The sequence below is a fragment of the Mycobacterium venezuelense genome, from assembly GCF_054919535.1.
Genome location: NZ_JBONDW010000023.1, coordinates 57,309 through 101,739, shown reverse-complemented (window position 1 = coordinate 101,739; position 44,431 = coordinate 57,309). Strand labels below are relative to the sequence as shown.

At 64.7% G+C, this 44,431-nt stretch carries 36 protein-coding genes (1 of these 36 running past the window's edge); 19 read left to right on the top strand and 17 right to left on the bottom strand.

The window, feature by feature from the left end; genetic code table 11:
* From ACRCUN_RS29365 to ACRCUN_RS29355, 3 genes are all read left to right on the top strand, one after another.
* The coding region (locus ACRCUN_RS29365; protein WP_462145142.1) for a DUF6361 family protein at nucleotides 1-1,006 on the top strand (1,006 nt) is incomplete at its 5' end.
* Nucleotides 999-2,861, top strand: coding sequence for a phospholipase D family protein (locus ACRCUN_RS29360; protein ID WP_462145141.1), 1,863 nt, complete (start codon nucleotides 999-1,001; stop codon nucleotides 2,859-2,861). The genes ACRCUN_RS29365 and ACRCUN_RS29360, both read left to right, overlap by 8 nt.
* Nucleotides 2,858-5,974 carry a helicase-related protein gene (locus ACRCUN_RS29355; RefSeq protein ID WP_462145140.1) on the top strand — a complete coding sequence of 1,039 codons (3,117 nt, stop codon included), beginning with the start codon at nucleotides 2,858-2,860 and terminating at the stop codon, nucleotides 5,972-5,974. The genes ACRCUN_RS29360 and ACRCUN_RS29355 overlap by 4 nt, the downstream gene beginning before the upstream one ends.
* A 56-nt stretch (nucleotides 5,975-6,030) precedes the next feature.
* Here the strand turns inward: ACRCUN_RS29355 and ACRCUN_RS29350 are convergent, their stop codons facing one another.
* Together ACRCUN_RS29350 and ACRCUN_RS29345 are read right to left on the bottom strand one after the other, a co-directional pair.
* Nucleotides 6,031-6,462, bottom strand: coding sequence for a hypothetical protein (locus tag ACRCUN_RS29350; RefSeq protein ID WP_462145139.1), 432 nt, complete (start codon nucleotides 6,460-6,462; stop codon nucleotides 6,031-6,033).
* Complete coding sequence (locus ACRCUN_RS29345; RefSeq protein ID WP_462145138.1) at nucleotides 6,455-7,444, bottom strand: hypothetical protein; 990 nt, start codon at nucleotides 7,442-7,444, stop codon at nucleotides 6,455-6,457. The genes ACRCUN_RS29350 and ACRCUN_RS29345 overlap by 8 nt, the downstream gene beginning before the upstream one ends.
* A 362-nt stretch (nucleotides 7,445-7,806) precedes the next feature.
* Here ACRCUN_RS29345 and ACRCUN_RS29340 point away from each other — a divergent pair, with 362 nt between their 5' ends.
* From ACRCUN_RS29340 to ACRCUN_RS29330, 3 genes are all read left to right on the top strand, one after another.
* A complete protein-coding gene (locus ACRCUN_RS29340) occupies nucleotides 7,807-10,242 on the top strand; it encodes an AAA family ATPase (RefSeq protein WP_462145137.1) in 2,436 nt (811 codons plus the stop codon).
* 683 nt (nucleotides 10,243-10,925) lie between these two features.
* Nucleotides 10,926-11,552: a DUF4357 domain-containing protein gene (locus ACRCUN_RS29335; RefSeq protein WP_462145136.1), complete on the top strand. Its 627-nt coding sequence runs from the start codon at nucleotides 10,926-10,928 to the stop codon at nucleotides 11,550-11,552.
* A 290-nt stretch (nucleotides 11,553-11,842) separates the two neighbouring features.
* Nucleotides 11,843-12,052, top strand: a complete 210-nt coding sequence (locus ACRCUN_RS29330; RefSeq protein WP_462145135.1) for a hypothetical protein — start codon at nucleotides 11,843-11,845, stop codon at nucleotides 12,050-12,052.
* Between the two features lie 711 nt (nucleotides 12,053-12,763).
* Here the strand turns inward: ACRCUN_RS29330 and ACRCUN_RS29325 are convergent.
* Together ACRCUN_RS29325 and ACRCUN_RS29320 are read right to left on the bottom strand one after the other, a co-directional pair.
* The gene (locus ACRCUN_RS29325; RefSeq protein WP_462145134.1) at nucleotides 12,764-13,108 is read right to left on the bottom strand and encodes a hypothetical protein; all 345 of its coding nucleotides are present in this window, start codon (nucleotides 13,106-13,108) and stop codon (nucleotides 12,764-12,766) included.
* A 131-nt stretch (nucleotides 13,109-13,239) separates the two neighbouring features.
* Nucleotides 13,240-13,776: a hypothetical protein gene (locus ACRCUN_RS29320; RefSeq protein ID WP_462145133.1), complete on the bottom strand. Its 537-nt coding sequence runs from the start codon at nucleotides 13,774-13,776 to the stop codon at nucleotides 13,240-13,242.
* Between the two features lie 135 nt (nucleotides 13,777-13,911).
* On the opposite strand from ACRCUN_RS29320, the gene ACRCUN_RS29315 reads away from it, so the two are divergent.
* Nucleotides 13,912-14,517, top strand: coding sequence for a DUF2510 domain-containing protein (locus tag ACRCUN_RS29315; protein ID WP_462145132.1), 606 nt, complete (start codon nucleotides 13,912-13,914; stop codon nucleotides 14,515-14,517).
* A gap of 16 nt (nucleotides 14,518-14,533) precedes the next feature.
* Complete coding sequence (locus ACRCUN_RS29310; protein WP_462145131.1) at nucleotides 14,534-15,082, top strand: hypothetical protein; 549 nt, start codon at nucleotides 14,534-14,536, stop codon at nucleotides 15,080-15,082.
* Between the two features lie 74 nt (nucleotides 15,083-15,156).
* Here the strand turns inward: ACRCUN_RS29310 and ACRCUN_RS29305 are convergent, their stop codons facing one another.
* The gene (locus tag ACRCUN_RS29305; protein WP_462145130.1) at nucleotides 15,157-15,528 is read right to left on the bottom strand and encodes a hypothetical protein; all 372 of its coding nucleotides are present in this window, start codon (nucleotides 15,526-15,528) and stop codon (nucleotides 15,157-15,159) included.
* Between the two features lie 75 nt (nucleotides 15,529-15,603).
* Between ACRCUN_RS29305 and ACRCUN_RS29300 the strand changes: the two genes are divergently transcribed.
* Complete coding sequence (locus tag ACRCUN_RS29300; protein ID WP_462145129.1) at nucleotides 15,604-17,313, top strand: SWIM zinc finger family protein; 1,710 nt, start codon at nucleotides 15,604-15,606, stop codon at nucleotides 17,311-17,313.
* Nucleotides 17,314-17,575: 262 nt separating this feature from the next.
* Complete coding sequence (locus ACRCUN_RS29295; RefSeq protein ID WP_462145128.1) at nucleotides 17,576-18,460, top strand: hypothetical protein; 885 nt, start codon at nucleotides 17,576-17,578, stop codon at nucleotides 18,458-18,460.
* A gap of 12 nt (nucleotides 18,461-18,472) precedes the next feature.
* On the opposite strand, the gene ACRCUN_RS29290 is transcribed toward ACRCUN_RS29295, so the two are convergent.
* Both ACRCUN_RS29290 and ACRCUN_RS29285 read right to left on the bottom strand, forming a co-directional pair.
* Nucleotides 18,473-19,495: a TIGR03617 family F420-dependent LLM class oxidoreductase gene (locus tag ACRCUN_RS29290; protein WP_462145127.1), complete on the bottom strand. Its 1,023-nt coding sequence runs from the start codon at nucleotides 19,493-19,495 to the stop codon at nucleotides 18,473-18,475.
* A 103-nt stretch (nucleotides 19,496-19,598) separates the two neighbouring features.
* On the bottom strand, nucleotides 19,599-21,290 hold the full coding sequence (locus ACRCUN_RS29285) for a BamB-related PQQ repeat family beta-propellar protein (protein WP_462145126.1): 1,692 nt from the start codon (nucleotides 21,288-21,290) through the stop codon (nucleotides 19,599-19,601).
* Between the two features lie 198 nt (nucleotides 21,291-21,488).
* Between ACRCUN_RS29285 and ACRCUN_RS29280 the strand changes: the two genes are divergently transcribed.
* Together ACRCUN_RS29280 and ACRCUN_RS29275 are read left to right on the top strand one after the other, a co-directional pair.
* A complete protein-coding gene (locus tag ACRCUN_RS29280; RefSeq protein ID WP_462145125.1) occupies nucleotides 21,489-23,819 on the top strand; it encodes an esterase-like activity of phytase family protein in 2,331 nt (776 codons plus the stop codon).
* A gap of 113 nt (nucleotides 23,820-23,932) precedes the next feature.
* Nucleotides 23,933-24,220, top strand: a complete 288-nt coding sequence (locus ACRCUN_RS29275) for a hypothetical protein (RefSeq protein ID WP_462145124.1) — start codon at nucleotides 23,933-23,935, stop codon at nucleotides 24,218-24,220.
* A 10-nt stretch (nucleotides 24,221-24,230) separates the two neighbouring features.
* Here the strand turns inward: ACRCUN_RS29275 and ACRCUN_RS29270 are convergent, their stop codons facing one another.
* Nucleotides 24,231-25,235 carry a hypothetical protein gene (locus tag ACRCUN_RS29270; protein WP_462145123.1) on the bottom strand — a complete coding sequence of 335 codons (1,005 nt, stop codon included), beginning with the start codon at nucleotides 25,233-25,235 and terminating at the stop codon, nucleotides 24,231-24,233.
* 76 nt (nucleotides 25,236-25,311) lie between these two features.
* Between ACRCUN_RS29270 and ACRCUN_RS29265 the strand changes: the two genes are divergently transcribed.
* Together ACRCUN_RS29265 and ACRCUN_RS29260 are read left to right on the top strand one after the other, a co-directional pair.
* Nucleotides 25,312-25,509 (top strand): antitoxin Phd, encoded by a 198-nt coding sequence (locus tag ACRCUN_RS29265; protein ID WP_462145122.1) that lies wholly within the window; start codon nucleotides 25,312-25,314, stop codon nucleotides 25,507-25,509.
* On the top strand, nucleotides 25,506-25,886 hold the full coding sequence (locus tag ACRCUN_RS29260; protein WP_462145121.1) for a type II toxin-antitoxin system death-on-curing family toxin: 381 nt from the start codon (nucleotides 25,506-25,508) through the stop codon (nucleotides 25,884-25,886). Before ACRCUN_RS29265 ends, ACRCUN_RS29260 begins: the two co-directional genes overlap by 4 nt.
* Before the next feature lie 22 nt (nucleotides 25,887-25,908).
* Here the strand turns inward: ACRCUN_RS29260 and ACRCUN_RS29255 are convergent, their stop codons facing one another.
* Nucleotides 25,909-27,534, bottom strand: a complete 1,626-nt coding sequence (locus ACRCUN_RS29255; RefSeq protein WP_462145120.1) for a peptide chain release factor 3 — start codon at nucleotides 27,532-27,534, stop codon at nucleotides 25,909-25,911.
* Nucleotides 27,535-27,706: 172 nt separating this feature from the next.
* Here ACRCUN_RS29255 and ACRCUN_RS29250 point away from each other — a divergent pair, with 172 nt between their 5' ends.
* From ACRCUN_RS29250 to ACRCUN_RS29240, 3 genes are all read left to right on the top strand, one after another.
* The gene (locus ACRCUN_RS29250) at nucleotides 27,707-28,240 is read left to right on the top strand and encodes an LOG family protein (RefSeq protein WP_462145119.1); all 534 of its coding nucleotides are present in this window, start codon (nucleotides 27,707-27,709) and stop codon (nucleotides 28,238-28,240) included.
* A 293-nt stretch (nucleotides 28,241-28,533) separates the two neighbouring features.
* Nucleotides 28,534-29,790, top strand: coding sequence for a L,D-transpeptidase (locus ACRCUN_RS29245; protein WP_462145118.1), 1,257 nt, complete (start codon nucleotides 28,534-28,536; stop codon nucleotides 29,788-29,790).
* 79 nt (nucleotides 29,791-29,869) lie between these two features.
* Nucleotides 29,870-30,205: a hypothetical protein gene (locus ACRCUN_RS29240; protein WP_462145117.1), complete on the top strand. Its 336-nt coding sequence runs from the start codon at nucleotides 29,870-29,872 to the stop codon at nucleotides 30,203-30,205.
* Nucleotides 30,206-30,208: 3 nt separating this feature from the next.
* Here the strand turns inward: ACRCUN_RS29240 and zwf are convergent, their stop codons facing one another.
* A complete protein-coding gene (zwf, locus tag ACRCUN_RS29235; RefSeq protein WP_462145144.1) occupies nucleotides 30,209-31,708 on the bottom strand; it encodes a glucose-6-phosphate dehydrogenase in 1,500 nt (499 codons plus the stop codon).
* Nucleotides 31,709-32,006: 298 nt separating this feature from the next.
* Here zwf and ACRCUN_RS29230 point away from each other — a divergent pair, with 298 nt between their 5' ends.
* Complete coding sequence (locus tag ACRCUN_RS29230; protein ID WP_462145116.1) at nucleotides 32,007-32,156, top strand: hypothetical protein; 150 nt, start codon at nucleotides 32,007-32,009, stop codon at nucleotides 32,154-32,156.
* On the opposite strand, the gene recD is transcribed toward ACRCUN_RS29230, so the two are convergent.
* From recD to ACRCUN_RS29205, 5 genes are read right to left on the bottom strand one after another with little or no spacing between them, the layout of a single operon-like run.
* A complete protein-coding gene (gene recD / locus ACRCUN_RS29225; protein WP_462145115.1) occupies nucleotides 32,153-33,802 on the bottom strand; it encodes an exodeoxyribonuclease V subunit alpha in 1,650 nt (549 codons plus the stop codon). The genes ACRCUN_RS29230 and recD overlap by 4 nt on opposite strands.
* Nucleotides 33,795-37,025 carry an exodeoxyribonuclease V subunit beta gene (recB, locus tag ACRCUN_RS29220; RefSeq protein WP_462145114.1) on the bottom strand — a complete coding sequence of 1,077 codons (3,231 nt, stop codon included), beginning with the start codon at nucleotides 37,023-37,025 and terminating at the stop codon, nucleotides 33,795-33,797. The genes recD and recB overlap by 8 nt, the downstream gene beginning before the upstream one ends.
* Complete coding sequence (gene recC / locus ACRCUN_RS29215) at nucleotides 37,022-40,207, bottom strand: exodeoxyribonuclease V subunit gamma (RefSeq protein ID WP_462145113.1); 3,186 nt, start codon at nucleotides 40,205-40,207, stop codon at nucleotides 37,022-37,024. Before recC ends, recB begins: the two co-directional genes overlap by 4 nt.
* Before the next feature lie 24 nt (nucleotides 40,208-40,231).
* Nucleotides 40,232-41,455 carry an MFS transporter gene (locus tag ACRCUN_RS29210; protein ID WP_462145112.1) on the bottom strand — a complete coding sequence of 408 codons (1,224 nt, stop codon included), beginning with the start codon at nucleotides 41,453-41,455 and terminating at the stop codon, nucleotides 40,232-40,234.
* Nucleotides 41,452-41,928, bottom strand: coding sequence for a MarR family winged helix-turn-helix transcriptional regulator (locus tag ACRCUN_RS29205; RefSeq protein ID WP_462145111.1), 477 nt, complete (start codon nucleotides 41,926-41,928; stop codon nucleotides 41,452-41,454). Before ACRCUN_RS29205 ends, ACRCUN_RS29210 begins: the two co-directional genes overlap by 4 nt.
* A gap of 147 nt (nucleotides 41,929-42,075) precedes the next feature.
* Here ACRCUN_RS29205 and ACRCUN_RS29200 point away from each other — a divergent pair, with 147 nt between their 5' ends.
* Entirely contained in the window at nucleotides 42,076-42,921 is an 846-nt protein-coding gene (locus ACRCUN_RS29200; protein ID WP_462145110.1) for a hypothetical protein, read from the top strand.
* Here the strand turns inward: ACRCUN_RS29200 and ACRCUN_RS29195 are convergent.
* The gene (locus ACRCUN_RS29195) at nucleotides 42,918-43,628 is read right to left on the bottom strand and encodes a crotonase/enoyl-CoA hydratase family protein (RefSeq protein WP_462145109.1); all 711 of its coding nucleotides are present in this window, start codon (nucleotides 43,626-43,628) and stop codon (nucleotides 42,918-42,920) included. The two genes, ACRCUN_RS29200 and ACRCUN_RS29195, sit on opposite strands and share 4 nt — an antisense overlap.
* A gap of 18 nt (nucleotides 43,629-43,646) precedes the next feature.
* On the bottom strand, nucleotides 43,647-44,431 hold the 3' portion of the coding sequence (locus ACRCUN_RS29190) for a DUF8453 domain-containing protein (RefSeq protein WP_462145108.1). The gene runs 73 nt beyond the window's last position; the window shows 785 of its 858 coding nt (coding positions 74-858); the start codon falls outside the window, past its right edge; the stop codon is at nucleotides 43,647-43,649.

The following is a 44,431-nucleotide window of genomic DNA, read 5'->3' as shown; positions in this document are numbered from 1 at the left end:
TGACCTCGAGAAAGCGACCGCGCTCGCCGACCGCAACGAACGCCGCCTCATCCGCGGACTTCTGGACGCTGGCGAGAAGGACGGCGTGGTTGGTGCGACAGTAGGTGTGGGACTTAAGAACTTGCCGTCGGCGCTCTACTGGGGAGGCATGCGCGTGCACGGCATCCTCAGTGACGCCACCCTGAGCCGGGAGGACGCGATCGCCGCGGAGGTCGCTCGAGTCCACGCGCGCCGCCTCGCCAGCGCCGATTACGAGGACGATGTCGCGGTATGGCATTCGGGGGCATTTCACGCCACGCTGCCGCCGGTGCCGCCCGGCTTCCCAGCCGAAGTACCTGACGGGTTCGCCTTACCCCGCAGCGAAGCCGCTTGGCTGCGTGACCGGATGCTGGCGAGCGCGCCCGACACCATGCTCGAATTCGCCCTCCTTCGTCGTCCCGACCCCAACAGCGCTGTTCCCTGGGCGGATGCGGTGCTCATGTCGGCGGACGGTGAGCGCAGAACTGTGCTCGACGACGCGCGTCGCTTTTCCATCCTGATGAACGGCGCCTCCCTGCTGTACAACCTGCTGCTGGCGGAGGCATACGAGCAGGAAGGGTTTGACCGCGTGGAGAACCCGGTCGAGCAGTACCGACAGAAACTGGACGAATGGGCAATCCAGCCAACGGTGCAGGACGACATCAACACCTGGAACACCGCCGAATTCTGGAGCCGCGTCCTCACGCAGAATCCTGCGGTGAACCTGCGGTCCCGCCGATTCATCGACGAGTGGCTCGACCAGCTCGCCTCCACCGACCTCGCCACGCTTGCAGATAACGATGAGTTGCGGGAATTCATCCGCCGCCGCGAGCGGGAGCACAAGCGATCTCAAGCGAGGCTGGTGAACAAGCGTCTGCTGCAAGCCTGGCTGGGATCCTCGGGTAGCAGTCAGCTTGTGTATCGCTGGACTCAGCTACGGCCCGTGCTCCGCGACATCCACGACGGGTTGGAGCGCTCCGATGCTTGAGCCGGACAGTCGTGCCGCGCTGACCGAGCAGCTTCGACCACCCAGCGGATTCCAGCTTTCACACGCCGTCGCGACTACCTTCACCCTTGATCTGACTGCCGCCCTGTCAATCCCGCTTGCCTTCGCGGCCCATCGTGTTCGGGAGAGTCGCGATCCGATCGCAATCCTGGACGCGGTCCGCCGCGCGGCCGACAAGATCGACCTCTTCGCTCAGGCCGGCCAGGTGGCCGAGCCGCGGAAGACATCCGACTTGTTCGCCCTGCTCGAGCCGATGATCCATCCAGTGCAAGCGCCGCGCCGGAACCTGCTCTTCCACCCGAAGGTCTGGGTTCTGGAGTACGCCAATGGTGATTCGCGAAGCTACCGTATGCTCTGCGCGAGCCGCAATCTCACCGACGATCGAAGTTGGGATCTGGTCGTCCGGCTCGACGGCCTCGTCGGCGACAGGCCGACAGAGCAGAGCGCACCGCTTGCCGCATTTGTGCGCGCCCTACCGGCGATGGGCGTGCAACCGTTGACCTCCGATCGTGTCGCCAGGATCGTCGCGCTTGCCGACGCCGTGGCCGCCGTCGAGTGGGAGCGGCCGGCCGACGTGCGATCGCTACGGTTTCACCCTTTCGGGGTCCCAAGGATCCCGACGCGTCCGGTGCACGAACTGTTCTCCGGTGTGCGCCATGGCATCATCTCGCCGTTCGTCAGCGACGACGGCATCGTCCGGATCCTGCCGCCGCAGTCGAACGCGACCACCGTCCTGGCCCGGCGGGAACAACTTGACCGGCTCAGCGCCGCAACATTGAGCCGCATCGAGGGGCTGGTCCTCGACGAAGCTGCCAACGACGACGCCAGCGACGAGGTTGGACACTCGGAGTCCACATCGGACGGAACCCATCGACTTACCCCTGCTGAATCTCTTGCCGGCCTACACGCGAAGGCATTTGTTGTTGACCGGCAGTCAGGTTCACACCTTTATGTGGGGTCGGCCAACGCAACCGCACCCGCATTCGGTGGCAATGTGGAACTGCTGGTCGAGTTCGAAGGACCACGCACCAAGCTTGGAGTGGCAGCACTCCTCGGCGAACAATCGCCGCTGCGAGGACTCACGATTCCCTATCAACCTGCCGGCGGCGCGGACACCCCGGCAGAGGAACTGGCAAATCAGGCACTCGAACAGGTCCTGCGCGAACTGGCGTCCCGTCGATACTTCGCGCGGGTCACGTCAGAGGAATCTGTGGGCGTCAACGCTTTTAGGGACGGACATGAAGCCATCCCGCAGTATCGGATCCTCCTCACCGCCGACGGATCGGCGGACATACCAGACGGGATGAACGCCCGGGTTTCACTGTTGACACGCACCGCCAACACCGCAGCCGTGCCCGGCGCACCAGCCGAATTCGACGGTCTCGCACTCACCGATATCACCCCGTTCGTCGTCATCCGAATCACCGATCAACGTGATGTGACAGCATCCACTGTTGTTGCAGCAATCCTCGATGGTGACGTTCCTGGCCGGCAGGACGCCGTCATTGCCCGTCAGCTGGCGGACCGCTCGGCATTCATGCGGCTGTTGGCGCTACTTCTTGCCCTCGAAGGAGGTGACGGCTCGCTGCACTTCGATGACCTGGCCTCCGCGGTCGAAGGCTGGGCTGACGACGGCAGCGGTCTTTTCGAGACTCTGGTGCGCGCGATCGGCGTCGGGCACAGTGGGTTAGCCGACGTGCGGCGGATCGTCGAACACGTACGCGCCGCGGAAGAGCGACGCAGCGACGGCGAACAGTCCGTGCTCCCGGACGGCTTCGATGAACTATGGGCGGCGGTCTGGGAAGCCTATTCCGAGAAATCAGAGGCCACGCGATGAGAAGTGATGAGGTTGAGCGGATTCTCGCTAACCTCAAGGGCTTCCAACGAGACGCCGTCGAGCACATTGTTAACCGACTGTATGGGCCACAGGCCACCAGCGGGCGGTTCCTCGTCGCCGATGAAACCGGGCTCGGCAAGAGCATCATCGCGCGCGGTGTCGTCGCGGCCACGATCGCCGAACTGCAGGATGCGGCGCACGTCGACCGCATTGATGTGGTCTACATCTGTTCCAGTACCGACCTCGCCAAGCAGAATCTGCACCGGCTCAATGTGACCGGTGACCCACTGGTGAGCATCACCAGCCGATTGACGTTGCTGGCGTTGGATAGCCGACGGTTCACCTTAAACACGACGCTCGACGGCAAGAAGGTGAATCTCGTATCGTTCACCCCCGGAACATCTTTCGAGATGGGATGGCAGACAGGTTCGCAGGAAGAGCGTCAACTGCTTCACATTTTCCTCAACGGGATGACGTACTCCGGCTCGGAATCCGAACGCGCGTCTGCCCTGTTCTTTCAAGGCCAAGTGCGGAGGTTGACGGACTTCCAGGCAGGTATCGCCAGAATGCGGGAGGCGCTCGGAGCGGGCCCGGATGCTGTCATCCTCCGCGAGTTTTGCGAATCAATCGAACATAGCGGGCTCCGCCGCGAGTTCGACACCACATGCGATCGGCTCAACGGGTTGGACGCAGTCCCCGATGAGATTAGGCCGGCAGTAAAATGCATCACGTCACGCCTTCGCGGTGCACTCGCGAAAGCGAGCGTGGAATCGTTGAAGCCTGACCTTGTGATTCTTGATGAGTTCCAACGCTTCCGACATCTCATTGACGACACCAGCGACAACCCGGCTAGCGAACTCGCTCACCATCTGTTCAACTACCGGCATGCAAAGGTCCTGTTGCTCTCTGCAACGCCTTACAAGCCGTACACCACGGTGGCGGGTGACAACGAGGACGATCACTACCAAGACTTCATGACGACGCTGAGTTTCCTCACCGCCGGGGACCTGGTTTCGATGGAACGGATCGGCACGGCGCTCAGCAGCTATCGGCAGGCGGCCGTCGCGGGGTGGAATGCGGCTGAGGAGGCTGCCGAGCTGCGCAATGCGCTGATTCCCTTCATGACTCGCTCCGAACGTCCCCGCCTCGAAGAGGGCCGCGATTTACTTGTGCGACGGGTGGTCAGCCGCGTGCCGACTCCAGGCGATCTACGCGACTACGCGGCGCTCCAAGCATTTGCGCGCGAGGTCGAGTCGCCGGTGAGCCTGGACTACTGGAAGTCCATCCCATACTTCGCCAGCTTCATGGACGGGTACCGGCTGGGCGAACGGGCGCGTCTGCAACTCGAGAGTGGTACTGCCACAACGGTGCTGAGGTCGTGTATCGACCGGCTCCGCTTGATTGATGCGCACGCAATTCGGCGCTATGAGCCGGTCGATTACGGAAATGCGCGGTTGCGGGCGTTCGCGGCCGAGACGATCGACAAGGAATGGTGGAAGCTGCTCTGGATTCCACCGTCGATGCCGTACTTGGCGCCGGGCGGGGTGTTCGCGGAGTTCGCGAACGGATCCGTCACGAAGCGGCTGATCTTCTCAGCCTGGTCGAGTGTTCCCACGTCGATCGCGAGTCTGCTGAGCTATGAAGCGGAACGTCGGATGGTCGCGGAATCCGGTTTGACTGAGAACACAGCGGAGGCCCGAAGGGCGGTTTCTACCCGTTTCGACTACGTCATGCGAGATGGCCGAGCGGCCAGCATGTCGACGTTAGCGCTGTTTTGGCCTCATCCCGCACTCTCCGAAGCCGGTGACCCGCTGAATCTTTCGTCTGGCGACCATCGGTTGATGGACGCTGGCGTCGCACGCGGCATGGTCGATCAGCGACTGAGAACAGCCGACGCGGCTGTGGAGCCTGCACCAACCGACGAGGTTTGGGAGTCGTACTTCTCCTGGCCCGGAAGTTGGCCCGAGGGCGCTCATCGGCGCTCGGACGTGGCCGCATACTGGCTCGCCGGCGGCAGCGAGGCGACCAAGAACGCCGAAGACGGTGGCTCAGGGCGTGCCATCAGGGATCACGCGAAGTTCGCGCTCGCTCGATCCGGCTCTCCGCGTTGGCATCCAGATCTTGCGCAGCTCGCGCTGCACAGCCCCGGCAATGTGGCCTACCGGGCACTGGCGCGTATCTGCGACGAGAAGGACCAAGATCTCCGAATACCCTTATGGCAGACGGCCGCTCGGATTGCCAACGGCATTCGAACGTTGTTCAACCGCATGGACGTGATGTATCTGCTCGACCAGTTGTACGGCCGGGATCGGCCCTACTGGCGAAGGGTGATTCAGTACTGCGCCGACGGAAATCTGCAGTCCGTGCTAGACGAGTACTGCTTTCAGCTGAAGCTCGAGCTTGGCGGTTCACGGATCGATGCCAACGCGCTCAGCCAGATCGCGGACCGCGCAATCGAGGCACTAACTCTTCGAACGTCGCGATACACCGCACGTAGCACCGACCTCGCCAGGCTTCCCATCACTGTGCGCTTCGCGCTCAGATACGGTAATGCGGCGAAGGATACTGAGAGTGTTCGAGCCCCGGAGGTTCGCAACGCCTTCAACAGTCCGTTCTGGCCGTTCGTGCTCGCGTCGACGAGTGTGGGCCAGGAGGGGATTGACTTCCACTGGTGGAGCCATGCCGTCGTTCACTGGAACTTGCCGTCCAACCCGGTCGATTTCGAACAACGTGAGGGCCGCGTGAATCGCTTTTCCGGGCACGCGGTTCGCAAGAACGTCGCTGCTATGCACCGCCAGCAAGCGCTTGCAGAAGCGCGTACCGGCAAGCACCCGTGGCACTGCGCCTTCGACGCCGCAGTCGACCGTTCGGAGCTCGGTGAGTTTTCGCCGTGGTGGATTTATCCCGGTGATGCGCGGGTCGAGCGGATGATCGTGCACTTCCCCCTGAGTCGCGAAGATGTACAGTATGGCCGGCTGCGGAACTCGCTCACGCTTTATCGCATGATGCTCGGCCAGCCGCGGCAGGAGGACATGATGGAGTTGCTGCGTCAGCGCGGTATGAGCGAAAGCCAGGTTGCGCAGCTCGATCTACGGCCACCGGCCCGGGGGTGAAATCGCTTCAGGATGTCCGGAGAGTTACCTATCGCGTCTTAGTCGGACTCGGTTGTTCACAAGTCCCACACCTGATTTGGATCGTCAAGGGCCGCGCGGATCTTGCCAAGGTCGCCGAGGTCTGCCAGCGGTGAGGTCTTGGCGATGTCGACGATGCCGCGCACCATCAGGCTGACAGTCTCGCCATCGTTGGCCTCCAATGCGTTGTCGAGACGGGTGAACAGTTCCTCGAAGTTTGATCGCCGCTCGGCGAAGACCTGCCCAAAGTAGTCCTTGAGGACCGACTCAGCGGCCTTGATCCGAGCCACCTCGGTTGATTCATAGGTCTGTAGCTTGGTGCGCTTTGTGCTCTCCACCTGGTGTACGGCAATGCACTCGCGGGCGGCGTCCACGATACGGTTCAGGGCGTCGAAGCCCTGCACGGGCGTGACAACGTTGGTGCCTCGACTAACAACCTTGGCGGTATGCACCCGTGCCGAATCACTCATTGGCGTTCTCCTCAGTCATCGTGCGGTACTTCACGCTGAGCTTCCCACTCCCTTCAGTCAGATCCCCGGCCTCATCGATGACAGGCGCCGCGGCCACATCCCGCACCGCCATTGCCAGCGTCATAGCGCGCTGGAACCGCGGCGCGTGAGTCTTGGCGTCGAATGGTTCCGACTCGAGCAGATCCAGTGCAGTTACCGCAAGTTGGCGGAGATCATCCAGAAGGGAACGCAGTTCATCTGCCCGCGTGTCGACAGCTGACAGCTTGGTGTCAAATTCATCGAGTTCCGCGATGCCGACGTTGACCTTGGCGCAGACCTCTTTCGCCTTGGTCATTGCCTTGTCGCCCTGGGTATGCGTAACGAGGCCGGCGACCAAGAGTCCAGGTCCGATCGTCACGAAGTTTAGCGCTGCGGCGCCCAACGCCATCCCTCCACCGCCCGAGGCTAGGCTGCCGCCACCCAGAAACGCCATGGCAGCATTCGACGCTGCGACGCCGGACAGACCCGAAATAGCCGCGCCGGTGCTGGCCACACCGAAGGTGCTGGCCGCCGCCGTGACCCCTGCACCCGCGCCAAGTCCAGCACCCGCGGAGCCGAGCGCGCCTGCGATCCACGACGCGGCGTCAACGTCCAGGGTGGTGAGTCCGGTGACCCGATGCATGGTCGCGTCGATGCCGTCGACCAGCAAACGTTCGTTCTCCCGCACCTGCCGTTCGTTACGACGCAGGAACTCGGCCATCCGCAGCACCACATCAGAAATCGCCTGTTGTTGGTCATTTCCCGAGCGTTCGAGCAAAGCATTCGTCGCGGCGACGCGAGCTTCGCTTTGCTCTCGCCGCGCCTCGTAGCGCTTTATCGCGTGGCTTCGCACTGATTGGGCTTTCTTGATCGAGAGTGCGCCTTTGCCACCGAGGGCCAGTCCGCTTCCTCCCGTGGCCGCCCCGGCAGCGATCAGCACCGCGGGTATCAAGGGCAGAACCATGCTGTCCCCTTTGTCTAGGAGTCTTGGCCGGCAGCCTATCGTGACGGCGGGGGCAATAATTAGCAATCGAGGAGACAATCGAACGATTCTTTGCGGCGTCCTCGACGAGGCGGCTCGATCGCACAGCAGAAGCCAGCCTATTGCGAAGAGAGACCGTCCGCGTACCTCGATAGCTGTACTACGTGCGCTCAGCCATCGGCTCACCGACACCGCGGGCTTCCTCGACTGGGGAGCCTCAATCCGTACCTGGTCGCATTCTTGGTCAATTGACGGAGGCGACGGATACCATCCCAGTCACTATATGTATCGCGCGCACGCGGCAACGACGCAGGTGAAAACCGCCGTGTGGAAAGTAGGGGGACATGGCTGACGACCGCTTGAAGAATTTTGTGTTGTCGTTGGCCGATGCCGACGAAAAGCTGAGTGAACAGGCCAAGCTCGTGGTGCTTGCCGCGATGGGGAGCGCCAGCGAAATGGCCGAGGTACTCAGTGACGACGCCACCCCGGTAGAGCTCGTGCAGTCTCTGACCGCAGAGGCAAAAGAGGAAGGCGAACCGGTTGGCGCCTACCTGCACTCCATCACGGTCCAGGGCTTCCGAGGCATCGGGCCTGCCGTCACTCTTCCCTTCCGGCCTGGCCCGGGATTGATCGTGGTGGCGGGCCGGAACGGATCGGGCAAATCGACCCTGGCCGAAGGGCTGGAGCTCGCGCTGACGGGGACGAACTCGCGCTGGAAGAACAAGGCTGCGGTGTGGTCGCAGAACTGGCGCAACCTGCACGCCGGTGAGCCCGCCCAGATCCGGGTCAGATTGGCCGAAGAAGGTTCAGGCGCAACGGTGATCGGTGTGGACTGGCCGGCCGGTGATGTCGAGGTTGAGGATCTCAAAATCTGGGTGCAGCGGGACGGAAGCAGGCGCGAAGATGCGGCTGTGCTCGGGTGGACCGGCGCGTTGGAGATGTACCGGCCCCTGCTCAGCTACGACGAGCTGGGCGGAATTCTCGAGGGGCGTCCAAGCGACTTCTACGACCAACTGCACAAGCTGCTTGGTCTGGAACAGCTGACCGACGCCATGACCCGCCTCGAAGCCGAGGTCAAACAACTTAAGCAGCCAGCGGCCGTTCAAAAAAGTGCGCGCGATGCCCTTCGGCTCAAGCTGGAGTCGCATGAGGACCCGCGCGCGGCAAAAGCGTTGGCGCAGTTGAAGAAGCGTCGCCCCGATCTGAATGCGGTCCGGCCGCTGATCAGCGGTGGCACAGCATCAACCGTGCCGTCGGCATGGAGTTACGCACAGAGCCTGACTGCTCCTGACGAGCAAGAGGTCGCACAAGCCTGCCATGCGTTGCGAGCGGCCGCCGATGCTGAGAAAGAAGAGATCAGCCGAGCCGATGTGCTCACGGCCGACCGGGTCCGGCTGCTGGAGGTCAGCCTTGAGTTCCACGCCAACCACGGAGATCAGAAGTGTCCCGTCTGCGGCGGAGGTGATCTGACTGCGGAATGGGCGGTGGCCGCACGTTCCGCCCTCGAGCAGGCTCAGCAATCAGCGCAGGTTTTATCGTCGGCGCGGGCGGCCACCAAACAGGCCCGTACAGTGCTTGCCAACATCGTGCATGCCGTTGAGGCGCCGCCGGATCCGGATGTGTCACTGTCTCATCTGCCCATAGCCCAGGCTGCATACGAAGCATTCGCGACGCTGCCTGCGGATGGTGAGCATGCGCTGGCCGATCACGTGCAGCAGAAGTTGCCCGCATTGCGCGAAGCGTACGCAGCGCTGCAGCAGCAGGCGGCTGTGCTGATCACGGCCAGGGAAGACGCGTGGACCCCGGTCGCGGTAGAACTCGCGGACTGGCTTGGTAAGGCAGAGCGAGCCGAGGCTGCTGCGCCAACACTGGAAGTGGCCTCCGAGGCACTGAAATGGTTGCAGGACAACGCCGCGCAGCTTCGTGCCCAGCGTATTGAACCGCTTGCTGAGCAGGCCCGAGAGATTTGGGCGACGCTGCGACAGGAAAGCAACGTCGAGTTGCGTGCGATCGAGCTTGCGGGTCAGAAGACAAGCCGGCGCGTCGTGCTCAAGGCCGATGTGGACGGCTCCGATACGGAAGCCTTCGGCGTGATGAGCCAGGGGGAACTACAGGCCTTGGCGTTGGCGGTCTTCATTCCCCGTGCGACGTCGGCTGCCAGTCCTTTTCGTTTCATGGTGCTCGATGACCCCATTCAGGCGATGGACCCGTCGAAGATCGATGGCTTCCTGCAAGTCTTGACTCAGTTGGCGGCCAACAGGCAGGTCATCGTCTTCACGCACGACGACCGATTACCCGCAGCCATCCGGCGGTCCCGTGTCGAGGCACACATCGTCGAGGTCAACCGTGGTGCGAATTCCGTTGTTGCAGTGGCAGAAGCAAGCCGGCCTGCGACGAGGATGCTGAAAGACGCGTACGCGATCGCTGCGGACGAGGCCGTACCCGAGGCGGTCAAGAAGGCCGCGGTTCCGGTCCTGTGCCGCGACGCCCTGGAGTCCACCGCATGGGACGTCTTCTGCGCGCGCCAGCTGGCGCGGGGTGTGCCACATGTCGAGGTCGAGCAGGCGTGGGAATCGGCAACGCTGACCAAGGCTCGACTCGGCCTAGCGGTCAACCCGGAAGACAAAGCCGCAGTGGATAAATGGCTGTCCGGAGGGTCGGCGCGCCGCGAAGCGCTGTGGATCGCCGCCAGCGGCGCACACAAAGGTGTAGCTGACTATCGTGATGCGGTGAATTCGACCCGACTGGCGGTCGGTGACTTAGTGAAGCTGGTGTCATGACCGATCGTGTGGAGCTGCTGTCCTGCGCCGAGCAGGTGCTTGACGGCACGGTGAAGCTCGGCGTTCGCGGTCCGAGGACCGCGGCACTTCTTGCTCGGTGTGCGTTCGAAGACTGGCTGGACGAGATGAGCGCCCCCTGGGCTAAGCAGGCAGAAACCTACAGGCCCCCGACTACGAGCTCGAAACTCGTTGTATTGGGCGCACTCCACGGAGTCGAGCTGGGAGAGAGGGCCAAGAATGCGTGGCACGGACTGAGCCGCGCCGTACACCACCACGCGTACGAGCTACAGCCGTCGGTTGCCGAAGTCCGCCATTTAGTTCAGAAGGTGAAGGACATCTGCACTGACTCAGGACCAGAACTGGCCGGACCGACTGCCGTAGGGTAGGGCTTTCACCATGGCGCGAGCACAGACAATTCAGATTTATCTCCCGTCGGGCGATCCGGCTGGTATCCGGGTAGCGAGCCTGACGACCCGCACAGTGCGCGTGTTTGATGTGCCTCGTTCTCTGTTGACCCAGTTCTTGGAGCGTTCAGAGGCCGCGCAGGTCGGCGTGTACTACCTGTTTGGTGCGAACGAGGACGAGACGCCGCAATGCTATGTCGGTCAATCGGGGAATGTGGGGGACCCGGCTCCAGCAGCATACGACGTCGAAGGATTTCTGGCACTAGGGCGATGGTTGCGGTGTCGCTGACCAACGAGTGGACCTCAACGCATGTGGCATATCTGGAGTGGCTGTCGCTAAACCGGGGAATGTCAGCAGGGCGCTACACCTTGGTCAATGGGAACAGGGCTTCTAACCCCTTCACGCCGGAACCGCTGGAAGCGGATTGCAAAGAGTTCATGGACACCATCGCGGTGTTGTTGGCGACACTCGGAGCTCCCGTGTTGGAGCCGATCAAACCGACGGCCACTGCCTCCTCGACAGATTCGTCGAACTCCGCAGGATTTGCCGAGGAGCTGTTCTTCCAAGAATCCGGCTGCGAAGCAAAGGGTTACCAGACGTCTGAGGGCCTATTGGTGCTTGCTGGTTCTAAAGGCCGTGCTGCGCTTCGTCCGTCGGCACCGCCTAATCTTGCGGGCCAGCGGGATAGTCTCAATGCAGACGGAATCATCAAACTTGAAGATCAGGAGCTGGTCTTTCTGAAGGACCACCTATTCGCGAGCCCGTCGGCGGCTGGCAGCATACTTGTTGGCGGTACGAACAATGGCCGTACCTCCTGGCGAAACGCCGCAGGCCAATCCATCAATGATCTCGAACAACGTGCCTTGTCGGCGGCGAGCGGTTCCCGCCCTAACGAGTTTGCGTAGTCGGCTACGGGCCAACACCTCCCGCGGTTATCGACGTATGTGGCAGGTGCTGTTGGCCGGCCCGGAATTCATCGAGGATCTCGGCTGACGGGCCGAGAGCTTGTCAAGGAAGAAGCCCGCCGACGTCGCCACCATCGCCGGGACCACCACACGTGTTGACAAGGCCAGGATTGCTTACTCCGGCTGCGCAGATGAGTAGCTCAACTCCCGTCTTCAGTGCCCGGATCGGCGAAAGCAGGGTTACCGCAGCGATCTACCGCGCAGGAGTAAAACCCTGCGAGGATGGGGCAATGTCCGACGAACCGAGCTTTGTCGACGTGGTGAATCCGACGCAGGAGCAGATCCGCGCCTGGGCGTACAACGGGGCGTTCGAGCCGATGCAGGACTGGAACTGCTCCTGGAGCTCGTCGGCGATCAGGCGTGCTCTGCCCGTAAGTATCTACTCGGCAGCCTGTATTGCCTCGTCGGCCATTCGGACCGCACCGATCCACGCCTGCTGAGCGCCGCGGAGGCGGCCCGGACATCCTCGGATGGGTGGATCGCGATTTGGGGGCAGTCGATCAAGTCCGACGATGCTGACGTGTCAGTCAGGGTCTTTCGCCGCGCCGTCCTGCGAGCTGGGAACGAAGATGTGTCCGTGCCTGTTGACGATTCGGGCAGGCGGCAGCCGGAGTGTCGGGTCCAGTCGATCGAGTGCTGTGATGGCGGACTGAGTCCCGCCGAAGTCTGACGCCGCGCGTTGAACTTGAGTGCGGGCGCGTTGATTGTCAGCTCTTCGCTGTCGGTGAACAGGGAAACGACACGAAGAATCGGATTCTCGCGGGGGCCTTGGTCAACCATCCGTTGGATAGTGTGCCGAACAGTGTCGATTTCAGACGCCCAGTCCCGCATGCGCTTTCCGGTGAACTGCTCGTGAAGCTCATAGGCGTCGCCGACGCTTTCGACCGACCATCCAGGCCACAGCGCGTCGAATGCATCGATGTGCTGATCTTCGTACCCGACGGCCCACCATCGCACCGCCTCGGCAGGAAAGTCCATGTGAATACCTATGCCGGGTGGTTCTTTACGGGGTTGTGACGCCCAGAGCACAGGCTCGCCGGCCGAGCTGCGCGCCAGTGCTTCCTCTGCGACCGATCTGATCCGATCCGGACCGTACTCTGCGAAAACGTCAATGGAGTTTCTCGCCTCGCCAGGCAACCAACCGGTCACCATCAAGACGGACCGATATGGCACCGGTTCCGTTGTTGCCGTTGAACCACGGAGCGAACCATCCTGACGTGATCGCGTGTACTTTCCGAGTATTCCGGCACGGTGAAGATCGCCGCAGGGTCGACGCCCGCGAGCCATACAATCCCGCGAACACCTTCCGGTGACCACACCGCTGACCACCCGGGCCACGTCTGCTCGATCAGATGGTTCACGATCCGCGGCAGATACAGATAGCCCTCCTCCTCAGCCCACACGACTTGCTGCGCCGCGAGGTCGATCAGGATCGACCCCTCAATCCACGCCGCGCCTTTCCACTCGGCGGGGGTATCGACCCCCAGCGGCTCCATGCCGCGAACCCTGGCCAAGGTCGGTTCGAATCCATCGGGACAATGTCCATGCCGATCGTCCGCGCTGCGCAGTGGTCGTACAACTCAGGGACCAAATCCGTTCAATACGAGCAGTCCCAGTCGTGACCCCATCACGTTCCTCCGGAAGCTTGCTGTTGCCGGTGCCAGATTTCGGGCACTATCGTCGTCAGGTACGCCTTCGTGTAAACAGTGTTGCCGGGCTCGGCAGGTGGCGCGAGTTCGGTTGGCCAGCAGAGGTGTACGCCAAGGGCGCTGACCGTGGTCACCTTGGCGACGTGGAATGAAATTCCTGTTGCCTCGACGCATTTGGTCCATGCCTGCACGACCGTGCCGGAGAATGTCGCCATCGGGTTCCAGGGATTCTGGAACATCCCGGCGGGAATGAAGCTCTCGGGCCCGAACCGTAATCGGTCCATCACTGTTCCGTTTGGCAGCGTATGCGGCCGGGAAAGTGGGCCCATATCGGCCTCGGGGGAGGCATCGAACGCGTTCTGGTTCGCGTAGATTCTCACCTGCTGCGCGAGCCCGGTGACGATGGCTTCGAACGTTTCCTCTTGGCTCACCTTCAGGAGGAAGCGCCACTGGCCGAAGTCGGCACAGAGGCGCGTGATCTCCGTACCTTGATCGTCGACCACGTACGCGGCCATGGACTCAGTGCCCTCGACGGGAGCCGGTGCCGACAGTGAGCCGGATATTTCTCGGACGCCTCCCGAGGAATCGGAAGTTTGTCGGTGCCCCCTGTCATTCTGATCGGCTCGCCTCAGCCATGAAAGGAGTCAGCAATGACCGATCAGAACCGACCTTCCACACCGGCGCCGGGCTGGTATCCGGATCCGGGGGGCCAGCCGGGCCAGCGTTATCACGACGGCCGACGGTGGACCCAGCACTTCGTACCCACACCGCCGACTGTGCCTGCACCCGCAGCACCGGCGGTCGCGGTGGCGGTGTCCGCAGCGGGCGGAACCAACCACGCACTGCACCTGTTGCTCACGGTGTTGACTTGCGGCTTGTGGCTGCCAATCTGGATCCTGGCCGCCATCTTCGGCGGCGGCTCGTCATCGTCGGTGGCTGTTGGCACAGGCGCCGGTGCGATCGCGCGAACATCGAATCGACGACCGCTGGTCGTGGCAGCGGTAGTCGGCGGGCTGTTCCTACTGGGCGTTGTCGCCGAGCATCCGTGGCTGCTCGTGGTTTTCGCTGTCCTGGGGGTTCTGGCCGGCGTTGGATTCTGGGCCCTGAAGTCTGCGCAAGCCCGTGAGGAGCAGCAGCGTCACGAGCAATTCCAACGCGACATGATCGCGAACCGCGCCGACTACGAAAACCGGCTCTACCAAGAGGGTGATCCTCGCGGAACCCACGGCCAATACTTGCCGCCGGAATCCCTGTGAGAGGCCTCAGCGAGAAGTGAAGTCAGGCACCGGTTCTCACGGCGACTCCGAACCATCGAGGGCGCAGACAATTGCGGCGCATCTGCTCATCTACGTCCTGGCATTTTCTCTTGCGATTCGCATTGCCACATGGTTCGGGCTGCTCGTCTGGGTGAACTATGCCGTGGCGGTGCTCTTGCTGGCGTTCTGGGTGGTGTCCGCGCATCACCGCAGCCGAGAGCACTTATGCCTACGGTGCATGGAGGAAGTCCCAGCCGATGCCCCCATGCAAGCCGAGCGGCGACGGCCGTTGTTGCGGTTCTCTCACTTCGCGAACACCGCAGCCGGGGTGGCGGTCTTGGGCATCCTTCTTGTTGGTCCACCGCTGGTGGCTGAACTCAGGTCCACCGAGATGAATCCTCTGCTTGCCGCACCTGGAGACCTGTGGCTGTTCGCCGTCATCTATACGGAATGGGTCCACCACCGGCTGCGACCGTGGTGCCCGTATTGCGATCCGTGGGACGACGAAGGTGACCCTGAGCCGGCACCTAACCCCACACTCTTCAACACAAGGACCAGCAGGTGACCCGTTCCGTGACAGGCGCTCGGGGAGTTGAACGCACGCTCATGCGATACGGCCGAACGAGCGTCAGCCACGGATTACCACCGTCGACGCGGGCGCCGGGCGTAGTGGTTGTGCACCGCGTCGACCTCGGCTGACCAGAATGCAAGCTTGTCGTCGGCGTTCGCTGTGTTCGGTAGCAGCCCTAGCTGGGTCGCGAACTTGTAGAAGCCGGGGCCGGCGTTGTTGCGGTCCAAGTAGGCGACGATCGCCGACAGCATCAGTCTGGTGTCACCAATAGTGCGATGCACGGCCTCGCTCAGGATGGCGCCAACCGCGTTGCGGTCGCTTTCGACCGCGAAATCGAACGGGACGTGACCGCGACGCGCCAACGCAGAGTTGAGCTCGCTATAGCTGACGATGCGCCGGAGCCGGGCCTGGTCGCGGAGGAAGCCAATGGAGTCGTCCACCATGGCATCCACTCGTCGTCGCTGCGTCCGAACATGCCGCACCGCCCTCCCGTCGCGGTCACCATACCTTCGGAGGTGAAACTTCTGGCTGAGTTCGGCCCGCCGATCATGCACCATGGTGACGTGCCGCTTTCCGAGTCGACGCTTTTTCAGGTGGCCGGTGATCTGGTCTTCGCCCGCGGCGAAGACTACGTCCGCTATGTGCGAGGGCTCCGCATCACCGAGTCCACGGCGTACGCCTCGGTTCAGGCCAAACGCGTCTACGCCGTGGAGCTCGACTGGTCAGGTCCGCTGCCTGACGGGGTCTGTACCTGTCCGCACAATGCCGAGGGCAATTTCTGCAAACATCTGGTTGCGACCGGGCTCGCCGCGATTGACACGGGACGGTTCGCCGTCGACGACACACCCAGTACTGGAGATACGGAGTTGGAAGCCGCTGTCCAGGCGATGGGTGTCGACGAACTGCGTGAGCTGGTCCTGGCGTTTGCCCAGCGCGATGACGGCGTCCGACGCATGCTGGAGATTCGCGCCGCGACTACGTCGGGCGATATCGAGCGGGCCCAGGCTGAGTTCGAAACCTATGTGCGAGACATGTTGTCCTTCCGTGGGTATATCTATTACCGACGGTCTTTTGAGGTCGCGGAAGTGGCCAGTGAGATGCTCGACGAACTCGAGATCCACGTGAACAGTGGTGCCGCTGAAGTCGTGCGGCCGGCACTGTTGAGTGCAGTCACCCGGCTGCGCAAAATCATTGAACACGTCGACGACTCTTCGGGCTCAATCGCCGATCAATGCCAGCGGGCTGCCGACCTCTACGCCCTCGCCTGCCGGCTCGGTGAACCCGACCGCGTCAAACTCGCCAAGTGGCTGGTCAAATTCCGCGCTGACTCCCCGGGTTGGCCGCACGTGGTCCTGGCCGACTTTGTCGACGCGTTCGACGAGCAGGCACTCGCGACATACCGCCGCGCGGTGGCCGCGCTGGACCGAAAGATGAAGGACAGCAAGGAATTAGATCGATTCGAGATCAATGCCATGCTGCTGGAACTCGCCGATCACGACGGCGACCTCGACCGCGCCATCACGCTGCTGAGTCAGCGGGACCACCCTCAGTACGGGGCGATCGTCGACCGCTTGCGTGCTGTGGGACGCAACGAGGAAGCAGTGGTATGGATTGATCGTGCGGTCGCCAACGGACGAATCAGCAGCTACGGCGGCGGCAACGAATTTTGGCTGGACCCCGACGACGTCGCCCGGACGTATCTGGAGCTCGGCCGCATCGACGATGCCGTGGGCGTCCTGAGGGCGGACTTCGTCCGACAGCCGTCGGTTGAGAACTACAGAGTTCTCATCGATTTCGCAGCCGGGATCGACCGCGCCGGTACCGAACGCAGCTGGGCCTTGGAGCATGCCCGGCAACTGGCAACTGACCGCTTCGCTGCCGGCGCGGTCCTCGTTCAACTCTTGCTGAGCGAGGATGACGTGGATGCTGCGTGGCAAGCCGCCGACCGTTACGGCCCAGGCCCGGCGTGGCGCGAACTGGCCGACCGCGGTGCCGAAGCTCGGCCCGTCGCCGCCGCAGACCTGTACCGGCCGCAGCTCGAGAAGGATCTGCGGTATCCCAACTCCGCACTGTACCCAGATATGGCCGAGACACTGGCGACGATGGAAGAGCTCTATGAGAAAGGCGGTTGCAGCGCGGATTTCGCGGCGTACATCGCGGAGATCCGCCAGAACTACGGGAGGCGACCGGCGTTGATGAAAGCCCTTGACGCGAGAGGCTTGTGACCGACACAGCGGTTTGTCACTGCCCCTGAGTATCGTCCGCGACATGAGTGACAAACGACGGGCACGCAGGGCCAAACAGGTCCGACGTGATGCGCGGCGCGCGAAGAAACGCAACCGGCAGAGCTATGGTGACACGACGCTTACGGATCTAATACATAGCGCGATGGGTAGACACCCGGTCAGTCTGCTGGAGATGGCCAGCTGCGCGATCCATACAGGGAAACATGAACCGCGGAATCTAGAAGCGTTTCTAACGGGCTTGATGTATCGGCCGAATCGGGAGACGACGGCACTGTTGGCTGCGGTCACCGAACTTCTCGTCGACGAACCGGCAGAACAGCTCCGGTGCCGACATGCGCTCGCTGAACGAGACGAGCATCTGCCGAAGTGGATGGGCGCGCTATCGCAAGTCGACGTTTACCGGGCGGTACGCGTCACCGATGTGCTCGGCGATGCGGACGAGGTAGTGATCGGGATGCGACTGGATGGTGCGCATGAGCTGTCTGTCGTCGTCGTGATCGATCACGTCAAGTTTTCCCGTATCACCGATGCGGGTGCATTGCCAGACGCGATCGACGACGTTCTGGCCCGCGTCGCCGAGTCCGACACCGACGTCGTCGAGATGAGTTTGGCAGATGCTCGCGCGTGGGTCGAGGACGCTCTCGCTGAGCCAACATTCGCGCCTGAGAGCGAATCCTGGGCGATCTACCGACCACTGATCAAGTGGGTTCTGAGTCGGCTACCCGAAGGTGGTGAGCACCGCACCCCGGTCATGGACTGGGAAGCGACCGCAGCGCTCTGTGACTCGTTCTTCGCGAGCGATTCTGCAGCACCGTTCACCGACTACAACCATCGGCAGCTGCTTCTGGAACTCCTCGACGATGACCGGGATCCGCTGCGGTGGAGTGCGGCGCGCGTCCGACAAGCGATCGGCGATACACCCTGCTACGACGATTACATTCCGTTAGAAGTCGCGCTCGACGCTCCCGATCTGTTGCGTGCGTTCATCCCATATGTCCACGCTCAGAGCGGGATTCGAGATGAACTGACGTCACGAGTACTCGCGGTGGTCGACGAATTAAGGTCGAGCTACAAGAGGGAGGTATTGCGGGAAGCTCATTGGTGGGATCTCGACGACGCGGTCTAGCGGCGTGGTCGCTTAGGTACGCGACGTTGCGAGCTGTCTCGCGACGGCGCCATAGCGTTCGAAGCGGTCAGGATCGCTGAGAGCGTTGTAAAAGACAACGCGTGTGGCGATTCCGCCGTACTTCTCGATGAGTGCGTCGGCCAAGCCGTCCCACGTGGACTCGACGGCGAACGCTGCGATGTGCTCGTCGGTGATTTGCGCGGCCATGCCTTTGAAGTCACCGGCCTTCTGCTTCTCACGGATCCGCGCGGTGGTGCCCTCGAAACCGGCCTCATCCCAGATGAACGCGTAGTTCGGAGTGCTTCCATAGAAACTCATGCTGGCCCGCACCAGTTCGCGTTCGTTGTGACGCTCCTCGTCGGTGTCGCCGACGATCGTCATGACCGGCACGATCACCGCGATGTCCGACGGTGCTCGTCCGGACTTTGACGCTCCCGCAGCAATATTCGGAAGGACGTGACGTTTGATGTAGCCGATCTCGCCGAGCGGGTGGACATGCACGCCGTCGGCGACTTCACCTGCCATCCGCAACATCCACGGGTTCACCGCGGCCACATCGACTTTCGGATCGGGCGCGTCGATCGGTCCCGGACTCCACTGCGGGGTGATGAAGTCGAGGTCGTAAAACTCGCCATGGTGGTCGAGCGTGCCGGTCCTAAACGCGGCGAAGCACGCTTTCACCGCGAGCACGTAATCACGCAACCGCGGGCCCGGATGTTCGAAGTCCACGCCGTAACGCCGGACGACATGAGTGCGCACCTGCGTGCCAAGCCCGAGCCGAAACCGCCCGTTGGTCGCCTCTTGGAGCTCCCACGCCGTCGCCGCCGTGACGAACGGGCTGCGCGGGAAGGCCACGGCCACTCCGGTCGAGAGTTCAAGACCGGGCGCAGCCTGGGAAGCTAGCGCGGCATTGAGATAGGCGGTACGACCGGTCTCGGTGAACAGCAGACCCGAGAAGCCCGCGTCTTGGGTGCGTCGGGCGAGGTCGCCGATCTTGTTTAACGGCTGCGGAGTAGTCATCGCATCGACATACACGGTGGGAACGGTACGTCGGCTTGAATCGCCATTAGGCGCGATCGATCGGATGTGTTGTCGCGCATATGGGATTGCGACACTGCCCCGCGTTGTCAGTGTGACGTCAGTGGGACGAGGGGCCGAGGCCAACGACAGCAGCCGCGGCACATTGCGCGATGAGCGCACCGGGGACCGCTTGGAGCGACCATGCGGGCTCGTAGCGCGGGCATGGCCCCTGCTCGCTGATTGGTTCGGCGGTGGGCGTCGTCCGGTCAACGAAGAGCAACGGCTGGTCGTCCCGTCCCGCTGAGGTGATGGCCAGCCCATTTTCGAGCCACGCCGCTTCGACGTCCTGAAGCCCGTACGTGATGTCGAGGTGGATTGGAACTGGAGTCGACTGACGCTTCCGGTAATCGCGCAGTTCCCAGGAGTTTCCACCGCCATGAAGGAGCAACAGTCCGTTGTTGGCAGGAGAAACGGGCGATGCTCCAGCAACCTGATCGACGATCTGGCCGTGAGGATCGATCACGAGTGTCACGTCCGTCGGTTTCGCGCCCGTCGGGTGGGCAGTTGTGGAGACGTAGACGTCGGTTCCCGGCGTGAGGTGACGGGTGGCGGGCACGTTGGTGGTGTTCCCGGTGCGTGCGTCGATGACCGACGGCGGTTTCGTGGCGCATCCGACGGTGAACTGGCCGGGAAGGCCTGGGGCAATGGAGTTGCATGAGCTGGGCTGGCTCCACCGCACGTGTCCTGATAGCGGGTCCAGCGAATAGAGTAGTGAGCGATCGGTGACGGCCTCTGCATTGAACACGGTCATTCCGAGTGCGTCGGTTCCGCCACTGGCCCCGTTCAGGTCCCCGGTGTACTCATGGCGCCACATCACCTCGCCTGTACCGCCGTCGAGCGCGATGACAGCGTTTTTCAAGAACAGCACGACGATTCCCACAGTGTCCGCACTGTCACGCCAGACCACTTCGACAGCTTGGAGCTTTGTGCCAGTTCGTGATGCGAAACCCGTTGCGCTCCATCGCTTGTCTCCGGTTGGCCCATCGTAGGCTGTCACCCCGTCGGGCGAGCGAGTGACGAAGCCGTTGCCGACGCGAGCGATGTTGGGATCTGAATCACCGTCAAGGGACACCCGATACCGGACCGGGCCGATGGCGACAGGTGGTGAGGCGGGCGGAGCCGACTTGCTGGTGAGCGCGGGATACCAGACACTTCCTCGATAACCCTCGACTGCTCGATAGACCGGCACCGAGACTGCGACGGCCGCGACGACGAAGACACACAACACCGTCCCGAGATGCGCCTCTCTGACGAAGGCTGTGGTCGCCAGACTCAAAATAGCAGCCGCGATGGCGGCCATCACGGCGGCGACAGCGAGTACCCAGGCCCCGGTCGAGTCCAGAAAAGGCAGCCAGGGGCGGGCCTTGAGCAGATCGCTGATTTTCCAAACGCCCCACGCAGTCAGCCACACGGCAACAAATCCGGTCATTGCGAACGGAACCGCCCACACCGGATTCCGGATGATCAGCCGCAAGCCGAATGCGATGAGCACCAACACCCCGACGGTGAGTGAAACGGCGCCCATGCCTGTCAGCGGATGCGATAGTGCGTCGCTCGAGGAACTGGTCCGCCACATGGCGACAGGGACGATGACCGCTGCCACAGCCGTCGCGATCGCGGCACCTACACCGATTCCCACAAGGATGCTTCGCACCCGGTGAGGCTTCGCTCGGACCTCTTCGTTCATCAGCTTGAAGAGTATCGGGCGTGAACGCATCGAAGTCGCGGCAAATTTGCGACCAACGGTCAAGCCTCAGCACGTGCGATATCGCATGTGATATCGCACTTCGAAACCGTGTGGCCGAAACTCCCGCGTTACTGATGTGACGAATGGGACCCATTGGTTCACCACCGACATGTTCCCGAGAATTCACCCGCAGACCCCCAACCCGTCACCTGCCCACGCAAAGCTCAGCCGACGCATCGGCACAACTGAAGAGGGTGACGAATGAGGAAGGACGCGGCTCGCGCTGCAGCGCTCAGCACGGCAGTGGCGCTGATCCTGGCGGGATGCTCCACCGAGGACCAGAAGGCCGACGAGACGAAGCCGGACACCCCGAAGGCGACGTCGCCGATCGACTGGAACGTCCCAGACGCGGACCGCTACCACCGCACCGCGACCTACCCGGTATACCTCAATAAGCCCGCCGAAGACCCGGTCGACAAGGAAACCGTCGCCGAGATCTCGACCGTCACCCCCGACGGCAACACGGTCATCTACACCGACGCCGCTGCCAAGCGCATCGGCTTCGTCGACATCAAAGACCCCGCCAAACCGGTTGGTCAGGGCACGATTTCACTCGAAGAACTCGGCCACAAAGACGACCAGCCCACGTCGGTGGCGGCCGTCGGTGAGTTCGTCCTGGTCGTCGTCGATACCACCGGCGGTGACTTCGCGAACCCCAAGGGCCGCGTCGACATCGTCCGGATCGCCGACCGCACCCGCGTGCATAGCATCGACCTCGGCGGGCAGCCCGACTCGATCGCCATCAGCCCCGACGGCTCGTTCGCCGCGATCGCCATGGAGAACCAGCGCAACGAGGAGTTCACCCCGCCCGGCAAGGAGGAAGGCGACCTTCCGCAGCCGCCAACGGGATTCGTGCAACTCATCGATCTCAAGGGTGCGCCGAACACCTGGAAACCCCGCAAGGTCGACTTCGATGTCGAAGCAGCGCGGCAAGCCGGCCTCGACACGCCTGAAGATCTCGAACCCGAATACGTCAGCATCAACTCCCGCGGCCAGGTCGCGGTGACGCTGCAGGAGAACAACGGCTTCGCGATCATCGACGGTCGCACCGGGCAGGTGCAGAAAATCTTCAGCGCCGGAAGCGAATCGGTCGAAGGCATCGACACCAAAGAGGACGGCAACCTCGACCAGAGCGGTTCGATCTCCGACACACCGCGCGAGCCCGACGCCATCGGCTGGATCGGCGACGATCATGTCGCGACCGCCAACGAAGGCGACTGGAAGGGCGGCACCCGCGGCTGGACGATCTTCGACGCCAACAGTGGTCAGCCTGTCTGGGATGCCGGCAACTCCTTCGAGCAACTCGCGGTGCGCACGGGTCTGCACATCGAAGGCCGCGCCGAAGCCAAGGGCCCGGAACCGGAAGGCTTGGCCATCACCGAGCTCGGCGGCAAACCGACAGCCCTGATTGCTTCGGAGCGAAGCAATTTCGTCGCCGTCTACGACGTCAGCGATCCGAAGAATCCGGTGTTCCGGCAGATCCTCCCCACGACGCCGGGCCCGGAGGGCGTTCTGCCGATCCCGTCGCGCAACCTGCTGGCGATCTCATCGGAGGCCGACGACGCCGAGGCGCGGGTGCGGGCCTCGGTGAACGTCTACGGGTACGGCGAGCAGTTCGCCGCCGACGGCAAGCCTGCGTTCCCGTCGATCGTCTCCGGCGATGTCGACGGTAAGCCCATCGGCTGGGGTGCGCTCGGCGCGCTCTCGGCCGATCCGGAGAACGAAAACCGGCTCTACACCGCGACCGACATCGCCTATGGCCCGGCCCGCATTCTCGGGATCGACGTGTCGCAGAAGCCGGCGCTGATCGACACCCAATTGGCGATCACCGAAGACGGCAAGCCCGTCACGCTCGACACCGAAGGCGTGTCCGCTCGTCCCGACGGCGGATTCGTGTTGGCCGTGGAGGGCGAGGAAGGTCCCGGCAACCAGCTTGTCTACGTCGCGGCCGACGGCAAGATCGAAAAGCGGGTGCCGCTGCCGCAAGACATCGCGTCGGGGCTCGGCGGGCAGGGCCTGGAAGGCGTTGCGGTCGACGGTGATTCGGTGTGGGTAGCGGTGCAGCGTGAAACCAAGACCGACCCGAAGGGCGTGGTTCGGATCGGTCGTTACACCCCGGACGGGGACAAGTGGGAGTGGTTCGGCTACCCGCTCGACGAGACGAAGGCCGAGGGCGACTGGATTGGCTTGTCCGAGATCGCCGTTCACGACGGTCAGCTGCTGGTACTCGAGCGCGACAAGCTCAACGGTCCCGACGCCCGCGTGAAGGCCATCTATCGCGTCGCCATCCCCGAGGGCGTGGGCTTGACCTCAGCCGGCCAGGCCCCGCAGGTCCTGCAGAAGACGTTGGCCCGCAACCTGTTGCCCGACCTGCAGGCGCCCAACGGATTCGTGCAGGAGAAGGTCGAAGGGTTCGCGATCGCCGGCAACCAGAACCTATATGTGGTCACCGACAACGACGGACTCGACGACGCCAACGGCGAGACGCAGTTCCTCGACCTCGGCCCGGCCGCGGCGGCGCTGAAGGGCTAGAACGGGCGTTGGGTAAACGGGGCCGGAGCTGCTCACCACCGACTTGTCAGTCTCTGGGGACGTACTCCCCAGCAAACCGTCAAGAAATTTGACGGCGCGACAAAGAGGACGCGATGGGGACAGCGAAGAAAGCACCGTGGTGGGCCACCGATCCCGAGCTACAGGTGTTCCTGCGTCAGTCGTACGAGGAATTCGAGCGCGAAGTTGCCGCCCGTGAACCCGTGCCGGCGGACCTCGGGCCAGATCCCGTCATCGCAGATCTGCTGAGCGGGGCAAGCTTGCGCGAACTTGCCCATGCGCGAGACGATCTCGAACGAGCTCAAGAGCATTACGACAACGCCGTATTCGCCGGCCGAAAGGCCGGGCTCTCATTGGGCGAGATCGGCGGGTTGCCCGTGTGATCGCTCAGCCTCACCACTCCCGCGCGATCCGCGCGAATGAGTCGTGCACGGCGCCCCGGCTGACGAGGCGGACGTCCAAGCCGCGGTGTTCGACGATGAGCAGTGCACGCGCGATCGCGTCGTCGATCCAGGCGTCGTGGTTCCCGAAGACGCCGCCTCCCACCCGGGTCAACAGCACGACGTTCGACCTTCCGGCGGGGGCCTGTTCGGCCGCCGAGAGCAGCGTCGCCTCGTAGGTGGCTTCGAGGACGAGTCGCGCGAACGGTTCCCAGTGCGGACTGGGCACACCGTAGGCGACGGGCAGCGCGGAGCAGAACGCCTGGGACACTGCTTGATTCGCGCCCGGAACATCGGTGACCTCGACGTCGCGGTGCAGTCCGATGGCCAGCTTGCCGCGAAGTTCGTCGCGTTCGGTATCCGAGTAGTCGGTCAGCAAGTCGGCGACAGCGCTGAGACCTTGCGGCGTACACAGCGCATACCCGTTGCGCATCTCCCACAGGTCGGCGACCGGCCGGCCCAGCCCGGCTGAGAATGCCGCACCGAGTCCAGCCAATGTATCGAGTTGACGGTCACGGGTCTGCCCGGCTTGCCCGTCGACATCGGCGAAGTAGTTGCGGAAGATGGTCGCCGCGCCGGCGGCCATCGCGCACGCCGGCCCCTGCGTGTGGTCTTGTTCGTAGCGCGTGACGCCGTCTTCGGGCGTGACATGCGGTGACGTCATCTCCAGCACGTTGAACTGCGACGCGACCTGAATGGTGGCGCCGTGAAACTCGGGCGCGGCATGCAACGCGCGGGCGTCGCCGATCAGGGGCCTGACAGTACTGCGTCGCCCGGTCGCCGCGGGTGCGCGGCGGCGGAGCTCCGCCAACGACGGCAGCGTGAGTTCACCGATGCCATAGCGCTTTTCGTTGACGAGGGAGATCAGCGTGGAGCCCTCAACGGTGAGGCGTTCACGAGTTGCGTGGTAGCCGAGCTCGCGGAATCCCGTCAGACGCTCGAACCAATCGACAGACATGCTGGCATCGTCGCATGTGTCGGTCGGCGTCGAGTTTTGGTACCTGTTTAGGTACCAAACGCGGTATTCTCGATGTATGCCTTCGCTGAACATCGAATTTGACGACAAGGAGATGGAGCAGATCCGAGCGGCCGCTCAGGCCGATGATCTGTCGTTGAAGAAGTTCGCGCACGCAGCTGTGATGGAACGCGCGAGCATGCACAAGCGCAGAGTCGCAGAGGCGGCCCGCCTCGTGGCTGAGCGTTCAGCTGAACTCAACCGACGCTTGGCGTGACCGAATACCTGGACCGCGATGACGTTCTCACCGCGGGGTCGATTGCGTTCGGCGGGGAGCTGAAGGTGCGCGACTACGGCTTGCTCGATGCCGCGGTCACTCGTCCGCAAACAACTGTGTTCGGTGTTGATGCGTATCCGGAGATATGGGACAAGGCCGCTGCGTTGTTGCAGTCACTGGCGCGTAATCATGCGCTGGTCGACGGGAACAAGCGCACCGCGTGGGCCGCGGCCTGGACCTTCCTGCATATCAATGGCTTCGAGCTGGCCGCGGACTTTGACGTCGATCGGGCCGAGGACCTCATGAACGAGGTGGCGACACGGGATTGCGACGTGAGCGAAATCGCCGCATCGCTTTTCAGTTTTGCTGCCGAGTGAGGTACCCGCCGATTCCGGGCGGCTATCCCTCCGCGGCCACCAACGATCGCAGCTTGATGTTCGGGTTGTCGCGCTGGAACCCTTCCAGGCGCCACGGCGTCGAGAACAGCACGAGCATCACGCCGTCGGTACGCGTCAAAACCTCTGCTGACACTTGGCGATTCACGAAGTCGGCGTCCTCCGGGTCGACGATCCGCGCGACCTGATAGGGCAGGGACTCCAACGAGATCGGTGCGCTGAGCTCGGTCGCCATGCGGTGCGACGCCACCTCGAACTGCATCGGGCCGACGGCCGCGAACACCGGCGCCTGGTCGCCACGGTTGTCCGAGCGCAGCACCTGTACGACGCCTTCCTGCTCGAGCTGCTCGATGCCGCGGCGGAACTGCTTGTGCTTGCTGGGATCGGTTCCGCGGGCCACCGCGAAATGCTCGGGGGAGAAGCTCGGGATCGGCGGGTACTGTACGGGCACATCGCGATACAGCGTGTCGCCGGGGCGAAGGGCCGCCGCGTTGGCCAACCCGATGACGTCGCCGGGCCAGGCATCGTCGAGCGTCGAGCGCTGCTGGCCGAACACCGACTGCGCGTACTTCGTGACGAACGGCTTGCCGGTGGCGGCATGGGTGAGCACGTCGCCGCGCTCGAACGTGCCCGAGACCACCCGCGCGTAGGCGATGCGATCGCGGTGCGCGGAGTCCATACCGGCCTGCACCTTGAACACGAACGCGCTGAATGGCGCGTCGGTGGCCCGCCGGACGCCGTCGACGTCGACCGCACCGCTGGGCGCCGGGGCAAGCTCGACGAGCACATCGAGCAGCTGGTTCACGCCGAAGTTCAACGCCGCCGACGTGAACAGCACCGGCGACGACTCACCGCTGAGGAACGCGTCCCGGTCGAAGTCGGAGCCGTCGGCCGACAACAGTTCGGATTCCTCGACCGCGGTCTCCCAGTCCACACCGGCCGCGTCCGTCGCGTCCGCCGCGGGAATGTGCTCCTCGGGAGCGGCAGTCGCACCGCCGGCCGTGCGGGTGAACCGGATGTAGTGACCTTTGCGGCGGTCCATCACGCCCTTGAAGTCACCGGCGATGCCGACGGGCCAAGTCAGGGGAGTGGTCCGCAGCCCGATACGTTCGTGAATCTCGTCCATCAACTCCAGGGCGTGGCGGCCGGGGCGGTCCCACTTGTTGATCACCGTGATGATCGGAATGCCGCGATGCTTACAGACCTGGAACAGCTTGAGGGTCTGCGGCTCAAGGCCTTTCGCGGCGTCGATGAGCATCACCGCGCAGTCCACGGCCGTAAGCACCCGGTAGGTGTCCTCGGAGAAGTCGGCGTGGCCGGGGGTGTCGAGCAGGTTGATGACGCAGTCGCGGTACGGGAACTGCAGCGCCGTCGACGTGATCGAGATGCCGCGGGCCTTCTCCATCTCCATCCAGTCCGACACCGTGGAGCGCCGCCCGGCCTTGCCGTGGATCGCGCCGGCCTCGGTGATCACGCGCGCATGCAGTGCCAGCGCCTCGGTCAGCGTGGACTTACCGGCGTCGGGGTGGCTGATGACGGCGAAGGTGCGGCGGCGCTGCGCTTCGGCAGCGATCCGGCCTGCGGACCGGGCATCGGAGGTGGTGGGGGTGTCGAGGGCATTGTCGGTCATCTCGCCAGAAATGGTATGGGCGACCAGGGGTAAATCAGTAATCGGGCGGTGGTTCCGAAGTGCAATATCGCCGGTGATATCGCACTCCAGCACCGCGTACGCACCTGCTGGCCGGTGCTGGTGTGACCATTGTGGTTACCTGAGGTGTCACCTGTACCAGTCCGGAGCCTTCATGAACATCTGCGTCTTCCTGTCCGCCGCCGACCTCGACGCCCGCTACACCGAGCCTGCGCGGGAGTTCGCCGAGCTTCTCGGCAAGGGCGGCCACACGCTGGTCTGGGGCGGATCGGACGTCGGGCTGATGAAGGTCGTGGCGGACGGGGTGCAGAAGAGCGGCGGTCGACTGGTCGGTATCTCCGTCGAGTTCCTGCGAACGAAGGCGCGGGCCGAAGCCGATGAGATGGTGTTCACCGCGAATCTCGGTGAACGCAAGGCCACGCTGCTGGCGCGCTCGGACGCGATGGTCGTGATGGCCGGGGGCCTGGGCACGCTCGACGAGGCCACCGACATCCTCGAACTGCGTAAGCACCGGCACCACGACAAACCGGTGGTGCTGCTGAACACGGCCGGTTTTTACGACGGGTTGGTGATCCAGTTGCGGCGGATGGAGCAGGACGGCTTTCTGCCCGTGGCACTCGACGAGCTGGTGTACGTCACCGATGAGCCGGGCGAGGCCCTCGCGTACTTGGAGCGCGGGTCAGCCTAGGCGCACTTGAGGAGTGGTGCAGGCGCGGTGCCAAGCCGAAATCTGAGGAGCCTGATGAGTTAGTAGTGCGATATCACGGGTGATATCGCACTACTAGACCGTATGTGTGCTTCCTCCGGGGGACTGGTGTGACAGTTGTGATCAAGCAGCCCGGCACGACACCCTGATCACAACGACCCGATCACGACTCGCCCACAGCGCGGAGGCGTTACGGCGGCCAGCCGCCGACCCGGCTACGATTGAGCCACCGATCGGGATCCCGATCAAACTGGCCTTCGCCGAACCACATTGGAGTGATGTTGTCGTCTGTTCGTCGTGCCTGCCTTGCGGCCGCACTCGCTGTGCTCGCGGTCTTGGGTGGAGTCGCCGTCACGGCCTTGCCGGACTGCGGTGAGCACTGCCAGACGGTGGCCAGCCCTCCGCAGGGCGTCCCGCAGCCGTCGCCGACGGAGCCGGCCAAACTCGCGATCACCCCGAAGCCGAACGCCGAAGTCGATCCGCTGGCGCGCGTCATGGTGACGGCCACGACGGGAACCGTCACAAGCGTGAAGATGGTGAACGACACAGGCAAGGAGATCCCTGGCGTCCTGACGCCGGATGCCAAGACCTGGAAGCCGACGACGTCGCTCGGCTATGGCCGCACCTACACGCTGACCGTCGCGGCCAAGGGCCCCGGCGGGATGCCGACGAAGCAGACCTCAACCTTCAGCACCCTGACCCCGGGCTACCAGGCCCGCGTCTACCTCAACGGCACGTCCGGCGCGCCGCTGCAGGACGGCGCGAAGTACGGCGTCGGGATGGTGATCGTCGCGCGCTTCGACGAGCCCGTCACCGACAAGGCCAGCGCCGAACGACGCATGACGGTCACCACCGAGCCGAAGGCCGTCGGCGCGTGGAACTGGATCGACGACCAGACCGCGCACTGGCGCCCGGAGAAGTACTACAAGCCCGGCACGAAGGTCACCGTCAACGCCTCGATCTACGGTGCCCGCCTCGGCGATGACCTCTACGGCGCACAGGACGAGAAGATCTCGTTCACGATCGGTGACTCCCACGTGTCGATCGCCGACGACAAGACCAAACAGGTCAGCGTGTTCGAGAACGGCAAGCTGGTGCGCACGATGCCGACCTCGATGGGCATGGGCGGCACCGAAACCGTCGGCGGCACCACGATGAGCTTCTGGACCCCACGCGGCATCTACACCGTGATGGACAAGGCCAACCCCGTCGTCATGGATTCCTCAACCTACGGCCTGCCCGTCAACTCGCGGCTCGGGTACAAGACGACGATCCCGTACGCGACCCGCATCAGCATGGACGGCATATACCTGCACCAGCTCAACTCGACGATCTGGGCGCAAGGCAACACCAACGTCAGCCACGGCTGCCTGAACCTCAGCGGCGAGAACGCCGAGTGGTTCTACAACTTCTCGGTGCCGGGCGACATCGTCGAGATCCGCAACACCGGTGGCGACCCGCTCAAGCCCGACAACAACGGCGACTGGACCATCCCGTGGGAGCAGTGGCGTAAGGGCAGCGCGCTCGCCTGATGGCGTAGGGCGTCCGAAGAAACTGCCGCGTCCAACCCCTCGGTGCCACCCTTACGCTTGACCTGACACCGGGGGTGACATGGTCTACCAGCAGCCGCCCAAAACCACATGGGCAGAAGCAGCTTCGATCGTCGGTCGGTGCGCGGCCGGAATCATCGGAGTAGCCGCGCTGGTCGTCTGGATGCTCATTGTGTGGATGGTGCTCAGTTCGGCGTACGCGACGGACCCGGCAGAAGATCCGCACGGCTACGGCATGATTTTCGGCGTCCTCGCGTACATACCGTTCGGTCTGGCGTGGGTGCTCGCCCTTCCGTTGGCGTTACCGCGATCGCTGCGGGCCCGGGGTATGCGAATCGCGACGCTGCTGTTCTTGGTCGCGACCGTGCTGGGCGTCGTCGCCCTGTACTTGTCGTGACGTCTACTCGCGCCACACCCGCTCGAACGGCAACCGCCACGCATTCGGCGCGATCAGCTGATGGATGGCATTGGGGCCCCACGTCCCGACGGGGTACATCTTCACGATCGGCGGATCCTCCAGTAGCGGCGCCGACCGCTCCCACAGGGATTCGATGCCCTCGGCCGTCGTGAACAACGTGTGGTCGCCGCGCATCGCGTCGAGGATCAGCCGTTCATAGGCCTCGAGCACATCGGCCGCGGCGCCGCTTTCTTCGGTCGAGAACTGCATCGACAGTTTCTGCAGCCGCATGCCGGGCCCGGGCCGCTTGCCGTAGAACGACAGCGACACCTTCGACTCGTCGGCCAGATCGAACGTGAGATGGTCGGGACCCTGCGACCCGACACCCGAGCCGGCGGGGAACATCGTGCGCGGGGCCTCTTTGAACGCGATCGAGATGATCCGTTGCCCCTCAGCCATTTTCTTGCCGGTACGCAGATAGATCGGCACGCCGGCCCAGCGCCAGTTGTCGATGCCGACCTTGAGCGCGATGAACGTCTCGGTCTCGGAATCCGGTGCGACGCCGACCTCGTCGCGGTAACCCTGGTATTGCCCGCGCACCACCTCGGCCGGGTTGATGGGCAGCATCGACCGGAAGACCTTGTTCTTCTCCTCGCTGATGGCCCGCGGTTCGAGTGCGGTCGGCGGCTCCATGACGACGAACGCCATCACCTGGAACAGATGCGTGACCACCATGTCCTTGAAGGCGCCCGTGCTCTCGTAGAAATTGGCGCGTTGGTCGAGGCCGAGCTTCTCGGGTATGTCGATCTGGATGTGGTCGATGAAGTTGCGATTCCAGATCGGCTCGAACAGCCCGTTCGCGGACCGGAACGCCAGGATGTTCTGTGCGGCCTCCTTGCCGAGGAAGTGGTCGATGCGGAAGATCTGCGATTCCTTGAACGTCCTGTGCACGAAGGCGTTCAGCAGCACCGCGCTTTCCAGATCGGTGCCGAACGGCTTCTCCATCACGACCTTGGCCCGCTTCACCAGATCGGCGTCCTTGAGCATCGTGATGACGGACTGGGCGGCCTTGGGCGGCACCGAAAGATAGTGCAGCCGACGGGCATCGGCGCCGAGCTCGGCTTCTGCGGCGGCGACGGCAGCGGCCAGGGCCTGCGGGCCTGCGCTCTGCGGAACGTAGTGCACCTTGCTCGCGAAGCTCGCCCACTGCTCATCGGTGGGCTTGCGGGAGGCGAACTGGTCGATGGCCTCTTTGGCGTGCTTGAGGAACTGCTCGTCGGTGAAGTCCTCGAGCGACGTCGCGACCACGCGAATGTCGGGGCTGAACGTCGACTGCTCCAGATAGGCCAGGCCGGGCAGGAGCTTGCGTTTTGCCAGATCGCCGGTCGCGCCGAACAACACGATGATGTGCGGCGGCAACGCCTCGTTGTCGTGCCGCAGCGGGCGGGAACCGGGGGCCGGATAGGCGATAGATGACGCTTTGTCAGGAGCCACGTCCCGAATACTGGCACTCGGTCATGCACTGGTGGCGTCGGTTGGGTTAACTAACAGCCCACTCCTGAGCGGGCGATCAAATACAGCGACGACGCTTGTTAGCGATCATTCTGTCCTCACCTGCGCGTTCACCGCCGTAGAGCCCGGAACGCGCAAGCGATGCGCGAAAATCGCCAGCTGAATGCATTCACCAAGCTCAGCTATACATTTTGCCGCGAAATTGTTAACCAAACTAGTGCGCGATCTGCCTGTGATTCAGCCCACGAAGGATGTACATTGTGACCGCAGTCATAGAAAGGGCAGGTCAATGGTCGGAGCATTTGTAGGCGTATTGATGCTGGTGCTCGGCATCGGTGCGATCGCTGGTGTTGTCGTGGCCGTCGCGATGGGCTTGCCCACCCTGGCCATTGCGATCGGACTGATCTCCGGCGCGTTCTTCGCGGGGAAGGCCGTCTAAAGCCTCAACCGCGCCCGCAGGCCGGTCGCTCGGACGGCCTGCCGGTCGATCGCCGCGCGCACTTCCGATTCGGCGCCGACGACGCGTACTCGCGTCCTCGCCCGTGTCACCGCGGTGTAGAACAGCTCACGCGTCAACAACCGCGAGTCCTCCGACGGCAGTAAGACAGTCACCTCATCGGACTGACTGCCCTGAGACTTGTGGATCGTCATCGCGTGCATGGTCTCGACCTCGGTGAGCCGGCCGGTCGCGAACGATCCCAACCCGCCGACGACGGCACGCATGCCGTCCGGGGTGGCGACCGTGACGCCCGCGTCGCCGTTGTAGAGCTTGAGGCCATAGTCGTTGGCCGTCACCAGGATTGGGCGCCCGATGTACCACGAGCCCCACAGTGGCTCGCCGGTCTCCTCGGTGAGCCAACGCTGAACCTGACGGTTCCAGTGCGTGACCCCGAATGGCCCGCGGCGATGCGCGCACAGCAGACGATGCTCGTCAAGCGTCGACAACGCCGTGCGCGCGTCACCGAGTATCGCGGCCTGACGCAGCTGAAGTGCATGCGGGACAAGCACGTCCCGCAACCGTTCGGTCGCGTCGTCGCGCACCCATTCGATGTGCGGACCGCCGGCCGCGAGCACCTCGATTGCCGACGACGCGTCCCCGGCTCGGATGGCCGACGCCAACGCGCCGATCGATTCACCGAACCGATGCGAGGTCTTGAGTGCCGCCACGCCGCGCGAACCGAGGCCGTCGACAAGGTCGGCCAGCACCGCGCCCGCCTCGACCGAAGCCAACTGATCGGGATCGCCTACGAGCAGCAGGCGCGTCTGCGGGCGCACGGCCTCCAACAGCCGGGCCATCATGGTCAGCGACACCATCGACGTTTCGTCGACCACGATCACGTCGTGCGGCAACCGGTTCGCGCGATGATGCCGAAACCGCGACGACGTATCGGGCCGCGGGCCGAGCAGCCGGTGCAGTGTGGTGGCCTGCAGACCCGAAAGCCGCGACCGGTCCACGGCATCGAGCCGGTCCACCTCCAACTGCACGGCCTCCTGCAACCGCGCCGCGGCCTTGCCTGTCGGCGCGGCCAACGCGATCCGCAGTGGCGGCCGGCCCGCCAGCGCGGCCTGCTCGGCGAGCAGTGCCAGCAGGCGCGCGACCGTCGTCGTCTTACCGGTGCCGGGCCCACCCGTCAGCACCGTCAACCCCTGTGACAGCGCGACATTCGCCGCCGCGCGCTGCTCCTCGAAGCCCGCGGGGAACAACCGCGTCACGTCCGGTGCGGCACTCTCCGTGCGTGCGCCGACGAGGGTCAGCACGTCATCGCACACCTGCTGCTCTTCGAGCCAGTACCGGTCGAGGTACAGCAGATCACCGAACAGCCGCAGCACCGGGGGAGTGCTCAGCAGTGGGCTCGCCCGGACCGCTGCCAACCACGCCTCAGGATCCGGCCACGGCAACGACGGTAATTCGACCTGCTTGGCCACCGACCGCAGATCCACACACACCGAACCGCCCCGCAGTGCGCGCACCGCCAACGCAACCGCGAGCTCGACGGACTTGTCCGGTTCTTTGGCCAGCGCCGTCAACCGTTGTGCGACATGCACATCGGCCGGCTCGAGGATCTCGGCGAACGCGTCAAGCATCGAGCAGCTCCGAAAGTGCGACGACCAACGCCGGGGGTGGTTCCCAGCTGAACACGCCGGCGGGGTGTCCGTCGACGACGGGCGTCGCCGCCCCGCACATGCCTCGCACGAACAGATACATCACGCCACCCAGATTCGCGGCCGGGTCATAGCCCGGCAGCCGCCATGTCAAGAAGCGGTGCAGCACAACGCTGTACAATAGGGCCTGCAGCGGGTAGTCCGAGTGCAACATGGCCTCGACCATGCGCTCGCGGCCGTAATCCGCGGCCGTCAGCGATGCATCTCCCGTGCCCAGCCAGTTCGTCTTGTAGTCGACGACCACGAACCGGGAGTCGAGCCGCAGCACCGCGTCCACCGAACCGGACAGATAACCGCGCAACGGCTGGCTGCCCAGTACACCCACCGACAACCGGTCGGCGTACACGGCCATCGGGTCGTCAGCGGGTAGATGCTCCCGCAGCAGGGCTCCGACATCGGATAAGCGCGCGAACGATCCGCCCCGCAGATCACCGCCGGCCATCGGGAACTCGAAATCCAGTTCGCGCAACCGGTCCCGCAGGCCGATCTCGCGCAGTGTCACGCCGGGTGCCAGCGGTCCCAGCGGCGTGTCATGCATGGGGATGAGCGCCGCAGCCAGCTCGGCTGCCTCCAGTTCGAGAGGCCAGCGCGCCGCGTGCACCTTGATCTGATCCTCGAGCTCGGCGGCGAGATCCGGTGCGAACGGGTCGGTTGTTTCCAGCACCGCATGCACGAGCGATCCGAACGCCGCGCCGGTGGGCATGGACGCCATCGGTGACGGGACATCGGCACCCTGTGCGGGGGCGACGACGGGTATGTCGTCAGCTTCGTCGGTGAGCTCCATGACCTCGGGCTCACTGGACACCCCGGCCGTTTCGGCGGCCCGCAGCAGGCCCGAGTACGACGTGCGCCGCCACGCCGTATCGATCGCGCGGTGAAAATGCCGAACAACCAAGTCTTCTCGTGGGACTTCGGGCGGTACCGGCGTGAACGTGCCGATGACAGACTCCTCGAGCACGGGTCCACCCACCCACGCCCGTAGCCGCTCCAGCGCCTCCTCGTCGGACACCTTGGCGGGTACACACCTGTCGGGAACCGCGGACTCGCCGGGCGCCCGGCCCCGCAACAGCCGCGACAGGCCACCGTTGGGCTCGTCGTTCGACGGCGCCCACCACGCCACCACCTGGGACTGCGCGCGCGTCATCGCCACGTACGTGAGCCGGCTGTCGTCGGCCGCGGCCTCGGCACGGCCGGCCCGCGCGACCGCCGGATCCACACCGCCGATATGGAGGCAGCGTTTGCCCTCATCGTGGAACAGCACCAGATCCGGTTCGGGGACATAGCGGTTGAACGCGAACGGCAGATACACGATCGGGAACTGCAGGCCCTTGCTGACCCACACCGTCATGATCTGCACGGCGGCCGCGTCGCTGTCGAGACGGCGATTGCGCTCGGACTCGCCGCCGCCCTCCGAACGCTGCGTACGCAGCCAGTCCCGCAACGCGGGCAGCCCGAAACCCTGCCGGTGTGCGGTGTCTTGCAGCAGCTGCGTCATGTGCGCGAGGTCGGTCATCAGGCGTTCCCCGCCCTGCCATGACAGCACGCGCTTGCCCATGCCTGCGAGTTGCGCGGCCTCGAAGATCGCCGCGACCCCACGCTCACGCGCATGCCCGGCCCATGAGCGCAGCGTGTCCGCGACACGGTCGGTCAGCGCGTCACCGCCTGCGGCAAGGGATTCGGCGGTTTCACCGAAGAACATCGTGGCCGCGGCGGCGCGGACCAGGCCGGGCCGGTGTGGCTGGTCGAACGCCTCCAGCAGATACAGCCAGTCCTCGGCGGCCTCGGAATTGAACACGTCCGAATCGCCGGTGTAGACCGCCGGGATGCCGGCCTCGATCAGCGCGGTGTGGCACGCGCGGGCATCTTTGTGGGTCTCGGTGATGACGGCGATGTCGCGTGCTTCGACTGGCCGGTCACAGAAGGTGGCGCCGCTGGTCAGCAGCGCACCGATGTCGGCGGCGAGGTCCTTGCCGATGTGGGTGCGCAGCTCGGCGATCGGAATCACCCTGGTGCCGCCGCGTTTTCGCGTCACGACCCGCAACCGGAACGGATCGTTGCGCGGCGCGCCCGCCAACCGGTGGCCTTGGTGATGGGCCTGCACGTCGTGCACGACGATGTCGGGGCCACCGAGCTCGGCGCCGCGCAGCACCGCCTGCAGCCGATCCACGAGCGCGCTGTCGCTACGCCAGTTCGTGCCGAGCGTTTGCTTGTCACCCGCGGTCGCGGCGGCCCGCAGGTATGTGTCGATGTCCCCGCCGCGGAACGCGTAGATCGCCTGCTTGGGATCACCGATCAGGATCAACGTCGCGTGCCCGGAGAACGCCCGTTCGAGCACCTGCCACTGCACGGGGTCGGTGTCCTGGAACTCGTCGACCATCACGATCGGCCAGCGCTGCTGCATCCGCACCCGGGCTGCGGAGTCCTCAGGCGTCAAAGCATCGGCCAGCCGGGTGAGCAGATCGTCGTAGCCCAGGATGCCGCGACGGCGCTTGCGGATCTCCAACTCCGACAACACATTGCGCGCGAACGCGAGCCGGACCGCGGCCGGCGAGTCCGGGTCGGGGTCGAGCGGGCGGAGTTCGGTGGCCGGGTTGTTGACCACCACGCGGGCCAGCTTGAGCGCATCGGCGTAGCCGAGTTCCGGATCGTCGCGTTGCGTACCGAAGTGTGCGAGATAGAGGTCGTCGACGATCTCGCACACCAGCTCGTCGAGGCTTTCTACGAGCGTCACGCCGGAGTCGCTGTCCCCGGCCACGCCAAGCGATTTGAGCACGATCTGGCAGAACTGATGCGTGGTCGCGATGGTCGCGGCATCGAAACCCGCCAGTGCGTCACGCAGCCGCTGCCTGCGGGCCTGCTGGTCGGTGGCGACGAGGTACACCTCGAGATCGTTGGCGGCGCGCGCCGGGTCCTGGAATGCCGCGAGCGCGTCGACGATCTGGCAGCGCACGCGTTCGCGCAATTCCTGGCTCGCGGCCCGGCCGAACGTTATGAGCAGCATCTGATCGAGCGTCGCGGCGCCCTCGGCCACCAGCCGCGTCACCAGACCGGCCAGCGCGAACGTCTTGCCGGTGCCGGCGCTGGCCTCCAGCACGGTCGTCGTATTGCGGGCGGGCAGCGGCCCGAGCAGGTCGAAAGTCTTCACCGGGGCGGCCTTTCGGCGCGCAGCATCGGCAACCACAGGCGTTCGGCGTACTCACCCAATCCGACCAGGCGGCTCAGCGGGGCGCCACGGCCCCACGCCCGTACATGCGCGGGTTGCTCGTCCTCGCCGGGATACCTGTTGCTGCGCCAGCGATATTCGGCTTCACGCTGCGGGTCGTCGCCGGCGTGCCGGGCCGCCGCCCACGCATAGGACGTCTTGACGGGCAATGGCAGCGGTTCACGCCGGCCCGCGTCATAGATCGTCACCAGATCGGCGAGCAATTCGACCGGATCGTCCGGTCGGCCCAGGCCCTCGACCCGCGGTGAACTGCCGCGTTTGGGCCTGCCGATGCACACGGCCGACCAGTCGCGGTCCGGATAGCAGGCGGCCAACGCCAGCAACGGAATCCACGACTGCAGCAGGTGCTTGCCGTCGAGCTTGGAGTACGTCACCGACACCAATCGTTCCCCGAATACGGGCGAGACCGTTCCGGTGAGCCGGCGCTCGGACCCGAGCTCGACATCGACGTCATAGGCCTGGCCGTCGGAGTCGCGGTAACGCAACGCCTCGGTGGCCAGCAGTGCGCATTGGTCGCGCAGGGCGAGGGCCCGGCGCCAGCCGAGTTGGCCCGGCGGCAGGGTGCCGCGGCGCCACTCAGCCTGCTGGGCGTCGGCGGGCGTCATGCCGCGCAGGATGTCGCCGAGCATCCGGTCGCCGACGGTCCATTCCTCCAGAGCGTCGATGTCGACGGGCATCTCGTCGGACACCCCTTCGACATCCCATGGCAGCGTGTAATCCAGTGACCGGAAGAAGCCCTTGACGGGGTCGTTGAAGAACCGGGTGAGATCCTCCAGCGCGACGTCGTCGGCGGGGGGAGGTGGTAGCGGGCCCGCGAAGAACGGCGGCCGCTCGGCCCGCTGCCCGCTGCTGGCCCGCGCCGCGGTGAGTGCGGTCGGGTCGAACGTGAACGGTTCGCCTGGCACCATCTCGCCGGGGATGACGTTGCGAATGTCGAACGGCTGCAAGGGATGTTCGGTCACCACGTCGACGGGCTGCTCGGTGGTGATGCTGAGCGTGTCGAGTAGTTCGGCGAGGGGCACCGCCGGTGGTCGGGGCTGCCCGGAGTATTCGTTGGCCCCGGTGTAGGTGACGACGAGCGTCTGGGTGGCCGCCCCGATCGCGTCGAGCAGCAGCTGGCGATCCTCGGAACGGATGTCGCGCTCACCCGTCATCGGATCACGCGCGAGCGCGTCGTCACCGTCGATGACCCCGAGCCGCGGGAAAATCCCGTCGTCCAATCCGATGAGGCACACCACGCGGTGCGGCACCGAACGCATCGGCACCATCGTGCAGACGGTGAGCGTTCCGGTGCGGAAGTTGGCGCGAGTGGGGCGGCCGGCAAGATGCCGGTCGAGCAATGCGCGGATGTCGCTGAGCCGCAACAACGTCTGCGTGGTCCCGGCACTTTCGGCGATGCCGGCGAACTCGCGCTGCACCTGTGCGGCGGGCCACTCCTCGTCAGCGAGCGCGAGCGCGTCGATGCCGGCCGTGAGTGCGGACAGCCAGTCGGCCAAGGGGTGGCTACCGCTGAGCTGATGGACCGCTTGGCGCAGTTTTTCTACATAATCGGCGAACCGGCCCGCGAGCTCGACGCGGTTACTGCTGACGTCGTCGAGCGGCAGCGTGGTGTCGAGCCACGCGTGGGAGTCGTCGGACATCGCGACCCCCGCCAGCACGCGGTCCATACCGAAGCGCCACGTGTTGTGCAGGAACTCCACGCCGTAGGGGCGGCGGTGCTCCTGGTCGAAGCCCCAGCGGATGTTGGCTTCGCGCACCCACGCCGTGATCGCGTCGAGGTCGTCGTCGGTGAACCCGAACCGGGCACGCACCGGGCCGGACTCGGCGAGGTTGAGGACTTCGCTCGCGGTTGCCCGCCCGCCGGCCAGCACGAGCAGTTGTGCCGCCACCGACAGCAGCGGATTTGTCTGCACGAGTGCGCGATCCGCGAGCCGGACCCGCAATCGGTGCGCCGGGTGGGCGCCGTGCACCACATCGCCGAGCCCGAATCCGGCCGTGATCAACGGTGCATACGTTTCGATGTCGGGGCACATCACGAGGATGTCGCGGGGTTCGAGCGTCGGGTCATCGGCCAGCAGGCCGAGCAGCACTTCGCGCAGAACGTCGATCTGCCGGGCCGGGCCGTGGCAGCTGTGCACCTGCACCGAGCGGTCGTAGGGGCGATGCACGCGCCCGGCCGGCCGAACCGCGTTGGCCGCGATGTCGGACTGCAACCAGCCCAGCAGCGTGTCGGGATGGTCGGTGCCGCTGAGAAAGTCGTCGGTGTCGGCGACCGGCAGCGTGCGTTGCAGTTCGCGGAGGTCACGGCCGAGCGTGGCCAGCAGCGGATGGCCGACATCGCGATGGCTGGTGTCCTCGCGGCGGGGGAGCGCGCCCTTATGCCCGGCCAGCGACTGCCACAGGTTGTCGCTGGGATGGGGCAGCCACAGGTGCAGATCGTGGTGCGTGGCCAGCGCGGTCAGCAGCTCGACCTCGGTAACGGGCAGCCGGGTGTGGCCGAACAGTGACAGCCGCTGCGGCAGGTCGGAGGGTGATTCCTGCAACCGGGCAAGCGTTTTCGCGTGCCGGACATGAGGCGGGTCGGCGTCGACGCGTTTCACCAGGGCATGCCACAGCGGTGCCTGCCAGGACAAGTCGTCGGGCACACCCGCCCAGTCGACCAGGAGTTGCGGACGCTGCCGGGCGTAGGACGCGAACAACCCGGCCAGCCGCCGTGCGACCGCGTATCGCCGGCCTTGCCGCAGTGCGTGCTCCTCACCCATTTCGAAATGCCCGAGATGGGTGGCGAGCGTCGCACACCACGGTTCGTCCAGGCTTTCGTCGATCACCGCGAGCAGCGGCCACACCATGGCGTCGGGGGACCAGGGATCCTCGTGGGCCGTGCCCGTGAGCTCGGCGATGAGTGAGCGGGGGTTGCGGAACTCGACCGCGGCACACACGCCGAGCCGATTCGACAACCGTTGGCTGAGCCAGCGTTCGACGCCCTTGGCCGGCACCAGAACGAGTTCCTGCGCGAACGGATCAGGTGGTGGATCCGCGAGCAGCGCGCCCAGCCCGTCGGCCAGCAGATCGGTGCGCTCGGCCCGGTGTAGGTGCAGTGCCATCGACACCCACCCTATGAGACCGGCCTAGGAGTGCCACGATCTTTGTACGGCCAGCGTGACCACCAACGTCAACGCCGCGGCGATGACGAACGCCACCCGGACGTTGAACAGGTCGGCCGCGCCGCCGAGCAGGGCGGCCGCAAACGGGCGCGAGCCAAGAAACCCGACCAGCCACAGCGCCATGATGCGACCACGCAGTTCGTCGGGGGCACGCTCCTGAACCACTGTGCTCAAGCCCGTCATCGCCCAGCCGAACCCGAGCCCCGCGATCGCGAACCCCGCAAGCGCGACCGGCGTGACCGTGCCCGCAGCCAGTAGTCCGCATCCGATGACGAGAAGCCACAACCCGATCGATGACACCCGCGCCGACTCCAGCCGACCGCGCATCACGGCCAGCACGGCCATGCCCAGCGCCGCGCCGATTCCGAATGCCGCCGACAACCACCCGACCAGGCGGGTACCGCCGCCGAGGTCCTCGGCCATCGACGGCGTGAGGGTGATGGAGGGGTCGGACGCGAACCCGACGGTCGTCACCGCGAGCAGTGCCAGCAGCAGCGGCCGATCGCGCCACACGTAGCGCAGAGCCGCCCGGACCCGGTAGTCGCCGTCGGGGCTGCGCTCCGGGCGCGTCGGGAAGGTGACGATGACGAGGAAGATCGCAAACACGAGGTGCAGGCCCGCGCTGATCGCGAAGCCCGGCGCCGCACCGAGATGCGCGGCCAGATACGCGCCGATGGCCGGGCCGAGGATGCGGCCGATGGTCATCGGAATGCTGTTGAGCGCCATGGCCGTTGGCAGCTCACCGTCGCGGATCAGGCTCGGCACGATCGACTGCATGGCCGGGCCACCGATCACGAATCCGAAGCCGACGAGCGTCGAACCCACGAGCACCGGTACCGCGACGGCGCTGCCCTGCAGATCCGGCGCGACGCCCAACCACACGGCCGTCGATCCCGAACCGGCGATACACAGGAGACGACCCAACAGAATCTGGCGCGCCGGATTGCCGACGTCGGCCCATTTGCCGCTGGTCGGGCTGAGGATGAGCTGGGGGAGGAACTGCGCGACACCCACGAGGCCGACCATGACGGCCGAGTTCGTCGCGTTGAAGATCACGATGGCCGCGACGATGCCGTGCGTCCACACCGCGACGACCGAGAACATCTTGCCCCAGAACAGCGCCCCGAACACGGGGTCGAACATGAGGCGCAGTGCGCCGCGCGGTCGTGCGGTCACCTCGGCCGTCACGAGGCGACTCCGCGTTCGAAATCGGTGACGAGCCGCTCCAGCAACTCGACGAGGGTGTCGACGTCGCTATCGGACCAGTGGGCAACTGTCTCGGCGACCATGTCTCTGCGCCGCGCGGTCACTTCGGCCAGCGCGTCACGGCCTCGGTCGGTCAACACCAGCACGCACCGTCTCTGGTCCTCGGCGGACAGAGTTTTGGTCAGCAGGCCGGCCGTGACCGCACTCGTGACGGTGCGGCTCGCGGTGGAATGTTCGACGCCCATGTATTCGGCGACCTCGCCGATCGAGGCGCCCTGGCCGGTTCTCTCGCGTTGTTCGACGGCGCGGAGCACGCGCAGCGTCGACAGGGTCGGCACCGTGGTCGCGGCATCGATCAGACGGCGTCGCCACCCGGGACGCTGCCGCACGGTGTGCACGCGCACCAACAGTTCGTCGAGTCGGTTGTAGCGAGGCACGTTATATGCATAGCACATGCATATATTTGGGCTATTTTCGGGCTGCGCGAAATGCTTCACAAGCCGGTTGCCCCGCGTTTGTGACGTTGTGGCGGTCCGGGCTCCACATTTCCGCCGTGGCGTCACAAACGCGAACGTGTCAGTGGGGGTCGGCACACTTCGGCCATGGGGGAGCCATTCATCGGAAGTGAGGCGCTGGCCGCCGGAACGCTGACGAGGCACGAATTGCGGACCCGATTCGTGGCGGTGCACTATGACGTCTACGTACCGAAAGGCACCAGGCCCACCGCCGTGTTGCGGGCAAAAGCAGGCTGGCTGCGGTCACGACGGCGCGGCGTGCTGGCGGGATTCTCAGCCGCAGCATTGCATGGTGCCCGCTGGATTGACCCCGCGCTACCCGCCTACATCATCGGCGACAATCGACGGCGGGCCCGCGGAATCGTCACGTGGACCGATGCGATCGACGATGACGAAATCTGCATGATCGGCGCTATGCGACTGACCACCCCGGGGCGTACCGCGGTCGATCTGGCGCGCAGGTTTCCCGAGGACAAGGCGGTGGCGGCCATCGATGCCCTAGCCAGAGCCAGACGATTGAAGGTGGCCGACATCGAGCTGGCGGTGCAACGTTATGCGGGGCGTAAGGGCATCAAGCAGGCACGCACCACGATCGCACTGGTGGACCCCGGCGCGGAGTCGCCGCAGGAAACATGGTTGCGGCTACTGGTCGTTCGGGCGGGCTATCCGACGCCGGAGTCGCAGTATCCGGTGTGCAACGAATACGGCGCCCTGATCGGCGAAGTGGATCTTGCCTGGCCGGATTTGAGGATCGCGCTCGAATACGAAGGGGCGCACCACACCGATCCCGAGATCTTCCGCAAGGACATCGCTCGCATCGACGAGATGATCGAATCGGGCTGGATCGTCATTCGCGTCACCCGCCGCGATGGTGCGGCCAATGTGCTTGGCCGGATAGCCAAAGCGTGGGGTGCGCGCTGCGACCGCCCCTAACCGGCGAATTCGGTTGCCAGCCCGTCGATTCCCGCCCGAATCGCTGTCACGGCGTCGGCACGTGCCTTGAGCTTGCTGGCCACGTGCGCAGTGGTGTGCAGCGTGGCCGCGGCTTCGGCGGCGACCTCCTGAGCGCGCGCCAGCACCGCATCGTGTTCGACGATTTCGTCCAGCCAGCCGCCGGCAATTGCCGCGTCGCCTGCGAACGTCGCAGCCATCGAGATGCCGCGCTGGAACGCCGCACGCGTCAACCGCATGCGCATGATCTCGATCGCGGCCACGGGCAGCGTCATGCCGATCGCGACCTCGTTGGCCTGGCATCTCGATTTCGGCGAACCGACGCGGTGGTCGCCCGAAAGCAGCAGAAACGATCCCATCGCGATCGCCGGGCCCGTCGCGGCCATGATCACCGGGACCGGGAACGTCAGGCAGCGCACTGCCAACTCGAACCCGCCTGCCAGCATTCCGAGCGCGGCATCGGTATCGCCCGAGGCGAACACGCTCAGATCGAACCCGCCGCTGAACACCCGCGAATTGCCGGCCAGCACAAGGGCTTTCACCTCACCGCTACCGGCGGCCTGCGCGGCCTGGTCGAGCGCGGCGTTGATCTCGAGCTGCATGGCCGGAGACAGCGCATTGACCTTGCCGTCGTCGACCGTGACTGTGGCGACGGATTCACTCAGCGCATAGCTCACCAGGCTGCTCATTGGAGAGATGGTACGGACTCATTCCGCGCGGTGGCGACGCCCGGTGCGCACCGGCGGCGGGTTGATGAGATCGGTCTCGGGATCGTCGTCGTCGAAGTCTTCGTCGTCGTCCTCGTGGGTTGCGTCGTAACGGCTCTTCCACCGCTCGCGCACCTCCGCGCCCAGCGCCTTGATCCGGTTGATCTCGGAGCGAAGCGTCTGCTCGTCGGTCTCCTTGGCCGCGTACTGGAAATACGCGAGCACGCCGCGCAGGAGCTCAAGCTTCTGCTTCTCCTGTCGCGCGCGATCATGCGTCGTCAGCAGCTCCATGCGGTCCACCGGCGGCAGCGTCGCCCAATCGAGTACCGCGGTGTTGCGGAACTTCTTACCGGTGGACTTGCCGCCCGTGACCGGCTCGTCGTAATAAGTGATCGCGCCGTCGAACCGGGAGGCGATCGCCTCGCCGAGCTGCTTGCGGTCCAGCGCGGAATCCCAGACGATCCGCCACTCCTGCGACGGCGCCAGGTACGGGATCTCGGCGGGCAGATTCAGCGGGACGATGTCGACATAGTTGTCGTCGTAGGAACTTTCGTACTTGCCGACCGTCGGAGGGTTCGCGAATTCGAACCGCAGGCCGTATGCCGGGCGCTGGCCGTAGTTGCGGATCACGAGTTCGACGAGATGCCAGTCCGAGCTGCTGGGCTCCATGAACATCGCGACGTTGGGCTGAGTGAGTTCGGCCCGGCGTTCCTTGGCCTTCAAGAACTGCCGCCACGCGTAGATCAGCGCGACGATGACAACGGCAATGGCAACCCATGCCGCGA

Excerpts from the sequence above, each read along its gene's own strand:
- ACRCUN_RS29360 (WP_462145141.1), top strand. The coding sequence starts at position 999 with ATGCTTGAGCCGGACAGTCGTGCCGCGCTGACCGAGCAGCTTCGACCA.
- ACRCUN_RS29355 (WP_462145140.1), top strand. The coding sequence starts at position 2,858 with ATGAGAAGTGATGAGGTTGAGCGGATTCTCGCTAACCTCAAGGGCTTC.
- ACRCUN_RS29350 (WP_462145139.1), bottom strand. The coding sequence starts at position 6,462 with ATGAGTGATTCGGCACGGGTGCATACCGCCAAGGTTGTTAGTCGAGGC.
- ACRCUN_RS29345 (WP_462145138.1), bottom strand. The coding sequence starts at position 7,444 with ATGGTTCTGCCCTTGATACCCGCGGTGCTGATCGCTGCCGGGGCGGCC.
- ACRCUN_RS29340 (WP_462145137.1), top strand. The coding sequence starts at position 7,807 with ATGGCTGACGACCGCTTGAAGAATTTTGTGTTGTCGTTGGCCGATGCC.
- ACRCUN_RS29330 (WP_462145135.1), top strand. The coding sequence starts at position 11,843 with ATGTCCGACGAACCGAGCTTTGTCGACGTGGTGAATCCGACGCAGGAG.
- ACRCUN_RS29325 (WP_462145134.1), bottom strand. The coding sequence starts at position 13,108 with ATGGAGCCGCTGGGGGTCGATACCCCCGCCGAGTGGAAAGGCGCGGCG.
- ACRCUN_RS29320 (WP_462145133.1), bottom strand. The coding sequence starts at position 13,776 with ATGGCCGCGTACGTGGTCGACGATCAAGGTACGGAGATCACGCGCCTC.
- ACRCUN_RS29315 (WP_462145132.1), top strand. The coding sequence starts at position 13,912 with ATGACCGATCAGAACCGACCTTCCACACCGGCGCCGGGCTGGTATCCG.
- ACRCUN_RS29295 (WP_462145128.1), top strand. The coding sequence starts at position 17,576 with ATGTATCGGCCGAATCGGGAGACGACGGCACTGTTGGCTGCGGTCACC.
- ACRCUN_RS29280 (WP_462145125.1), top strand. The coding sequence starts at position 21,489 with ATGAGGAAGGACGCGGCTCGCGCTGCAGCGCTCAGCACGGCAGTGGCG.
- ACRCUN_RS29275 (WP_462145124.1), top strand. The coding sequence starts at position 23,933 with ATGGGGACAGCGAAGAAAGCACCGTGGTGGGCCACCGATCCCGAGCTA.
- ACRCUN_RS29270 (WP_462145123.1), bottom strand. The coding sequence starts at position 25,235 with ATGTCTGTCGATTGGTTCGAGCGTCTGACGGGATTCCGCGAGCTCGGC.
- ACRCUN_RS29265 (WP_462145122.1), top strand. The coding sequence starts at position 25,312 with ATGCCTTCGCTGAACATCGAATTTGACGACAAGGAGATGGAGCAGATC.
- ACRCUN_RS29255 (WP_462145120.1), bottom strand. The coding sequence starts at position 27,534 with ATGACCGACAATGCCCTCGACACCCCCACCACCTCCGATGCCCGGTCC.
- ACRCUN_RS29250 (WP_462145119.1), top strand. The coding sequence starts at position 27,707 with ATGAACATCTGCGTCTTCCTGTCCGCCGCCGACCTCGACGCCCGCTAC.
- ACRCUN_RS29240 (WP_462145117.1), top strand. The coding sequence starts at position 29,870 with ATGGTCTACCAGCAGCCGCCCAAAACCACATGGGCAGAAGCAGCTTCG.
- ACRCUN_RS29230 (WP_462145116.1), top strand. The coding sequence starts at position 32,007 with ATGGTCGGAGCATTTGTAGGCGTATTGATGCTGGTGCTCGGCATCGGT.
- recD (WP_462145115.1), bottom strand. The coding sequence starts at position 33,802 with ATGCTTGACGCGTTCGCCGAGATCCTCGAGCCGGCCGATGTGCATGTC.
- recC (WP_462145113.1), bottom strand. The coding sequence starts at position 40,207 with ATGGCACTGCACCTACACCGGGCCGAGCGCACCGATCTGCTGGCCGAC.
- ACRCUN_RS29205 (WP_462145111.1), bottom strand. The coding sequence starts at position 41,928 with ATGTGCTATGCATATAACGTGCCTCGCTACAACCGACTCGACGAACTG.
- ACRCUN_RS29200 (WP_462145110.1), top strand. The coding sequence starts at position 42,076 with ATGGGGGAGCCATTCATCGGAAGTGAGGCGCTGGCCGCCGGAACGCTG.
- ACRCUN_RS29195 (WP_462145109.1), bottom strand. The coding sequence starts at position 43,628 with ATGAGCAGCCTGGTGAGCTATGCGCTGAGTGAATCCGTCGCCACAGTC.